The sequence below is a fragment of the Nocardioides kongjuensis genome, assembly GCF_013409625.1.
Classification (GTDB): Bacteria; Actinomycetota; Actinomycetes; order Propionibacteriales; family Nocardioidaceae; genus Nocardioides; species Nocardioides kongjuensis.
In genome coordinates, this window is sequence record NZ_JACCBF010000001.1 from 3,928,466 (window position 1) to 3,985,400 (window position 56,935).

Here is a 56,935-nt window from a genome sequence, read left to right on the forward strand (position 1 = left end):
ACCACTTCGACCGGCGCACGATGCTGCTCGTCACGACCTGCGGCCTGATCGGCACGGCAGCGCTGTTCTGGCTGCAGGCGGCGCTCGGGATGAGCAACGTGTGGGTGCTGCTGGGGCTGTTCTCGGTGCAGCAGGCGTTCTTCGCCGTCAACCAGCCGACCCGTTCGGCGGTGCTGCCGCGGCTGCTGGACGACGCGGTGCTGCCCGCCGCCAACTCGCTCAACATGACGGTGATGCAGGCCGGCGCGATCGGCGGACCGCTGATCGCGGGCATCCTGATCCCGTTCACCGGCTTCGCCTGGTTGTACGCCGGCGACGCGATCTCCCTGCTGGCCACCCTGTGGGCGGTGGTCCGGCTGCCGTCGCTGCCCATCGAGGGCACCACCACCGGGACGCCGGGGCTGCGCTCGGTGATCGAGGGCATCGCCTACCTGCGCGGGCAGCCGGTGCTGATGATGTCCTTCGTCGTCGACATCATCGCGATGGTCTTCGGCATGCCGCGGGCGCTGTTCCCCGAGATCGCGCACGAGAGCTTCCTCGGCCCCGACGAGGGCGGCCTCGCGTTCGCCCTGCTGTTCGCCGGCATCCCCGCGGGTGCGGTGCTGGGCGGTGTCTTCTCCGGCTGGGTCTCGCGGGTCACCGCGCAGGGCCGGGCGGTGGTGTGGTGCATCGTCGTGTGGGGCCTGGCGATGGTCGGCTTCGGCCTGGCGGTGCTCGGCGCGGACACGAGTCCCGGGGCCGCGCGCGGCTGGCTGGTGGTCGCCGTCCTCATGCTCGTCGTCGGCGGTGCCGCCGACATGGCCTCGGCCGCCTTCCGCACCTCGATGCTGCAGAGCGCGGCAGCCGACGAGGTCCGCGGCCGGCTGCAGGGCATCTTCATCGTGGTCGTCGCCGGCGGACCCCGGATCGCCGACGTCGCCCACGGCGCCACCGCCGCGATGGTCGGTACGGCGACCGCGGCGGCCGGCGGCGGCGTGCTGGTCGTCGTGCTGGTGGTCGTGGCGGCGCTCGCGGTGCCGACGTTCGTGCGCTACCGGATCACCTCGACGACCGCCTGAGGCCCACCCGCCTCCCAGCCCCGCCACGGGCTGCGCGGCGTGGCGCGGTGGTCCGGGTCGACGCCCACGATCCGGCCGCCCGGCAGGATGAGCGTGACGTGGCGGTCCTCCTCGTCGAGGTGGGCGTGGGCGGCGAGGTCGGGCGGGAGCCGCCAGGCGCCGGCGTCCCAGTCCCATGCCGACGAGTGGCCGTGCACCTGGCTGAACGGCAGCGTCTCACCGGCCCACGAGACCGCGAGCTCGCTCGCGGCGGCCGCCCACAGCGGCCCGGCCAGCGGGTCGGGATCGCGGCCCTGCATCATGCAGCCGGCCCGGAACAGCGCGGGGTCGTCGCCGAGCCCGCGGATCGCGGTGACCGCCTCCCGCACGGTGGCAGGAGCACCCAGCACCGAGACCCAGAAGCCCGACGTCACGCCGGCGTGGGTCACCAGCAGCTGCTCACCGTCGACGGACAGCCCGACCGCAGCCACCATCAGCCCCTCGCGCCACCACGCCTGCACGCGGTCGGCCGCACGCGGGTCCAGGGCCGGTGACCACTGGAAGGCGGCCCGGCGGACGTACTGCGCCTCGTGGTTGCCGATCAGCTGCACCCACTGCCCGGGCTGCTGGCGCAGGTAGCCGTCGACCTGGCGCACGACCTCCTCGGAGTCCGGGCCACGGTGGACCAGGTCGCCGACCTGCACGACGCTCAGTCCCGGGGGCAGGGGGCCGCGCCCGTCGTCCGGCACGCCGAGCCGGGCCAGCTCCGCGCGCAGCTCGCCGAGGTGCCCGCCGACGTCGCCGATCACGGCGACCCGTGGGTGGTCGATCCCCGGGCCGGTCATCGGCCCCAGCGCTCGGGGTCGTCGTACAGCGCGATGTTGTCCATCCGCCGCTGGGCGGCGGCGATCTCACGGACCGCACGGGTGATGATGCTGCGGTCGATCGCGGAGACCGCGTGCAGGTCGACCAGGTCGCTGGGGGCCAGGCCCTGCTCGAGCTGGCGCAGCTGGTGGCGCAGCCGGACCCGCTGCAGCGCCTCGAACACCTCGACCAGGGCGAGCGCCTGCGGTGCCGGGAGCGCCGTCGTACCGGACGCGGCGCGGAGCCGCTCGGTCGTCGGCAGGGCAGGCGAGCCGACGCTGAGCGCGGCCCACCGGGCGAGGTTGACGATGGGCAGCAGGGCGTGGGACTTGAGGTCGAACCGGTCGCGGCGGCGGCCCGACACCAGCTCGCGCAACGAGCGCATCCGGGCCCGCCGGGACAGTGACTCCTGGAGCAGCAGCCGCATCGTGCCGGGGTGTCCGCGCATCCCGGCCACGACCTGCGCGACCGCGGGCAGGCCGGGGTCGCCGTAGATCGGGCGGCCGTCGACGAGCAGCGAGGTCATCATCGCGCCGTTGTTGCGGTCCGGCGCGGCGAGCCACTGCTCCCCCGCCGCCCGCCAGGCCGCGTTGGTCCGGGAGAAGGCGTCACGGGCCGCGGTCGCGCCGTGCTGGTCGCCGGTGAGGCCGGCCGCGGCGAGCGCGTCGGCGATCTCGGCGAAGACGTGGCGGTAGCGCACGATGTCGTCGGCGGTGACGGCGTCGTCGAAGGCGGCGGCCGAGTCGATGTCGGAGCTGGGGACCGCCTCGCCGCGGCCGTTGCTGCCGAGCGAGAGCCAGGTGAACGCGTCCGGGTCGAGCGCCGGGTGGCGGGCGAAGGCGAGCTCGATCATCCGGCGCACGGTCGTGTCGAGCATCGCCGTGTGCACCCGGATCACCTTGCCGGACGCGAGACCGCCGTCGAGCAGGGTCGCCAGCACGCCGGGGATCCCGCGCGCCCGCTGCTGCAGCTCCTCGACGCTCGCGGCGCGACGCAGCTGCTCGTGCAGCGACACCCCGGCGGTCGTCGAGGACACCACGAAGTCGCGCGGCTCGACGGAGCCGCGCAGGGTGCCGTCGCGGTCGACGACGAGCACGTAGTCGGCCTTGCGGTCGAGCAGCAGGATCAGTGCCTCCGCGGCCGAGGAGCCGCTCACCACCTGGTGCGGGGTCTCGCCGGCGACCAGCTCACCCACCGCGGTCTCGGCCGTCACGTCGCCGGCCAGGACCCGCTCGCGCAGCACCCGGTCGGTCACCATCCCCCAGCCCGCGGGCAACCGGACCGCGGCGTACCCGTGCCGCGCAGCGGTCATCGCCCGCGCCACGTCGACCACCCGGTCCGCGGGGTCGACGACGACCGGCTCGCTGACGACGAGCTCGTCCACGACGACGTAGGCCGGGGAGTCCGCGGCAGGCGGCCCCGCCAGCCGGTCCGGTACGACGACCGGCCGGTCCCCCGCGAGCAGCTCCGAGACCCGCGCGGCGGGGAGCCGGATCACCGTGACGGGTCCGGCGGCGACGGCGAGCGGCCCGATCGCCCGCCCGGTCAGGGTCGCGTCGAGCCCGAACACGTCGTGCCGCCCGAGGACGAAGTCCGGCTGGTCCGGCTCGCCCTCGGGGTCGACCCACAGTGCGACCTCGCCCGCCACGACGACGAAGACGTGGCGCGGGGTGGCGGTGAACGCGTCGAGCAGCACCTCCTGGTCGGCGTGCTCCTCGACCTTGGCCGCGCTGGCGAGCGCGGCGACCTCCGCGTCGGCGAGCTGGTCGAACGGTGGGGTGGCCCGGAGGGCGGCGAGCACCTCGGGCGAGGGAACCGGCACCGGAGGACTCAGGCGGTGCCGGGCTTCGGCGGGTCGGGGATCTCGTAGCCCGAGTCGCCGACCGACTTCCTCAGCGCGGCCTCCCAGGAGCCGTCGTCGACGTACTGCTCCAGCGCCGCGTTGACCTGGTCGACGAGCTCCTGGTCGCCCTTCTCGACCCCGATGCCGTAGCGCTCGTCGGTGAAGCCGTCGCCGACCACCTTGAGCTTGCCCTTGTACTTCTCCTGGCTCGCGTAGCCGGCCAGGATCAGGTCGTCGGTGGTGACGGCGTCGACGGTGCCGTCGAGCAGCGCGGCGACGCACTCGGAGTAGCGCGGGTATTCCTTGAGCGTGATGTCGCCCTTGTAGTGCTCGCGCACGTAGTCCGACGACGTGGTGCCCCTGACCGAGCACAGGGTGCGTCCGTCGAGGGTCTTCGGGCCGGTGATCTCGGTGTCGTTGCGGCGGATCAGCAGGTCCTGGTGGGCGACGAAGTAGGGCCCGGCGAAGTCGACGGCCTGCTTGCGCTCGTCGGTGATCGAGTACGTCGCGACGACCAGGTCCGCCTTCCCGCTCTCGAGCAGCTGCTCGCGCTCGCCGGGGTCGGCGCGCACCCAGGTGATGTCCTTCGCGTCGACGCCGAGCGCCTTCGCGACGTACGTCGCGGTGTCGACGTCGAACCCGCTGTAGGCGTCGCCCTCCTTGAACCCGACGCCGGGCTCGTCGAAGGAGATGCCGATGGTCAGCCTGCCGCCCTCCTGGGCGCCCTTCACCAGGTCGGGGGACTTGATCTCGCCGTCACCGCCGCAGCCGGCGAGGGTGGTGGCGAGGACCGCCAGGACGACGGCGACGCGGCTGCGCACGGCGGTCGTGCTCATCACTGTGCCCCCTCGACGTCGCCGCCGACGGGGAACGGCTCCTCGTCGACGTACCGCGGCCCGTCGTTGGTCCACACCGACTGCATCCGCCCGCCGGTGTCGGCCGCGACCTTCGGGCGCACGGCGATCCAGCCGACCCAGAGCACGAGCGCGATCACGGGGATGCCGAGCACGACGACGAGGAAGGTCGTCTTGTGCCAGAAGTACGGCGAGCTCTGCCACCCGGACACGGCGAGCCCGACGATCACCAGGGCCAGGAAGACCAGCCCGATGATCGAGGTCCACGGCGACCACGGCGCCTGGAACGGACTGGGTGGGACCACGCCGCGGTCGGAGAGCTGTCGCAACCGGATCTGGCACAGGAAGATCGAGGCCCAGGTGAAGACCACGCCGATGGCCGCGGCCTCGAGCGCGATCTCGAAGGCGTCGGGGGCCAGCGCGTTGAGCAGCGCGCCGAACACGTAGACGACCGAGGTCATCGCGATCCCTGCCCACGGCACACCGGACTCGCTCATCTTGAGCGTGAACGCGGGCGCCTGCTTGGACATGCCGAGGCTGCGCAGCACCCGGCCGGTCGAGTAGAGGCCGGAGTTGAGGCTCGACATGGCGGCCACGATGAGGATCACCTGGATCGCGGCGCCCATCCAGCTCAGCCCGAGGCGGTCGAAGACGGTGACGAACGGGCTGATGCCGGGCTTGAACTCCGAGGTCGGCAGCATGCAGACGAGCAGCAGGATCGAGCCGCAGTAGAAGACCGCGATCCGCATGATGACGGCGTTGACGGCCTTCGGCACCTCGCGGTGTGCGTCCTCCATCTCGCCGGCCGCGACACCGACCATCTCGATCGCGGCGTACGCGAAGACGACGCCGGACATGACCAGGATCGGGCCGTACCAGTAGAAGCCGTCCGAGGCTGGCCAGAACCCGCCCGGGTTGCTCCACAGGTTGGAGACCCCGGCCTCGTGACCGCCGATGTCGAAGGTGCCGATCACGACGACCAGGCCCACGACGAGGAAGACGACGATCGCGGCCACCTTGAGGATCGCGGCCCAGAACTCGAACTCGCCGAACGCGCGGGCCGAGAGCAGGTTGATCGCGAGCACGACCGCGAGCGCCACCAGCACCGTCGCCCAGGCCGGCAGGTTCGGGAACCAGTACTGCATGTAGAGCCCGACCGCCGAGAGCTCGGCGATGCCGGTGAGCGCCCAGTTCAGCCAGTACATCCAGCCGGTGACGTACGCCGCCGCCTCGCCGTAGAACTCGCGCATGTACGACACGAACGCGCCCGACGTCGCGCGGTGCAGCACCAGCTCGCCGAGCGCCCGCATCAGGAAGTAGGCGATGACGCCGACGAACGCATAGCTGAACAGCAGGGCCGGGCCGGTGCTGTGCAGCCTGCTCGCCGAGCCCAGGAACAGGCCGGTGCCGATGGCGCCACCGATCGCGATCATCTGGACGTGCCGGCGGCCGAGTGTCTGCTTGTACCCGACCTGCTCCGCGTCGAGCGCCGACTGCGCGCCACTCACCTGGGTCATCCGCGCCCTCCTTGGTCCGCACCGACCCCCGAGTGGGCCGGCACACGATCCGCGTCTGCGCATCGTGCACCTGCCGAGGGTGTCGTGGCCAGACCTAACGCAGCTCGGGCGTGTTGCCGGCGACGGCGGCCAGGACGGCGCCGACCACGCCGAGTCCGGCCAGGACGACGAAGAGCCCGGCCACGCTGCCCGTGAGCGTGACGACGGCGGCGCCGAACGCGGGTGACAGCGCGGCGGCGACCCCGACGGGCGCGTTGTAGACGCCGTTGAGCGCGGCGTACCGCTCCGGTCCCCAGTGGTCGCTGACCACGGTCGCGCCGACCAGCGTGAACAGTCCGCGGGCGGCGCCGGCCAGCACGGCGATCACGACGAGCAGCGGCACCGGTCCCGGCACCAGGGCCAGGGCGAGGACCATCGCCGCCAGCAGCACCATCACCAGCGCTGCCCTCGGGTTGGTGGGGAGGCGGCGGGCGAGGGCGGCGTACAGCAGCCGGCCGACGACCTGACCGGCGCCACTGAGCCCGAGCGCCCACGCGGCGAGCTGCACGCTCATCCCACGGTCGAGGAGCAGCGGCACCAGGTGGACCAGGGAGGCGAACATGACCAGCGTGGTCAGCGCGCCGGACGCGGCCACCAGCACGAAGGTGCGGCTGGTCAGGACCTCGCGGTCGGTGCGGGAGCGCTCGTGGGTGCCGTGCTCGACGGTGGCGGGGTGCCAGGGCAGGCGCAGCACCAGCGCGTGGGCGGGCGCTGTGACGACGAGCATGATCGCGCCGAGCACGACGTACGTCGCCCGCCAGCCCCACTCGGCGTCGAGGAACGCGACCAGCGGCGCGAAGATGGTCGAGGAGAGGGCGGCGGCCAGGGTCAGCGTCGTGATGGCCCGGACGCGCTGGTCGCCGTACCACTGGGTGAGGGCGGCGAACGCCGGCGGGTAGAACGTGCCGGCCCCCGCAGCACCTGCGACCAGCCAGCCGAGGGTGAACACCGCCAGGTTCGGCGCCGCGGCGATCAGCACCGCGCCGAGCGCGCCGAGCAGGCTCCCGGCCGTCATCACGACCCGGGGGCCACGGCGCTGGATGACGCGGCCGACCAGCACGCCCGCGAACGCGCCGGTCAGGCTGCCCGCCGAGAAGACCGACGTGACGGCGGCCCGGGACCAGCCGGTGTCGGCGCTGATGCCGGGCGCGAGGACGGTGAACGAGTAGTAGAGGACGCCGTACGCGACGGTGACCGTGACGCACAGCGCGACCAGGACGCCGCGGGCGCGCGGGTCCACGGTGCTCTCACTCATGTCCCCGCCATTCTCGGGCACGGACGCAGTCAGGTTGTCGGCAGGTCCGGTCGGTCACGCTGGCTGCATGTTCGACCTGGTCAACGGCCTGCCCATCCACCCGCTCGTCGTCCACGCCGTGGTGGTGCTGCTGCCGCTCGCCGTCCTCGGCACCATCGCGATCGCCGTACGACCGGCGTGGCGCGAGCGGTACGGCGTCCTCGTCGTCGGCACCGCGCTCGTCGCGACCGTGCTGGTCCCGGTCGCGACGTCGAGCGGCGAGGCGCTCGAGAAGCACGTCGGCGACCCCGGCAACCACGCTGCGCTCGGCGACCAGCTGATCTGGTTCGCGATCCCGCTCCTGCTGCTCGCAGCCGCCCTGACCTGGCTGCACCGGCGCGACGCCGGCGCGACCGTGCTCAAGGGCGTCGCCGCGCTCGCCGTCGTGGCGGCCCTGGCGACGGCCGTGCAGGTGTACCGGGTCGGCGACTCGGGCGCCCGGGCGGCGTGGGGCGACCAGGTGTCGTCGGCCACTCCCGGTGGCTCAGGGGACTGAGCACCCGGGGTTTGCCACGATGGGGGTGTGGCCCTGCTCGACTCCGCCCTCCCCCTCGCCGCCGCCCCGATGGCCGGCGGCCCCTCCACGCCGGCCCTCGCTGCGGCCGTGACCGCGGCGGGCGGTTTCGCCTTCCTGCCCGCCGGCTACCTGTCGGCCGAGGCGTTCGCCGACCACCTCGCAGCCGCCCACGCGACGGGATCCCCCTTCGGGGTCAACCTCTTCGTGCCGCAGCCGGGCGCCATCGACCCCGGCGCCTACCGGGCCTACGCCGACGCGATCCGGGGTGAGGCGGAGGAGCTGGGCGTCGAGCTCCCCACCGAGCCACGGCACGACGACGACGCCTGGCGGGACAAGGTGGCGCTGCTGGTGTCCGACCCGGTGCCGGTGGTCTCCCTGACCTTCGGTCTCCCCGACCACGCCGACATCGCCGCACTGCGGGATGCGGGCTCCCGGGTGCTGGCGACGGTGACCACGCCCGAGGAGGCCCGGGCCGCCGAGGACGCCGGGGTCGACGGGCTGGTCGTCCAGGGCCCCGCGGCCGGCGGGCACAGCGGCACCTTCGACCCGCGCCGGACGATCACCGACGCCGCGACGGCGGACGTCGTGCGCGCGGTGGCCGGCGTGACCCGGCTGCCGCTGATCGCGACCGGCGGCGTGTCAGGACCGACCGACGTACGCGACCTGCTGGCGGCCGGCGCCGAGGCGGTCGCGGTCGGCACCCTGCTGCTGCGCGCCACCGAGGCCGGTACGACGCCCACCCATCGCGCCGCCCTCGCCGACCCGGCGTTCACCGGGACCGTCGTCACCCACGCCTTCACCGGCCGGCCCGCCCGGGCGCTGCGCAACGGGTTCGCGCAGCGGCACCACGCGGAAGCGCCGTACGGCTACCCGGAGCTGCACCACCTGACCCGCGACCTGCGCCGCGCCGCCGCCGGGGCGGGCGATCCGCACCGGCTGCACCTGTGGGCCGGCACCGGCTGGCGCAGCGCCGAGGAGCGACCGGCCGCGGAGATCGTGCGGGACCTTGCCGCCGGGCTCTGACGGCCGGACCCACGCTAGGCTCGGTGCCGTATGCAAGGAGGGCGAGCGGTGACCGACACCCCGGGCTCGACCGCTGCCCGACCTCGGGTCAGCGTCGTCGTGATCACCTACAACCACGAGAGATTCATCCGCCACACGCTCGAGTCGATCGTCTCGCAGCAAGCGGGGTTCCCGTTCGAGGTGATCGTCGCGGACGACGCGTCCACCGATGCCACGCCGGACATCGTGCGCGAGATCGCGGCCCGGCATCCAGGCGTGGTCGTCCCGGTGCTGCGGGAGGCCAACATCGGGATCCACCCCAACGTGGTCGACGCGATGAACCGGGCGACGGGCGAGTTCGTCGCCCTGTGCGAGGGCGACGACTACTGGATCGACGACCGCAAGCTGGCACGCCAGGTCGCGCTCCTCGACGCCGACCCGGCCGCGACGGTCTGCTTCCACCCGGTCCAGGTCATCTGGGACGACGACTCGGAGGAGCCGAGCGTGTTCCCGGCGCCGGAGCGACTCGCCGATCCCAGCCTGGTCGCACTGGTCGAGGACAACTTCATCCAGACGAACTCGGTCGTCTACCGCCGCCGCGACGGGTACGACGACGTGCCGGACGTGATGCCGCTGGACTGGTACCTCCACGTGCTGCACGCCGCCACGGGACGGATCCTGGTCGACCCGGAGGTCATGTCCGTCTATCGCCGTCACCCGGGCGGTGTGTGGTCGGACAGCGTCACCGCCCCGCTCCAGTTCTGGCAGAAGCAGGCGGCCGGCCACGCCGCCGCGATCGAGGCCGCCGCCGCGCTGCTCACCGGGATCCCCGACACCGCCGAGCCGCTGGCCCACCACGCGGGTCGCATCCTCGGCAGCGTGACCGCCGCTGACAACGAGGATCCCGCGGTCGGGCTCCTTCGAGAGACCGTTGCCGCCCACCCGCAGTGGGCGACCCTCGGCATCCGCGGCCAGTCCGCCGCTCGTGCCACGGACCGCGCCGCGCTCGTCGACGCGCAGGAGCTCGCCACGGCACTGAGCCGGGACGTCGGCATCCTGCGTGAGGTGCTCGAGCGGCGCACGACGAAGCTCCGAACACACCAGGCCCGCGCCAAGGAGCTCCAGCGTCGGGTGCGCCGGCTGGAGGCCGAGCTCGCCCAGGCCACCGGCGGGACGGCCCGCGAGCGTGTCAGCCGGCTACTGCGGCGCCTCGGCCGCCGGGACTAGGTCGTCGCGGGCTTCGTCACGACGTACAGCACCGAACGAGGCGCCAGCGCGTGCCGCAGCATCCGCTGCAGCCCGAACGCACGCCAGCCCAGCTGCTCGACCACGAAGCCACCGGCAGCGAGGTTGCGGACGAAGGTGGTCCGGTCGTAGAGCCGCACGTGGTCGTCCTGCCCGAACCGGCGCCACCGCTCGGACACGTCGGTCTCGGACACGTCCTCGTCGAAGGCACCGTCCGGAGCGATCGGCACCATGGCGATGCCGCGGCCACCGGGCGCGAGGATCCGGTGGAGCTCGCTGATGGCCGCCGCGTCGCTGTCGACGTGCTCGAGGACGTGCGAGCAGATGAACACCTCGAAGGCCCCGTCCGGGTAGCCCTTCATGTCGGTGATGTCGACGACGTCGTCGACATCGGGCATGAAGAGGTCGGCGCTGCGGTAGTCGACGTCCGGCCGTTCCCGGAGTCGCGCCTCCAGAGGGCGCGACGGCGCGAACTCGAGGACCCGGCGCCGCGGGCCGCGCGACAGGAACCGCTCGAACCAGAGCAGGTAGAGGCGGTCGCGGTCGGACGCACCGCACTCAAGGCACTGGTAGTACCTCGCGTTGAGCGTCTCGAAGTCGGCGACGCGGTACCTGCTCCCGTGCGCTGCCAGGGTGCTGTCGAGATCAGCGGTGATGTCCGAGAACCTGCCGCGCTTGCCGCACACGTTGCACTGCCTGCGCCGCGGGTCCAGCAGACCTCCGCGGTAGTGGACCACCTTCGACGCGGCGCGTCGCGCTGCGGTCTTCGCCTTCATCCCTGCACCTCCGGGATCAGACACTACCGAGCAGCAATCCCTTCACGTAGGCCGCCTGCCCCGCGTGCTGCGCGCAGTCGTCGACCACGCTGACCAGCCGGACGCCGAGGGTCACGGGCGGGTCCCAGCGGGTGTCGACGACCCGGTCGAGGTCGTCGCCGCTGAGGGCACCGACGTAGCCGAGGGTGCGGGCGTGGGTGGCGCGGTGGTAGTCGAGTAGCAGCCCGGCCGGGGCGAGGACCGAGCCGACCTGCTCACTGGAGTGGCCGTAGCCGATGTCGCGCGGGTCGAGCGGCAGGGCGAACCGGTCGGCGTACCCGTCCTCGGTCCACACCTGCTCGGTCCCGGCCACGTGGGCGACGTGGTCGTCCTGCACCCGGGTCAGGTGCCAGACCAGCCACGCGATGCTGTTGGCGTCCGGACCCGGGCGCTGGGCGAGGAGGGCGTCGTCGGCGCCGTCGAGGACGTTCTCGACGACGCCGAGGACGCGGGAGAACGCGTCGGTCAGCAGGTCGGCAGGAGTCATGCGTCCGACGCTACGCCCGGGTGCCGCACCGCTGTAACACGTCGTCCGACGCTCGGGTCGCCGCCGGATCGCTGTAACACGTGGTTCGACGCTCTGGGCGCCCCGTGTCGCCTGTACCCGCCCCGCACCGGCCCCTCCTGGCGTGGTCTCGCGGCGGGTGGAGCAGCGAACCACGTGTTACAGCCCGGCCGGGCCGGCGCCGAGCACTCAGCCGCGCGGGGCCGTACGGCGCACGGGACGGCCCCGGCCGCAGGTCAGCGGATGAGCTCGTCGAGCCGGTTGTAGACGTCGGCCGAGCCCTGCAGGACGCGGCTCTCGCGGCCGTCGATCGACACCGGGACCGGGCCCTGCACGGTGATCCGGCGGACCTCGCGCAGCTGGGTGTCGAAGTCGGCGGTGGCGTAGTGCTGGGTGGCGCGGTTGTCCCAGATCGCGACGTCGCCCTGCTCCCACGTCCAGCGCACGGTGTTCTCGAGCTTGGTGACCCGGTCCTGGAGGAGGTTGAACAGGGTCGAGGACTCCTTGGAGTTGAAGCCGACGAAGTTCTTCACGAAGTGGCCCAGCAGCAGGGAGCGCTCGCCGGTCTCCGGGTGGATCCGCACCACCGGGTGCTCGGTCTGGTAGACCGTCGAGGCGAACTCGGCCCGGCTGAACTGCGTGTTGGCCTCGCCCTCCTCGGTGTAGTGGTTGGCGTAGTCGTAGTCGTTGGTGTGCACCGCCCACAGGTCGTCGACGAGCGCCTTGAGCTGCGGCGGGAGGGTCTCGTACGCCGTCACCGTGTTGGCCCAGACCGTGCTGCCGCCGTACGCCGGGATGGTCACGCCGCGCAGGATCGAGAACGCCGGCACCCGGTCGACGAAGGTGACGTCGGTGTGCCAGGAGTTGGCGGCCATGCCCTGGGTGGCCTTGAGCGCGAGCACGCGGGCGCTGCCGGTGTTGACCGTCGGGTGGGCGGTGGTGAGCGGGCCGAGCAGCTCGCCGAAGGCGATCTGACCGTCGTCGTCGAGGTGGTCCTGGCCGCGGAAGAAGACGACCTTGTGCTCGTTGAGGGCCGCGCGGATCTCGGCGACCGTCTCCGGCGCGAGGTCGGCACCGAGGCGTACGCCGTCGATGCGGGCGCCGATCCGGCTGCCCAGCTTGCTCACCGTGATGGTCGTGGGAGCGGCGGTCTCGCGGTCGAGGCTGATGGTCATGAGGGCGTCCTTCGGGTCGCTGGGGAATTCCCTGGGGAGTCGCCAGGGATCGAACGAGGCCCAACGGTGGGGAGGAAACCCGCGCCGGACAAGGCTTTCGCTCACCGTGAGCCGAACCTGCCCGGATCCCGGGACACGGTTGCACGGCACCCTCCGTCGTGATCTACAGTTTGTCGAGTAGGTTGATAGACATTGCAGATCGGCGACCGGGACAGGAGGCACGGCATGACGCGCTCACCGATCATCACCGTGTCCCGCGGCCGGTTCAGCTCCACGGCGACCCAGGTCCTCGAGCAGGTCCGCACCGCGGGCCGCGCCTCGCGCGACGAGATCGCCGCCGCCACCGGCCTGAGCATCGCCACCGTCGGGCGCACCGCCGCCCTGCTCGTCGAGCGCGGCCTGCTCCGCGAGCGACCCGACCTGGCCCGGCCCGGCGCGACCGGCCGGCCCGGCGTCCCCGTCGAGATCGACGCCGACCACTACGTCACGATCGGCGTCCACGTCGGGCGCCGGATCGCCACCGTCGCGCTCGGCGACCTCACCGGACGCGTCCTCGCCTCGACGACCGTACGCCGCCCGCTCGGAGCCGAGCCCGACCTCGAGCAGCTCAGCCGCGAGGCCGCGACGCTGCTCGGCTCCCACCCCGGCCGGGTGCCGCTCGCGGCCGGTCTGGTCGCGCCCTGGCGGGAGATCGGCCTGGTCCCGAGCGAGCGCGAGACCGAGCTGCACGAGCTCACCGGTCTCCCGGTCCGCACCGGCGACCACATCTCCGCGGTCGCGGCCGCCGAGTTCCTGCACCGCCGCCAGGGACGCGGCAGCACCGGAGGTCTCACGCTCTACCTGTACGCCCGCGACACCTTCGGCTGGTCGGTCGCGGTCGACCGCGGCGTGCAGACCGACGTCACCCGGGCCGCCAGCCTGACCCACTTCCCCACCGGCGCGGACGTCCCGTGCACCTGCGGCCGCTCGGGCTGCCTGGCGGTGGCGGTCGACGTGCTGCCTGCCGTGGAGCGGGCCCGCACCCTCGGCGCGATGGCCGGCTCGGTGCGCGACATGCTCTCCCCCGACCAGGTGGTCCTGGTCGGCCAGGCCTTCACCGGCGACCCCGGCCTGCTCGACGTCATCGTCACGGCCTACGAGGAGCACACCGCCCTCGACCACCGGGTCCCCGTGTCGTTCACCCGCTTCGGCAGCGACATCCAGGCGATCAGCGCCTGCACCGTCGCCCTCGGTCCCGTCCTCGACGACCCGCTCGCCTGTGTCGAGCTCACCGGTGTCGAGGCGGACGGCGCGTGTCGACCCGGCGCCTGACCACCCTCACCGCTCTCGGACCTCCCGCACCCTGCGAAAGGAACACCTGTGTCCAGCTCTGCCCCCGCGCACCCGCGCCGACGACCCCGACGAGTCCGACGCCTCGCGGCCGCGCTGCTCGCCTCGACCACCCTGCTGGCGGCCACGGCCTGCTCGTCGGCTGTCGACGAGCTGAAGTCCAGCTCCAGCGAGCGCCAGGAGGGCGGCACCCTGCGGGTCGGCGCCCTCAACGACATCGTCCCGGCGCGGATCTTCACGAACTCCAGCGACTCCATCAACCTGCTGATCGGCAGCGTCTACGACTCGCTCATCGACTACCCGCTCGACAAGCTCGAGCCCAAGCCGTCGCTGGCGACGTCGTGGGAGCTGTCGCAGGACGGCACCCAGCTGACCCTGCAGCTGCGCGACGACGTGAAGTTCCACTCCGGCCGCCCGTTCACCAGCAAGGACGTCGAGTTCAGCATCAAGACCTGGGCCGACCCGGTCTGGACGGTGCAGCTGCAGCGCACGGCCGCCGCGATCACCGGCTTCGACACCAGCGACGAGCACGCGATCACGCTGACCTTCGCGCACCCGCTCAGCAACGTCTTCGACCTGCTCGACATGCTCCCGATCATCGACAAGGACACGATCGACCAGCTCCGTGAGGGCAAGGCGTTCGTGGGCACCGGCCCCTTCGAGTTCAAGAGCTGGAGCCCGGGTGCGAAGCTCAGCTTCACCCGCAACGACGACTACTGGCGCGGCAAGCCGTCGCTCGACGGCATCGACGTCAGCGTCATCCCGGACCCGCAGGCCCAGGTCGCGCAGCTGCGTGCCCACCAGCTCGACCTGATCCTCGGCGCGTCGTATCGCGACTTCGAGAGCCTCGGCAAGGACGACCAGTTCCACGTGAACCAGTGGGACGGCGCCGAGGGCCAGGTGTACGTCGGCACCAACGTCACCAACCCGGCGCTGTCCGACGTGCGGGTCCGCCAGGCGATCGCCTACGCCCTCGACCGCAAGCGCGTGGTCAGCGAGGTGCTGCGCGGCGCCGGCGTCCCGATCAGCCTGCCGTGGCCGAGCTACTCGCCGGCGTACGACGAGAAGGCCAACGCCACCTACGACTACGACCTCGACAAGGCCAAGGCGCTGGTCGACGAGGCGAAGGCCGACGGCGTCGCGATCCCCAAGCTGCCGCTGACCTACCCCTCGGAGAACCCGATCTACGGGGCCATCGCGCAGATCGTGCAGGCGGACCTGGCGAAGGTCGGCATCGAGGTCGAGCTCGACCCGCAGGAGCAGGCGCAGGTGATCCAGCAGCTGATCGGCGCGAAGTTCCCCGCACTGTGGATCCTCAGCCACGGCTACGCGCACTACACGCCCTCGACGCTCGCGGTCTCGGCCTACCCCTTCAACGCCGACCACAACGCCTCCCTGTACGTCGACGACGCCTACAAGGCGGCCGCCGAGAAGGTGTGGAAGCAGAAGGCCGGCGAGGTCGACCCCGCCGACTACGCCGCGCTCGACGAGCAGCTGCTGAAGGGCTCGTTCCTGCTGGAGATCGCGATCACCCTGCCGCAGGACGCGAGCAGCACCCAGGTCCACGACATCGGCGAGACCAAGCGCGGCGAGCCGCTGTTCTACGACACCTACCTGACGAAGTGAGTCGATCACGATGATCCGCTACCTCCTCAGCAGACTGGGCTCGGCCCTGCTGGTGACGGTGCTGGCCTCGATCGGGATCTTCGCCCTGATCCGGCTGGTGCCCGGCGACCCGGTCACGGTGCTCGCCGGGCCGGACGCCACGCCCGAGTCCCGCGCGGCCATCCGCGCGGAACTCGGGCTGGACCAGCCCTTCTGGAGCCAGTACGTCCACTGGCTCGGCGACCTCGTGCGCTTCGACCTCGGGCCGTCGTACAAGCTCGGCGGCGACGTGGGCGACCTGATCGCCGACGGCGCGCTCAACACGGTGGTGCTGACGCTGTTCGCGCTGGTGCTGGCCTCGGCCGGTGCGCTGCTGACCAGCACCGCCGCGGTCGTGTGGGACAAGCGGTGGCTGAACTCGCTGCTGTCCGCCCTCAACACGGCCGCGGTGGCGGTGCCGACCTTCGCGACGGCGCTGGTGCTCGTGCTGGTGTTCGCGGTGCGCTTCCCGGTCCTCCCGGCCGGGGGCACGCCGCCCAGCGGCTTCTTCTCGCACCCGGACATCGCCTTCCAGTACCTGCTGCTGCCGGGCCTGGCCCTGGCCCTGCCGGCATGGGCGGCGCTGACCCGGTTCCTGACCGAGGGGCTGCGCACCCAGCTGCAGCAGCCGTACATCACCACGGCACGGGCGCTCGGCATCCCGCGGCGCCGGATCGTGCTGACCCAGGCGCTGCGCAACGCGCTGCCGTCGTCGATCACGGTGCTGGGCATCCAGTTCGGCACCCTGCTCGGCGGCGCCATCCTGGTCGAGGCGGTCTTCGCCTGGCCGGGCCTGGGCCGGCTCATCGAGCAGGGGATCTCGTCGCGCGACTACCCCGTCGTGCAGGTCCTGCTGCTGCTCTCGGTCGTCGTGTTCGTGCTCACCCAGCTCGCCAGCGACCTCCTCCACGCGTGGCTCGACCCGCGCGTCCGGCTGAACGGAGTCTCCTGATGGCCGACATCGCGATCACCGAGCCGCTCGTCCCGGTGCCCGTCGGACCGGTCCCCGGCGACCCCGCACCGGCGCGGCGTCCGGGCCTGCTGCACGCGCTGCGCCACGGCCGCGGCCTGGCGGGCGTCGTGCTCGTCGGCGCGGTCGTGCTGCTCGGCGTGCTCGGGCCGCTGCTGGCGCCGTACGGGCCGACCGAGCAGGTCAAGGGCGCCAACCTGGTCGGCCCCTCCGCCGGCCACTGGCTCGGCACCGACGAGCTGAACCGGGACATCCTGTCCCGCACCCTGTACGGCATCCGGGTGGACCTGGTCGTCGTCTTCGCGGCGGTGCCGGTGGGGGCGGTGCTCGGTGTGCTCCTCGGCCTTCTCACCAGCTGGTGGACGCTCACCGACGTGATCGCGCAGCGCGTCTTCGACCTGCTGCTCGCGTTCCCGGCGCTCATCCTCGGCATCTTGCTGACCGCGTTCTTCGGCCCGGGCCTGCTCACCGTCGGCATCGTGATCGTCGCGCTGGAGATCCCGGTGTTCGGCCGCCTGGTGCGCACCGCGGTGCGCACCGTCCGCGAGATGCCGTTCGTCGAGGCGTCGCAGGTCGTCGGCGCGAGTCCGGTGTGGGTGCTGCGCAAGCACGTGCTGCCCAACTCGCTGGAGCCGCTCACCGTCCAGCTCGCCGTCTCCATGTCGGTGGCGGTGTTCGTCGAGGGCGCGATGAGCTTCCTCGGGCTCGGCGTGCGCCCGCCCCACCCGTCGCTCGGCTCCCTCATCAAGGACGGCGTCCGGCTGCTGCACGAGGCCCCGTTCTTCGCCGTGGGTCCGCTGGCCGTCGTGGTCGCGCTGGTCCTCGGGCTCCTGCTCATCTCCCAGTCCCTCTCGGAGGCCCGCCGTGCTTGATCTCCACTCCACCGAGCAGGTGCTTGCGATCGAGCACCTCGCCATCTCCTTCGCCCACCCCCGGCCCGCGGTCGAGGACGTGTCGGTGACCCTGCACCGCGGCGAGATCCTCGCCCTGGTGGGCGAGTCCGGCTCCGGCAAGTCGATGACGGCCCGCGCCGTCCTCGGCCTGCTCCCCCCGGGAGCGCGGGCCACCGGGTCGATCCGGTACGGCGGCGAGGAGATCCTCGGCCTCCCCGAGGCGGACCTCAACCGGATCCGGGGGAGGCGGATCGCGATGGTGTTCCAGGAGCCGCAGACCGCGCTCAACCCGGTACGCACGATCGGCTGGCAGCTGCGCGAGGCGCTGCGTGCGCACGGCACCAGGTCCCGCAAGGCCGCCCGGGAGCGGGCGATCGAGCTGCTGACTGCGGTCGAGATCCCGGAGCCGGAGCGCCGCCTGTCGTCGTACCCGCACCAGCTCTCCGGTGGCCAGAAGCAGCGCGTCGTGCTCGCCCTCGCCCTGGCGAACGAGCCGGACGTGCTGCTCGCCGACGAGCCCACCACCGCGCTCGACGTGACCGTGCAGGCCGAGATCCTGCGGCTGCTCGACCGCATCCGCGAGCGGACCGGGACCGCGATCGTGCTGATCACCCACAACATGGGTGTGGTCGCCGAGATCGCGGACCGGGTGGTCGTGCTGCAGGCCGGCAACGTCGTCGAGGAGGGCGAGACCCGCGCGCTCTTCGCCCAGCCGCGCGAGCCGTACACGAAGGCGCTGCTCGCCTCCGTGCTGCGGCTGCCCGAGCTCGACAGCGTCGTCGAGCCGGCGGTGCCGACGGCGGAGACGGCGTGTCAGGACGAGGCGCCGGCAGTGGAGTTCCGCGGCGTGCACGTGCGCTACGGCTCCAGCCGTCGCGGCCGCGCCTTCCCCGCGATCACGGACGTCTCCCTGCAGGTGGCACCCGGCGAGGTGGTCGGCCTGGTCGGCGAGTCGGGGTCGGGCAAGACCACGCTGGGCCGGCTGGCCGCGGGCCTGGTCCCGCTCGCCGAGGGTCAGGTGCTGCTGCGCGGCGAGGACGTCCTCGCGGCACCGCGCGCCGAGCGGCGGCACCTGCGCCGCGGCCTGGCGTTCGTGCACCAGGACCCCGAGGCCTCGCTCGACCCCCGCTACGCCGTGGGGGCGAGCATCCGCGAGCCGCTCGACATCCACGAGGTCGGTACGCCGGCCGAGCGGGAGGCCCGGGTGGCCGAGCTGCTCGAGGCTGTCCAGCTCCCGGCGTCGTACGCCGGGCGCCGGCCACGCGAGCTCTCCGGCGGCCAGCGGCAGCGGATCGCCCTGGCCCGGGCGCTGGCTCTCGAGCCCACGCTGCTGGTGGCCGACGAGCCGACCAGCGCGCTCGACGTGTCGGTGCAGGCGCGGGTGCTCGAGCTGTTCCGCGACCTGCAGGAGCGGCTCGGGTTCGCCTGCCTGTTCATCAGCCACGACCTCGCCGTCGTGCACCAGGTGGCCGACCGGGTGGCCGTGCTGCGCGCCGGCGAGCTGGTCGAGACCGGACCGGTGGGCCGCGTGTTCGCCCGGCCCGAGGCGGACTACACCCGCCGGTTGCTCGACGCCGTCCCCGTGCCCGACCCGGCCCGCCGCGGCGGGCGCCGGGTGCGCGAGCTGGCGTCGTGAGCGGTGCGTGCTGCGCCGGGTCGCTCGCCCAGGCAGACCTGCTGACGATCGGTCCGGCGGCGCCCTACCGGCCGAGCTCCGAGGACCGCGAGACCCGCGGCCAGAAGGAGGTGCCGGGCGGCACCTTCGCCATGGGGGATCCCTTCGGCGACGGTGCCCCCGGCGACGGCGAGGGACCGGTGCACGAGGTGCGGCTGGCGCCGTACCTGGTCGACGAGACGGCCGTGACCAACGTCGCGTTCGCGCGGTTCGTGAAGGCCACCGGCTACGTCACCGAGGCCGAGCAGCTGGGCGTCTCGGCCGTCTTCCACCTCGCGGTCCAGGCCCGGCGAGGCGACGTGCTGCACCGGCTCGACACCACCCCGTGGTGGGTCGCGGTGAAGGGCGCGGACTGGCGGCACCCCGCTGGCCCGCTGTCCTCGATCGGCGACCTGCCGCACCACCCGGTCGTGCACGTCACGTGGAACGACGCGCAGGCCTACTGCCGCTGGGCGGGCAAGCGCCTGCTGACCGAGGCCGAGTGGGAGCTCGCCGCCCGCGGTGGGCTCGACGGCCGCCGGTTCCCGTGGGGCGACGAGCTGCACGACGGCGGCGCCTGGCGGCTCAACGTGTGGCAGGGCGACTTCCCGGTCGCCAACGACCTCGACGACGGCTACCTCACCACGGCGCCCGTGAAGTCCTACCGGCCCAACGGCTACGGGCTGTTCCAGACCGTCGGCAACGTCTGGGAGTGGTGCGCCGACTGGTTCGACCCGACGTACTACGCGGCCTCCCCGGTCGACGACCCGCGCGGCCCGCGCCACGGGCGCGCCCGGGTCATGCGCGGCGGCTCGTACCTGTGCCACGACTCCTACTGCAACCGCTACCGCGTCGCCGCCCGCACCGGCAACACCCCCGACTCGGCCTCGGCCAACATCGGCTTCCGGTGCGGCAACTCCCTCCCCCTGGAGGTCGTCGAGTAGCCGCGAGCGCCAGCGAGCGGCGTATCGAGACGTCTCGATACGCCGCTCGGCTGGCGCCTCGGGCTACTCGACGACCTCACTCGACAGAACGGACCCTCCATGACTGACCGCACCCACCTGCCCTTCCACCGCGACCGCGCTCCCTTCGAGGCCGAGCTCGACGCCCGCGACCAGGTCGCGCCGCTGCCCCTGCGCGAGCGCCTCGACGCACCCGAGGGTGCGCCGAACGTGCTCGTCGTCCTCCTCGACGACATGGGCTTCGGCGCCCCGTCGGTGTTCGGCGGGCCGTGCCGCACGCCCGTCGCCGAGGAGCTCGCCGACGACGGCCTGCGCTACACGCGCTTCCACACCACCGCGCTGTGCTCCCCCACGCGCGCCGCGCTGATGACCGGGCGCAACCACCACGCCGTCGGCGTCGGCACCGTCATGGAGATCTCCACCGGCGCCCCCGGCTACGACGGCCAGCGGCCGCGCAGCGCCGGCACCCTCGCGCAGATCCTTCGTGGCAACGGCTACAGCACGGGCGCCTTCGGCAAGTGGCACCAGACCCCGCCGTGGGAGCAGACGGCGGCCGGGCCGTTCGACAGGTGGCCCACCGGCGAGGGATTCGACCGGTTCTACGGCTTCCTCGGCGGCGAGGCCAGCCAGTTCGAGCCGACCCTCGTCGACGGCACCACGTTCGTCGACCCGCCACGCACCGCGGCCGAGGGCTACCACCTGTCCGAGGACCTGGCCGACCGCGCGATCGCGTGGACCGGCGACGTGCGCCGCCACGCGCCGGACAAGCCGTGGTTCTGCTACCTGGCGTTCGGCGCCACGCACGCGCCCTTCCAGGTGCCGGAGTCGTGGCGGGACCGGTACCGCGGGGACTTCGCGCACGGCTGGGACCGCCAGCGCGAGCTCACCCTGGAGCGGCAGAAGCAGCTGGGCGTCGTACCTCCCGACGCGCAGCTGGCTCCCTGGACGCCCGGCGTCCCGCACTGGGACGAGGTCTCCGACCTCGAGCGGGAGACCGGCCAGCACCTGATGGAGCTCTACGCCGCGTTCGCGGAGCACACCGACGCCCAGGTGGGGCGGGTGATCGAGGCGCTCCGCGAGCGTGGCGAGCTCGACAACACGATCCTGCTCTACATCCTCGGCGACAACGGGGCCTCCGCCGAGGGCGGCGACGCGGGCACCCTCAACGAGGGGCTGCACTTCAACGGGATCGACGAGGACCCCGAGCGGATCGCGCGGTTCATCGCCGAGCGGCCCGGCGAGCTCGGCGGACCGGACACCTACGCGCACTACCCCGCGGGGTGGGCGGTGGCCATGGACACGCCGTACCAGTGGACCAAGCAGGTCGCCTCCCACTACGGCGGCACCCGCAACGGCCTGGTCGTGCACTGGCCGGCCGGCATCCGGGCCCGGGGCGAGGTGCGCCACCAGTGGCACCACGTCAACGACGTGCTGCCGACGCTGCTCGAGGTGGCCGGCGTACCCGTGCCGGAGACGATCGACGGCGTCGAGCAGGCGCCGCTCGACGGGGTCTCGTTCGCATACTCCTTCGACGCCCCGCAGGCGGCGGAGCGGCACACCACGCAGTACTTCGAGATGTTCGGCAACCGCGGGATCTACCACGAGGGCTGGACGGCGGTCGCCGCCCACAAGGCGCCGTGGCACCCGCGGTTCGAGGACACGCCGCGCTTCGAGGACGACCGCTGGGAGCTGTACGACACCACGACCGACTGGACCCAGGCCGTCGACCTGGCCGCCGCGGAGCCGGAGCGGCTGGCTGAGCTGCAGGAGCTGTTCCTGGCCGAGGCACGGCGCAACCACGTGCTGCCGATGGACGACAAGCTGGTCTTCGCCCGCTCCGCCGGCAGCCGGCCCGCGCCCCCGGAGTCGATCGTGCTCGGGCCGACCTCGGGACGCCTGCGCGACGACGCCGTACCCGTCGTGCGCAACGCCTCCCACCTGGTCCGTGCGGTGTTCTCGGGTGGCCCCTCCACCCGTGGGGTGCTCGTCGCGCAGGGCGGGTACTTCGGCGGCTGGTCGCTCTACGTGCGCGACGGCGTGCTCACCTGGGCCTACAGCTACGCCGCGATCGACTGGACCCACGTGCGCTCCACGGTGCCGCTGTCCGAGGGGGACCACGTCGCCGAGCTGCGGTTCGCCTACGACGGCGGCGGCTTCGGCAAGGGCGCCGACGTCACCCTCGTCCTGGACGGGTCGGTGGTCGGCCAGGGTCGGCTGGAGCGCTCGCTGCCCGGCATGTTCTCGATGGACCAGACCCTCGACGTCGGCATCGACCGCGGCACGCCGGTCACCGACGACTACGGCACCCGCGACGGGTACCGGTTCACCGGGCGGATCGAGCGGGTCGAGATCGTCACCGGCACGGACGCGCTCACCCCGCCGCTGGAGGACCAGGTGCAGGCGGTGCTGGTCGCGCAGTAGGGGTCGGGCCGGCGGTTGCAGCACCGGTTGCGCCGCCGGTCACGAGGCCGGCGACCGCACCACCGGCGCCACGAACCGCTCGAGCAGGCGCCGCTCCTCGGCCTCGTCGCCGCCGGGGACCGTGAGCAGCGAGACGATCACCCGCACCAGCCACCGGGCGGTCTCCGGGTCGGGCGCCATGGTGAGGCCGAGCGCCTCGACCACCTCGGAGCCCTGGGCCAGGTCCGCAGTGCGGCCGGCGTCGGGCTCGCGGAACCAGGCCGCGAGCGCCGGCGCGGCCCGCACGTGGCGCAGCGCCGCCAGGACGGCGTCGGTCACGGTGGCCGGCGCGTCGGCGGCGACCAGGGCTCCGACCCGCACCGCCTCGCGCTGCACGAACGCCAGCTGCAGGGCCGGCCGGTCCGGGAAGTAGCGGTAGAGCGTGGCCCGCGAGCAGCCCGCCGCTGCGGCGATCTCGCCCATCGCGACGGCGTCGACCCCGCGCGCGGCGAACAGCCCACCGGCCGCGTCCAGGATCCGCTCCACCGCGGGCGTACGACGGTCGACCCAGCTCACGAGACCACCAGCGGCACCGAGAGCGGGCGACGGACGTAGGGCCCGGGCGCCCAGGTCACCGCGTCCTCGTCGACGGTGAAGTCGGGGATCCGGGCGAGCAGCTCCTCCAGCGCCACGGTGATCTGCAGCCGCGCGGCGGCGGCCCCCAGGCAGTGGTGGTGGCCCTGGCTGAAGCTCAGCACCTGGCTCGGGCGACGGCGTACGTCGAGCAGCTCGGCGTCCGGCCCGTACCTGCGCGGGTCGCGGTTGCCGGCGCCGAACAGCAGCAGCACCTTGCGCCCCGCCGGGATCGTGGTGCCGTGCAGCTCGACGTCGCGCGTGGTCGTGCGGGCCAGGCCCTGCACGGGCGAGGTGAGCCGGAGGAACTCCTCGACGGCGTCGGGAACCAGACCGGGGTCCTCGGTCAGGAGGGCGCGCTGGTCGGGGTGTGCGGCGAGCAGCTGGACCGCGCCGCCGAGAGCGCCGGTGGATGTGTCGTTGCCGCCGGCGACCATGGTGAAGACGAAGGCGAGGATCTCCAGCAGGTCGGTCCCGGCCATGACCAGCTGGGAGACGGTGTCCTCGCCGGGCTCGCTGCGGCGCCGCTCGACGAGGTCGGCGAAGTAGGCCATCAGCTCCGTCGTGGCGCTCGCCGCGTCGGCCGCGGCGAGCACGCCGTCGCCGGAGACGTTGGCCGCGACGATCGCGCTGCTCCAGTCGTCGAACCGCGGCTGGTCCTCGACCGGCACGCCGAGGTAGTGGCCGACGACCAGGCTCGGCAGCGGCTTGAACAGCCCCGCCACGACGTCGCCGCCGCCGGCGGCCCGCAGCGTGTCGAGCCGCTCCACCACGAACGCCCGCACCACCGGCTCGAGGTCGCGCACCTGCCGCGGCGTGAAGCCGCGCGCGACCAGGCGGCGGAAGGTCGTGTGCACCGGCGGGTCGGTCATCACGAACGGCGGGTTGTCGACCAGCCCGATCCGCTCGAGCTCGTCGTACTCGACGGTGAGCCCGCCCGTGCTGGAGTAGGTCGCCACGTCGACCGCAGCGGCCAGGACGTCCGCGTGCCGGGACAGCACGTAGTGGTCGTGCTCCGGGTGCCGCGACGGCACGACGTGGTGGACCGGGTCGTGCTCGCGCAGCCACGCGTACGACGCCCACGGGTCGCGCCACGCCTCACCACCACCCGGGTGGTAGCCCTGGAACAGTTCAGCCGACATGCTCCAAGATTGAGACATGTCGGCAGATCTGTCTAGCGGCCTGACAGCGTCAGGCGATGACCGCCTCCGGGACGGACCCCTCGGGCGCGCGGCGCTCGGCGTCGGTCAGCCAGGCCAGCTGCTCGAGCCGGTCGAGGATCGTGTGCAGCAGGTCGGCCGTGGTCGGGTCGGCCGCGTCGACGGCGTCGTGGACCTCGCGGACGGTGCCGGCGACGGCGTAGATCGAGGCGACGATCGCGTCGATCGCCTCACCCGTCGCGACCTCGCCGCCCGGGAAGGCGGGGAGGCTGGACTGGGCGGCGGTGCGGGCGGAGGTGCCGTCGGGGACGACGTACAGCGCACGCATCCGCTCGGCGACGGCGTCGGTGAACTCACGAGCGGCGTCGACGATCTCGTCGAGCTGCAGGTGCAGGTCGCGGAAGTTCGGGCCGACCGCGTTCCAGTGCGCCTGCTTGCCCTGCAGGGCGAGGTCGTTGAGGTCGACGAGGACCCGCTGCAGGTGGCCGGCGAGGGCCGCGTCGGCCCGGAAGGCGGGGTGGGAGACGTGCTGGGACGAGCGGTGACGGGTCACGGTGGTGGCCACGGGGTGGTGCTCCCTTCGGTGGGGGTCGGTGCCCACCACCCTGCCACGCTTTTTGGAACCATTCCAGAAAAGAGAGCCTTGCCTCACTCGGCGCCGGCAGGCCTGCGCCGCGTCCGCCATCCCCACGATGGGCGAACGCGGCGCAGGGGTCCCAGGAGGCTCAGCGCACCCGCTTGGCTGCGCTCACCCGCACCACCACGGCGTACGCCGGGCGGGTGCCGGTCACCTGCACGCAGACCTTCTTCCCCCGATCGCGCGCCTTCAACCGGTAGCCGGCCTTCGTGGCACCCGTGATCGCCCTGCCGTTGCGGAACCACTGGTAGCTCAGCACGACCGGCGCCGGACCCCACACGCCCGGCACCGCCTTCAGCCTGTGCCCGACCCGCGCCCTGCCCGAGATGCGCGGCGTGCCGGCCTCGATGGCTCCCGGCCCGGCACCCGCAGGAGCGTTGGTGGCCGGCTCGTCGACCACCGGCGGGGCCGCCGCCACGGTGACCGTCACGGTGGCCTGCTCGGACTCCTGGAGGAGCTCATCGCGGATCGTGTACCAGAAGGTGACGACGCCGACGTAGCCCGCGTCCGGGGTCAGCGTGAAGCTGCCGTCGTTGGCATAGACCAGCTTCGCGTGCTCGGGGATCGACCAGCTGGAGCCCGTGATCGCCCCACCCTCGGCGTCCGTGTCGTTGACCAGGACCCCCTGGCCGGCCGGGACGACGAGGGGCACGCCCGAGACGGCCTGGTAGCTGTCGGCGACCGCGACCGGCGCGTCGTTGCGCACCACGATGGTGATCGTCGCGGTGTTGCTGGCGGCGCTCTTCGGGTCCTTGCTGGTGTAGGTCACCGTCTCGGTGCCGTGCCAACCGGCCTCGGGCTGGTAGGCGAAGGCGCCGGTCTCGAAGTCGAAGTCGGTGAAGCTGCCGTGCTGGGCGGCGCCCCGGAAGGCGACGTCGAGGTCCTCGTCCTCGAAGTCGGTGTCGTTGGCGAGCACGCCCTGCGCCGCGGCGACGGTGAGCGTGTGGCCCTGGTGGATCTCGTACGCGTCGTTCTTGGCGACCGGCGCCTGGTTGACCAGCGGCGGCACCACGGTGACCGTGACGAGCGCCCAGTTGCTGGTGTTCGCGTCGACGTCGGTCAGCCGGTAGCCGAACGTGTCCGAGCCGGTGTAGCCGGTGGCCGGCGTGTAGGTCAGTGTCCTCGCGGTCCAGTCGGCCAGCACCGTGCCGTGGGTGCCGGGAACCACGTTGCTGATGTCGAAGGCGGAGTCGGTGTCGGTGTCATTGGCCGTCAACGTCGCGAACGCGACGACCAGCGAACCGTCCTTCGCGACCTGGACGGCGTCGTCGGCGGCCACCGGCGCGATGGTCTTCACGGTGAGCGACACGGTGACGTACGCCGACGTGAGCCCCTCGGAGTCGCGGGCCTGGTACTGGAAGGAGTCCGGGCCGACGTACCCGGGCTGCGGGGTGTAGGTCCACGTGCCCGCGGCCGCCTTGAAGCTGCTGAGCGTGCCGTGGCTGGGCTGGCCGTGCCCGCCGACCTCGATGTAGGCCGAGTCGGCGTCGGTGTCGTTGACCAGGACGCCGGTGGCCTTGGTCATCACCAGGCTGCCGTTCCTCGCGACGACGTAGGAGTCGGGGTTCGCGACGGGCGCCTTCGGCGGCCCCTGGTCGGTGATCGTGATGGTCAGCACCTGCCGGGTGGCGTTGGCACCGTCGGAGACGGTGTAGACGAAGCGCCGCGTCCCGACGAAGCTGGTCGGGGGCGTGTAGACCCAGGTCGTCGGCGTCATCCAGCTGGCGTTGGTGAGGTCCTCGCCGGGCAGCAGACCGGACTCGGCGACGATCGACGTCACGGAGACGACGGAGCCCTCCGGGTCGGTGTCGTTGGCGGCCAGGTCGGCCTTGAGGTCGCTGACCACCTTCTTGAGGCCCTTCGCCGCCGCGAGGGTGTCGGGCTGCGCGACCACGGGCGCGTTGCCCGGCTGGCCGAAGGTGATCTTGACGCTCAGCCAGTCGCTGACGTTGGTGCCGTCGGTGAGCTGGTAGGTCAGCTCCCCGTTGCCCCCGTTGCCGACGGCGGTGATCGTCGTCAGGCACGTCTGCTTGTCGTAGGTGACGGCCCAGCCGTTGGGGCCGATCGCGGCCAGCGAGATCGGGTCGCCCTGCGGGTCGCTCGCGCCGCTGCACAGGTTGACCGTGACCGGTGTGGCGTTGGGCGTGCTCAGGTAGCGGATCGGGGCGGTCGGCGCGGCGGCCGGGTCGGCGTGCGCGGCAGCCGGGACGAGGGCGAGCAGCGCGACCGCGAGGGCGGTGGTGAGGGCCGCGCCGAGCGCGCGCAGGCAGGTGCGTGGGGACATGGCTCCAGCCTCGGGCCGCGGGCACCGCGGGCGGATGGGCAAGGCCTGCTCATCTGGATGCTCAGCACCGTGGAAGACAATTGCTCAGACCGGGATGGTGATTACTCACCATTCCGGGCGGAACGGGCCGATCGCGGCCCTAGACTCCCAGCCATGTCGACGACGGTCGTGCCGCACCCGGAGCGGCAGTGGCCGTTGCTGGGCCGCGAGCGCGACCTCGACGCCGCGCTCGGCGCGCTCGACACGGCGGCCCGCATCGTCACCGTCCACGGCCCGACGGGGGTGGGCAAGTCCCGGCTCCTGGCCGAGGTCGCGGCCCGTGCGGTCGCGGCCGACCGGCACGTCGTCGAGCTGAGCGGGAACGCGATCCTGGCCGTCGTACCGCTGGGGGCGCTGTCGGCGCAGCTCCCCGGCCTGAGCCCGTACGACGGCACCCCGCTCGACCCGGCCCGGCTGTTCGCCGAGGCCGGTGCGGCGCTGGCCGCCGCGGCCGGGGGGCGGCCTGTCGTGCTGGTCGTCGACGACGTGACCCTGCTCGACCAGGCGTCGGTGCTCCTCGTCGCCCAGCTGGCGGCGGCCGGCCTGGTCCGGCTGGTCGTCGCGCTGCGGCACGGCGACCCGCTGCCCGAGCCGCTGGTGATGACGTGGAGCGCGGCCCGCGACGTGCGCATCGACCTCGTGCCGCTGACCGCCAGCACCACCCAGCAGGTGCTCGAGGGCGCCCTCGACGGCGCCGTGGCGCACCGGACGGCAGCGACCCTGCACGCCGTCAGCGGCGGCAACCCGATGTACCTGCGCGAGCTGGTCGTCGGAGCCCTCGGCGACGGCAGCCTGTCGTGCGCGACGGGCGTGTGGCAGCTCGCCGGAGGGCCGGCAGGCACGCCCACCCTGCGCGACCTGGTGCTCGCCCGGGTCTCGCCACTGGGCGAGGCGGCCCGCGACGCCCTGGAGCGGCTCGCCGTGTGCGGCGACCTCCGTCCCGACCAGCTCCCCGGCGACGGCGTGCGCGCCACGCTGGCGAGCCTGGAGGACGCCGGCCTGGTCCGGGTCGGTGGCGACGGCACGGTCGGGTTGGCCCAGCCCGTCTACGGCACCGTGGTCGCCGGTTCGTTGTCGCGGCTGCGGATCGAGGACATCCTCACCGAGCAGGCCGCGCTCCTGGTCAGCCGCGCCGACGAGAGCGACCTCCTCCACGTCACGATGTGGCAGGTCGAGGCGGGCATCGGCGCGGACCCCGCCGTGATCACCGCGGCCGCGCAGTACGCCGCCGGCACGGGCGACCACGCCGCGGTGATCCGGCTGACCGAGGCCGGGCTGCGCACCGCCCCCGGGGACGCCGAGCTGGTGCTCCTCCAGGCCGACTCGCTGCTGCGCGTCGGCCGCGCGGCCGAGGCGCTGGCACTGCTCGACCGCCACCCCGACAAGAGCGCCCGGATCGCCCGGCTGGTCGCGGTCGGCCAGCTCACCGGCCGCGGCCCGCTGGCCGCACTCGACGTGCTCGACCGGGTCGCGCAGGCCGCCGACCGTCCGCACCCGGCCCTCGAGCTCACCCGGGCCGCCGCGCTCGTCGCGGCCGGCCGCTCCACCGAGGCCGAGGCCGTGGTGACCGGCATCGCCCCGGTGTTCGGCGACTCCGAGCAGGCGCGGATCCGGATCGGACTGGCGCGCGCCGTACCCCTGGCGTGCCTGGGCCGCGAGACCGAGGCGGTCGCCGCAGCGGAGCGCGCGGTCGCGTTCGCGGAGGAGACCGACGGCAAGGTGCTGGGCCTGTGCCGCGCGGAGACGCTGCTCGCCCTGGCCACCGTGCAGCACCTCGCCGGCCGCTACGGCGTGGCGCGGCTCAGCGCCGTCCGGGCCCTGACCGAGGCCGCCGACACCGGCGACGAGATCCTCAGCAGGTCGATCGAGTTCCTGCTCGGCCGGATCGCGGCGGACGCCGGTCACCTCGCCTCCGCCGAGCGCTGGCTGGCCGAGACGATCAGCGGTGCCACGTCGATCGGTCCGCCGGGGATGGCGGTGCTCGCCCGGCTCAGCCTGACCGCCGTCCAGGGTGCCAGCGGCGACCTCGACCTGGCCCGGGCCACGTTCGCGCAGGTCTCCGCCGAGCTGGTCCCGGCCTCGTGGCTGGCCCTGGCCCGGGGCTGGTCCGAGGGCATGGCGTCCGGCACGACGGCCACCCTGGGCCACGTCGAGGACGCGGCGACCCGCGCGCACGAGGCGGGCAACCGCACCCTCTCGGCGCAGGCCTGGCAGACGGCCCTCGAGATCGACCGGGCCGACGCGGCCGTCGATGCCCTCGCGCAGCTCGCCGCGGAGTGCGACAGCACCTTCATCGCCCTGCTCGCCGAGCACGCGGCCGCAGCCGCGGCGCGCGACCACGAGCGGCTGCTGGCGATCAGCGAGGAGTGGGAGCAGCGCGACGGCCTGCGCCTGGCCGCGGTCGCCGCCGCCGGGGCCGCCCGCGCCCTCGGCAGCGCCCGCACGGCCGCGGCCGCGCGGGCCCGCGCCGCCGACCTGGTCCGGCGCTGCGACGGCCTGGACCTGCCCGTCCTGCGCACCGAGGAGTCGGCCAGCCCCCTCACGCCGCGGGAGCAGGAGATCGCGGCCCTCGCCGCGGCCGGGGCGACGAGCAAGGAGATCGCCGCCCAGCTGTTCTTGTCGTCGCGGACGGTCGACAACCACCTGCAGTCGGTCTACACCAAGCTCGGGATCAGTGGTCGGCAGGAGCTGGTGCGGCGCTGACGTCGACCACGACCTCGCGCCGCGCCTCCAGCGCGGCGCGGACCTGGTCGATCTGCTCGGCCCCGGCCCCCAGGTCGTGCAGGGTCATCACGAGGTGCTCGGCCACCGCGTCGAACGCGTCGTCGGTGATCTCGAGCCCCGCGTGGGCCTGGGCCAGCGGCCGGCCCGCGAACAGCTCGGGCCCGCCGAGCGCGTGGCTGAGGAAGGCCCGCTGGTGCGCCTTGAGCCGACCCAGGTCGATCCCCTCGAACCAGTCCCGCAGGTCGGGGTCGTCCAGCACCCGCTGGTAGAACACCGCCACCACGGCCTTCACGGCACCGGCCCCGCCGATGGCGTCGTACGCGCTCATGGGGGCGACGCTAGCGACGCACCTCGCCCGCGGTCCTGAGTATCGGTTACTCAATCCGCACGGCTCGGCCGCGATCAGGCGGGCTCGGCCACCCGGTCGCCGCCGGTCAGCACCGGGAGCGCCTCGACGCCGTAGACCGCCGACAGCTTGCGGAAGTCGAGCTCGGAGATGTCCGCGGCCATGGCCAGGTCCGGGAACCGCTCGGCCAGCATCCGCAGCGCCGTGCGCAGCTCCATCCGCGCGAGCTCGGCACCGACGCAGCGGTGCATGCCCCAGCCGAAGGCCAGGTGCCGGGTCGGCTCGCGGGTCGGGTCGAACCGGTCGAGGCCGGCCGCGAGCCGCGGGTCGCGGTTGGCCGCGAGCAGGGAGACGCCCACCGCGTCCCCCTCCTTGATCTGCACGCCGCCGATCTCGACGTCCTGCTTGGCGAAGCGCAGGAACGCGAGCTGGACGACGCACAGGTGGCGCAGCAGCTCCTCGACGACCTGGTTGACCTGCTCGGCGTCCTCCGAGCGCAGCATCTCGCCGGCCTTCGGGGTGGTCGCGATCAGGTAGGCACCCAGCGCGAGCATCGACGCGGAGGTCTCGTAGCCGCCGAGGAAGACGCCGTCGGCGATGCCGCCGAGCGTGACGTCGTCGAGCTCGTCGCCGTGCTCCTCGAGCAGCGCGCCGATCAGGCCGTCGCCCGGGTTCGCCCGCTGCTCGCGCACGGCGTTGATGAGGAACTCGCGGGTGTGCGCGGCCGCGCCGAACGCGCCGGCGCCGCCCTCGGTGAGGTCGAAGCGCGCCACGCCGAGCTCCAGGAACCGGGCCCGGTCGTCGACGGGGAGGCCGAGCAGGTCGCAGATGACGTCGAACGGTACGGCGAACGCGAACTCCTCGACCATGTCGACCGCACGCCCGTCGCGACCGGCCTCGGCCATCGCGTCCAGCCGCTGCTGCACGATCGCCTCGATGCCGGGCTGCAGCCGCGCGAGCCGGCGCATCGTGAACTCCGGGGTCAGGTAGCGCCGCAGGGCGGTGTGCAGCGGCGGGTCGGTCATGCCGAGGCCGCCGATCTGCTCCTCGTCGGAACGCCCCTCCTGGGACACGAACTGGCCGAGGTCGTTGGACCAGACCTCCGCACCACCGGCGAGCACCTCGCGCGCCTCGTCGTACCCGCTCACCAGCCACACGCCCTTGCCGAACAGGTCGGCGAGCTTCTTGACCGGCTCGTCGGCCTGCACCTTCGCGAGCTCGGGCACCGGGTCCAGCCCGTCGCGGCGCAGCGGCAGCGTGAAGGCGTCGGGCAGGAAGCGCAGCTTGCGCAGGTCGATCCCGTTGCGCATGGTCCGGTTGAGCAGCCAGATGCCGATCCGCTGCTTGGCGGGACCGAGCACGGGGTCCAGGACAGGCCGGAGCAGCGAGTCGAAGAGGGGGATGCGCATGAGCCGTATTCCACCAGACGAGACGGCCTGACATATCAGGTGTGACCCGGATCGCGCCCTGGCTCTTCCCTGACCTCTCCCCCGTTAGCCTGTGCAGGTGCCTCGGACACTGGTGGACTGGGATGCCTGGGATGCGGTGCTCTTCGACCTCGACGGGGTGGTGACCCCGACCGCCGAGGTGCACATGCACGCGTGGTCGGCGATGTTCACGTCGTTCCTGACCGCGCGCTCGGCGGCGGACGGCGTCGCGTACCCGCCGTACTCGGAGCAGGACTACTTCACCTACGTCGACGGCAAGCCCCGCTACGACGGGGTCCGCTCGTTCCTCGCCTCGCGCGGGATCGTCCTGCCCGAGGGCTCGCCGGACGACCCGCCGACAGCCGAGACGGTGTGCGGGCTGGGCAACCGGAAGAACGAGGCGTTCAACCAGATCCTCGCTTCGGAGGGGGTCGTGGCCTACCCGGGCTCGGTGGCGTTGATCGTCGCGCTGCACGAGGCGGGTACGCCGATGGCGGTCGTGTCGTCCTCGCGCAACGCACCCGCGGTGGTCGCCGCGGCCGGGCTCACCGACTACTTCGCCACGATCATGCACGGTGGCCTGGCCGCGGAGCTGGGCCTGCCGGGCAAGCCGGCGCCGGACACCTTCGCCCACGCCGCGGCGACCCTCGGTGCGACCAACGCCCGTTCGGTCGTGCTCGAGGACGCGATCAACGGGGTCGCGGCGGGGCACGCGGGCGGCTTCGGGCTCGTGATCGGCGTGGACCGCGGCGCGGGCGAGGACGCCCTGCGTGCGGCCGGCGCGCAGCTCGTCGTACCCGACCTGGCGGACCTGGTCCCCGAGGAGGACGCATGAACGCACCCGAGGGCCCGTCCCACAAGGCGCCCCCGGCCGACGACCCGCTCGACCGCAGCCGGTTCCCCGTCGACGAGTGGCGCCTGGTCGAGACCCGCTTCGACGGCAGCGACCTCGGCACGACCGAGTCGCTGTTCACCGTCGGCAACGGCTACCTCGGCCTGCGCGGCAACTACTCCGAGAGCCGCGACGCGCACCTGGACGGCACCTTCATCAACGGCTTCCACGAGACCTGGCCGATCTCGCACGCCGAGGAGGCCTACGGCTTCGCGCGGATCGGGCAGACGATCGTCAACGTGCCGGACCCGAAGGTGATCCGGCTCTACGTCGACGACGAGCCGCTGCAGGTCTCGGTCGCCGACCTCCTCGAGTACGAGCGCTCGCTGGACTTCCGCACCGGCGTGCTCAGCCGCGACCTGCTCTGGCGCACGCCCGGCGGCAAGCGGGTCCGCATCCGCAGCACCCGGATGGTGCCCCTGGAGCAACGCCACCTGGCGGTGCTGACCTTCGAGGTCACCCTCCTCGACCAGCGCGCCTCGCTGGCGATCTCCTCCCAGCTGGTCAACCGGCAAGACGAGCAGCGCGAGGTCGCCCCGCTCGACCAGAGCGGCGGCGGCACGGCGGACCCGCGGCGGGCCGAGGAGTTCGACCGCCGCGTGCTGCTGCCCCGCATCCACGAGGCCGACGCCGAGACGGGTCGGCTGAAGCTCGGCTACCGGGCGGCGCAGAGCGGGATGACGCTCGGGGTCGTCGCGGACCACGTGCTGGAGACGGCGTCGCCGTACTCGATGGAGGTGCACGCCGAGGACGACCTCGCCAAGGCGATCTACCGCGTCGCGGCCGAGCCGGGTGTGCCGGTGAGGCTGACCAAGCTGGTGTCCTTCCACACCGCGGCCACGGTGCCGCCGCGCGAGCTGATCGACCGCTGCGAGCGCACCCTGGCCCGCACCCGCGAGGAGGGCGTCGCCCACCAGTACGAGGTGCAGGAGGCCTGGCTCGAGGGCTTCTGGGCGCGTGCGGACGTCGAGGTGCCCGGCCACCCGGAGCTGCAGCAGGCGATCCGGTGGAACCTCTTCTCCGTCCTGCAGGCCTCGGCGCGCGCGGAGGGCCAGGGCATCGCGGCCAAGGGCGTGAGCGGGTCCGGGTACGGCGGCCACTACTTCTGGGACACCGAGATCTACGTGATGCCGTTCCTCACGTACACGATGCCGTGGGCGGCGCGCAACGCCCTGCGGTTCCGCTACAACCTCCTCGACAGCGCCCGTTCCCGCGCCCGCGAGCTGTCGCAGAAGGGCGCGCTCTTCCCGTGGCGCACGATCAGCGGCCAGGAGGCCTCGGCGTACTACGCCGCCGGCACCGCGCAGTACCACATCGACGCGGACATCGCCTACGCCCTGAGCCAGTACGTCGGCGCCACCGGCGACGAGGAGTTCCTGGCCCGCGAGGCGGTCGACATCTTCGTCGAGACCGCGCGGATGTGGGCCGACCTCGGCTTCTGGCGCGACGAGACCCGGCGGACCTTCCACATCCACGGCGTGACCGGGCCGGACGAGTACACGACCGTGGTCAACGACAACCTCTACACGAACGTGCTCGCGCGCTTCAACCTGCGTCGCGCCGCCCGCGCGGTGTGGGAGCTGCAGCGTGACGACCCGGACGCGTACCAGGACCTGGTGCGTCGTACCGGGCTGAGCCCCGACGAGGCCGACGAGTGGGCTGAGTGCGCCGACGGGATGTCGATCCCGTTCGACTCCTTCCTCGGCATCCACCCGCAGGACGCGCACTTCCTCGAGCGCGAGATGTGGGACCTGGAGAACACCCCGCTCGACAAGCGGCCGCTGCTGCTGCACTACCACCCGCTGGTGATCTACCGGTTCCAGGTCCTCAAGCAGGCCGACGTCGTGCTCGCCCTCTACCTGCAGGGCGAGGACTTCACGGCCGAGCAGAAGCGGGCCGACTTCGAGTACTACGACCCGATCACGACCGGTGACTCCACCCTGTCCGCGGTGGTGCAGTCGATCGTCGCCGCCGAGGTGGGCTACTCCTCGCTCGCGCTGCGCTACTTCCACTCCGCGCTCTTCGTCGACCTCGCCGACCGGCACAACAACACCGCCGACGGCGTCCACGTCGCCTCGACCGGCGGTGTGTGGAGCGCGCTGGTCGGCGGCTTCGGCGGCTTCCGCGACCGCGGCTCCGGGGCCGGCGACCGGCAGTGGCAGCTGGACCCGCGGTTGCCGGCATCGTGGTCGTCGCTGGTCTACCGGGTGACACTGCACGGCACCCGGGTGCGGGTGACGGTCCGGCCGGCCGAGCTCGAGCTGTGCGTCGAGCACGGCACCGAACCGGTCACGTTCACGGTGCGCGACGCCTTGGTCAAGGTCGCTCCGGGCGATCCGGTCGTCGTCCCGCTCGAGCACCAGGGCCCGGTGCTCGACGGCGAGCCGCCCTACCCCGCCGGGATCCAGCGCGCCGACGGGACGGTGATCTCGGCGATCGTACCGAGCGGGGAGTGAGGCCCTGCATGAATCACCTCTTCAGAGGCGATTCATGCAGCCGGCGGATGCCACCCGATCCGGTTCGCCAGCCCGACGGCGGCGAGCTGGGAGGAGACCTCCAGCTTGCCCAGGATCCGCTTCACCTGGGTCCGCACGGTGCTCTCGGACACGACGAAGGTGGCCGCCACGTCGTGGACGGTCTCGCCGCGCATCAGGTGACCGAGCACGACGGCCTCGCGGGGGGTGAGCCGTTCGAACCGGGTCCTGATCGCCCGGTGCTCCTCGCCGTTGGCGCGGGCGAGGGCGATCAGCTCGGCGCGCTCGGTCTCGTCCATGAGCGGGCCGCCCTGGGCCAGGGCGGTGATCGCGGCGAGCACGCCGTCCAGGGTCCCGGCCTTCGACAGCACCCGCCGCGCGCCGACCGCCAGGCACTCCCCCCACCGCACCCGGTCCGTCGTCGCGGTCAGGACGATCACCTGGACGCCGGCCCGGGCGAGCGGGGCGATGAACAGGCGGCCGTCGCCGAGCGGCCCGAGCTCGAGGTCGAGCAGCACGACCCGTGGCCGCAGCTCGCGGACCCGGGCCAGGAGCGCGCCCGAGGTGGCGAAGTCGTCGGGCGTGAGGACCCGGACGTCGTGGCCCTCGCGGGTGAGCGCGAAGTCCAGCGACTGAGCGAAGAGCGCGTGGTCCTCGACGATCACGATCCGGAACGGGCTGCGCACCATCAGCCGACCTCCGGTACGACGCCCGCGCGGGGCAGCTCGACCGTGAACGTCGCGCCCGCACCGAGCGCCGAGTCCACCCGGACGACGCCACCGTGCAGGGTCACGACCCGGCGCACGATCGCCAGGCCGAGGCCTGCCCCGGGGCGGCGTCGTACGGCTCGATGGCGGGAGCGGAAGAACTCCTCGAACACCCGGTCCCGGTCGGCCGTGTCGATCCCGATCCCGACGTCGCTGACCGTCAGCACCACCCACGACGGCCCCGGCGCGACGCGGACCAGGACCCGACCGCCGGGCTCGGAGTACTTGACGGCGTTGGACACCAGGTTGGTGACCATCCGGTCGAGGTCCTCGGGGTCGCCCCGCAGCGTGCTGCCCGCCAGCACCTCCAGGTCGAGGGTCACGCCCCGGCGGCGCGCCTCCGCGCCGTGCAGCGCGACCGCCTCCCGCGCGAGGTGACCGAGGTCGGTGGTGAGCACCCGCAGCGGTACGTCGGTCCGGCCCAGCTTGGCGAGCGCCGCCATGTCGTCGACGACCGACCGCAGCCGCTCCGTGCCACCGTGCACCACCTCGAGACCGGCCGTCACCACGTCGCCGAGTCCCGGCTCGTGGCGCAGCGAGTCGACGGTGTGGGCGATGGCGGCAGCCGTCCCGCGCAGCTCGTGGGACAGCACGTCGATGATGCTGCGGCGGTACTCGGCGACCGCGTGCTCGTGCTCGACCCGCAGCTCGAGGTCGTCGCGCTCGAGCGCGGTGACGAGCGCGCGCTCGGCGAGCCGGACGTACATCTGCAGCGTCGACCGCTGGGCGGCGCCGGGCCGGCGGCCGTCGGCGGGCAGGTCGACCCACAGCACGCCCCGCAGCTGCCCCGCGGGGTCGTGGAGCAGCCCGCAGAGCAGGTCCCGGGATCTCCAGGCGTCCGGCTCCTGCAGCGGGACGACGTCGGGGACCCACACGTGCTCGTCGAGGTGACCCCCGGCGCGCTCGGCAGGGACGAAGCGCAGTGCACCCCAGGTGTCAGCAGCCGCGAGCTCCCGCTCGAGGAGCTCGACCGGGGTGCGCTGGTCGACCAGCTGGGCGGCAGCGGCGTCGTCGCCGACGACGGCAACCGTGTGCAGCAGGCCGGCATCGAGCACGCTGACGGCAGCCACGCGGAAGCCGGCGAACTCGATCACACCCTCGGCGAGGAGCTCGAGGGTGCGGGTCAGCGATGCGTCGACCTCCACACCGGGAACGGTTCCCGGAACGGGGCGCGTTCATTCCCCGCCCAGGGTCGATCGAGGGATCTCAGGCGCTGAACAGTGTCGGCGCGATCCAGTCGGCGACCCAGGCGACGGGGGCGCGGCCCGGGCCCACCTCGGCGAGCTCCCGGGCAGCCAGCTCGAGCAGGAGCAGCCGGGCGACGCACCGGGCCTCGACGACCACCCGGCCGTGCCAGCGGGCCAGGATGCGGGGCGCCTCCTCGACGAGCGCCGTGCCGGCGCCGTACCAGCGCAGCTCGCCGCGCAGCTCGTCGAGCCGGAAGTGCAGGGTGTCGAAGCCGATCGGGCGGTTCAGGCCGTAGCGGTCCCACTCCCGCACCAGCACGCTCCCGTGGGCTCCGGCCGCAACCGTACGGCGCGACCAGCTGCCGTGCCAGGCCCCGCGGGGCAGCGCGTCGAGGTCGTGACGCTTGCCGAGCTCGTCGAGCGCGGCGAGCAGCTGGTCACCGAAGGCCGAGGCGGGCAGCCCCTGCAGCCGGGCACGCAGGTCACCGGCGTAGGAGTGGTCGAGGTCCGCGATGGTGGCGAGCTCGACGACGACCCGCTCGGCGTCGTACCGGGCAGGGCGGGTGGGCACCCGGCCCGGGTACGGCGTGGCGCCCCACTCCTGCACCAGGAGCGGCCGCCCGGCCCACGTGGTCAGCGCCAGCAGCCGCGGTGCGACCAGCCGGCTGCCGTGGTGGTGCGCCTCGAGCGTCGCGAGCGCGGTCGCACCGTCGAGGATCCGCTGCGCCCCGGCCGGGTCGTCGGCCCAGCGGACCACCGCGACGCGGTGCGCCTGGTCGTCGTACACGTGGAACTGGGTCTCGCCGGGTACGCCGGGCTGCGCCATCAGCCGCACCGGGCACTCGAGCGCGGCGCCCACGAGGTCGCTGAGGTCGTCGAGGACGTGCGGGCTCAACTGGTTCATGCGTGGTCCCTCCCCTGTGGTCCGGCGCGCCCCCCAGACGCGCCGGATGACCAGCGTCGGGGACAGCGGGGACGCAGCGGGAGTGTTGTCGGACGATGTCCCCACAATTTGGTAGGACCCGGTTCCCGCTTGTTCCATGTAGTCTCGAATAGCGAGATTTACGTCTCACCTCGTGGACAATGATGGTTCACTGGAGCGGTGACCTCGACCGCCGTCCCGACCGCGACGGGGGTACGGACGGTCTCCGCCGCCCGACGCTGGGCGATGCTGGCGGCCGGCACCGGTGCCCAGGCCGCGACGGCGGCGATGGTCACCGCACCGAGCTTCCTGATCCCCGAGCTGCACCGGCCGGTCGCCGAGGGCGGCTACGGGATGAGCCTGGCCGAGGCAGGCCTGGTCGCGTCGGCGTCGATGACCGGCATGATGGTCACCCTCGTGCTCTGGGGCCTCGTGGTCGACCGGCGCGGGGAGCGGTTCGCGCTGCTGGCCGGGCTGGTCGTGACCGCCCTCGGCGGCGCCTCGGCGGCCGCGCTCGCCTCGCCGTGGCCGATGGCCGTGGCGCTGGGCTTCGCCGGCATCGGGGCGGCGGCGACCAACTCCGCCTCGGGCCGGGTCGTGGTCGGCTGGTTCCCGCCCGAGCGACGCGGGATCGCGATGGGGATCCGACAGACGGGGCAGCCCCTCGGCGTCGGCATCGCCGCCGGCACGGTCGCCGTGATCGCCCACCACCACGGCATCGGGCCCGCCCTGTGGGTGCCGACGGCGGCAGCCGTCCTGGTCGCAGCCCTCGTCGCCGTCGTCGTCCTCGACCCGCCGCGGCCTCCCGTCGCCGCGGCGGTCGCAGCCCTCAATCCCTACCGCGCGGACCACTACCTCACCCGGATCCACGCCGCCTCGGTGCTGCTCGTGGTCCCCCAGTTCCTGGTCTGGACCTTCGGCCTGACCTGGCTGGTCGACGACCTCGGCTGGTCACCGGGCATCGCCGGCCTGGTCGTCGCCGGCACCCAGGTCGCCGGCGCGGCCGCCCGGATCGGTGCGGGCTGGGCCTCCGACCTGGTCGGCAGCCGGATGCGCCCGATGCGCGCGGTCGCCCTCCTCGCCGCGGCCACCATGGCCCTGCTCGGCCTGGCCGCCACGGGCACGGACCGGTCGGGGGTCGTCACGGGGCTCGCGGTCGTGCTGCTGGTCGTCGCCTCCGCCGTCACCGTCGCCGACAACGGCCTCGCCTTCACCGCCGTCGCCGAGCGCGCCGGCCCGTTCTGGTCGGGCCGGGCCCTGGGCCTGCAGAACACCGCCCAGCACCTCGCCGCCGTCGCCGTACCGCCCGTCGCGGGACTGACCATCACGGCGTGGGGCTACGGCGCTGCCTACGCCCTGGCGGCCGCGCTGCCGTTGCTCGCCGTCGCGGTCGTGCCCGTGGGCGGGGAGCGGCGGATCGACGCCTGACGGATCCGCGCTCGGACCGCCCACGGCTCTCGAAAAGTAGAACGGGTACCAGTTCTCGCCTCGTCGCACTAGTCTGGCGCCGACCTCGGCCCCGCCGGCGGACCCGTCCGACGTCGACCGAGGCCAGCACTGCTCCCTGCTGTCCGGAACCGCCTCCTGCCGAGACCACCGCGGTCTCGTGCTCGATGCTCCTGCGTGGCGAGCCGTGGCCAACGGACCCGGTCGAGACGCCGGCGCACGCCGAACGAGGAGCAGCGACATGCAGAGCGTGGAAGCACCCCCGACCGGGCGGCACCGCCTTCGGTTCCGCCGGGGCCACACCGCCGTCGTCACCGTCGTCGCAGCACTCGCCGTGGGCCTGCTGGCGCTGCCGGCGACCCCTGTTGCCGGCGTGCCCGGCGCGGCATCGGCCGAGAGCAGCTCGGGCGCCGGCCCCGTGCTGAAGCGTCCCTCGCACGACGGCACCTCCGTGACCTTCCGCGGACGGGCGCGGCCCCGCACCGCCGTACGCCTCCAGGTCCGCGCCACCGGGCGGTGGACGACCGTCGCGGCCGGTCGGTCCTCGGCCTCCGGACGGTTCTCGATCACCCTGCCCGCACCTCGTCGCTCGCGCGTGTTCCGCGCCGTCGCGTCGGGCCGGGCGAGCCAGACCCGACGCGTCCGCCGCGCCTCCCTCCCGACGCCGTCGGCGCCCGCCGACGCCTGCGGGCCACGCCCGCAACGCGCCGACGGCTCGTACCTCTCCTGCAGCTTCCACGACGACTTCGACGGCACCACCCTGGACCGGACCCACTGGACGGCGCAGGACACCTCGCAGACCGGCGTGTTCACCGGGCAGGGCGGGTGCTACCGCGACAACCCGCGGACCATCCGCGTCGAGGACGGGGCGCTGCACCTGACCGCGACCATCCACCCACGGATGTTCCTGTGCCACAGCTCCCTCGCATCGTTCCCCACCCGCTCCGAGGTCGCGACCGTCACGACCGCGTCGCGGTTCACGCAGACCTACGGCCGGTTCTCCGCCCGGATGCGGTTCTCGGCCGCCACCGGCGGCCACGCGGCGTTCTGGCTCTCCCCCGAGGAGCACGCCTACGGCAAGTGGCCGCTCTCGGGGGAGATCGACGTGGCCGAGTGGTTCGGCAACGACCCGACCCACGTCTACCCGTCGGTCCACTACGTCGGCGAGGGCAGGCAGGAGAGCACCGGACGCGACTGCCCCGAGCCCGGTGCGACCACCGGCTTCCACACCTACACCGTCGAGTGGACGCCGAGCGTGATGAGCTTCTTCTACGACGACCGGTTCTGCTGGTCCCACAGCTGGACGCCGACCAACGTCCGCGCACCGGCGCCCTTCGACAGGCCGTTCAACCTGGTGCTCGCGCAGATCTGGGGATCCGGTTGGGCCGCGCGCAGGCTGTCGTCGCCGACGACCTCGACCCTCGACGTCGACTGGGTCCGCGTCTGGCAGTGACCTGACCCCGGCTCCCGCGGGTCCGGGCCCGCGGATTCCCCAATCCTTGGGAAATGAACGGTCGGCCCGGATCGGCCGATCCGCTCGCCCCTAGCCTGAGATCACTCTCGGTGCCCGACCCCCCTCACCTTCACAGCTCCCGAGGAGAGGGTCATGAGCAGCATGGGGAAGTACGTCGGCGCGCGCCGGATCGGCGCCGTGGTGGCACTGGCAGCACTCGCAGCGAGCCTGCAGCTGGCACCCGCAGCACCTGCCGCCCCGGCCCGGGCTCAGGGCACGGGCGAGGCGAGCGCCGTGAGCCGGCTGGTCGACCCGGTCGACGCCTGCGGCACCCGACCGCAGCGTCCCGACGGGTCGTACTTCTCCTGCAGCTTCCACGACGAGTTCGACGGCACCGCCCTGGACCGGACCCGCTGGATGGCGCAGGACACCGCGCTCACCGGGGTGTTCACCGGCCAGGGCGGCTGCTACCGCGACAACAGGCGGACCATCAGCGTCGGCGGCGGCACACTGCGGCTGACCGCGACCATCCTCGACCAGGTGTTCGTGTGCCAGAGCCCCTATGCGCCGTTCCCGACGAGCTCGGAGGTGTCGACGGTCGCGACCATCTCCCGGTTCACCCAGGCCTACGGACGCTTCTCGGCACGCGTGCGCTTCTCGGCCGCCACCGGAGGTCACGCGGCGTTCTGGCTCTACCCCCAGGTGCAGACCTACGGCCGGTGGCCGCTCTCCGGTGAGGTCGACATCGCCGAGTGGATGGGCAACGACCCGAGCCACGTGTACCCGTCGCTCCACTACTTCGGCGAGGACAGGTCGAGGAGCACCGGCCGCACCTGTCCCGGCCCGGCCGCCAGCACCGGCTTCCACACCTACACTCTCGACTGGACACCGACGGTCATGAGGTTCACCTACGACGACCAGCTCTGCTGGTCCCACTCCTGGACGCCGACGAACGTCCGTCCGCCGGCGCCGTTCGACAAGCCGTTCTACGTCGTCCTGACCCAGATCTGGGGCACCGGCTCGGCCGCCCGTACGTCCACGTCGCCGAAGACGGCGAGCATGGACGTCGACTGGGTCCGGGCCTGGAGCTGACCGGCGGCCCTCAGCCGAGCTCGTAGTCGACGACCACGGGCGCGTGGTCGCTGAGCCGAACGCCGGCGTGCTCGCGGTCCACGACCGCGGACACGGCGCAACGAGCCAGCGCCGGCGTCGCGAGGTGGTAGTCGATGCGCCAGCCGGCGTCCTTGGCATAGGCCTGGCCGAGCCAGCTCCACCAGGAGTACGGACCCTCGACGTCCGGGTGCAGCCGGCGCACGACGTCGACCAGGGTGCGGGGCGAGAGCTGCGCGTCGAGCCAGGCGCGCTCCTCGGGCAGGAATCCCTCGGTCTGGTTGCTGCGCCGCCAGTTCGCGACGTCGGCCCTGGCGCGCGCGATGTTGAGGTCGCCGGTGAGCAGGAACTCCCGCCCCTGGGCGGCTGCGGCCTTGCGGGAGGAGGCGAGGTGGCGGGCGAAGCCGGCCATGAACGCCATCTTGCGGTCGTACTTCGCCCCGCCGTCCGGCGCCTCCCGCATCCGCCGGGGGTCCTGCAGGTGCGCCGGGAGACCGCCCTTGGGCAGGTAGAGGCTGGCCACGGTCAGCGGTACGTCGGCCAGGTCGACCTCGACGTACCGGCCCTCGTTGGCGTGCGTGCGCAGCGCCCGCGGGAGGGGACGGTCGGGGTCGGGGACCGACCAGGTCCGCACCGCGGCGGCGGGCTCGCGGGTCAGCACCGCGACCCCGTTGCGCCCGGCGAGCTCGCCGGCGTCGTACGCCACCGCGTAGTCGCCGAACGCCTTCTCCGGCAGCGCGTCGACCGGGCAGCGCACCTCCTGCAGGGTGACGACGTCGCAGCCGCGCATCGCGAGCCAGTCGCCGAAGCCGCGACGGTGGGCGGCACGGATGCCGTTGATGTTGGCGGTGGCGACTCTCAGCACCGGCGCGACGTTAGCGAGCCCGCCACCGGGCCAGGAGGTCGGCCTCCTGCTCGGTCGTGATCCCCGTGATCCGCGCCGCAGGGTCGGCGTCCAGCCAGGCCCGGGTCTCGCGGGTCGTGGCGCCGACCGGACGCGGCTGCAGGCCGGCCGCCAGGGCGGGGGTGGCGTCGTGGGCCAGCATGCCGTCATACGCCGGCCGCGGGAGCCAGAGCGGGATGCTGTCGGGTCCCGACCACGGCTCGACGCCCTCTGCCTCGAGGAACGCCTGGTCGACCCAGACCAGGTCGGCGTCGGGCAGGGCCTCCCCGAGGAGGTCGGCGATCGGCTGCGCGGGGCCGACGGCGTCGTACGTCCCGCCGGCGCGGTCCTCGGCGAGGGTGACGACCCAGGCGGCGAGGTCGCGGACGTCGATCACCTGCACGAGGTCCCGCGGGTCGCCGGGGGCGAGCACCTCGCCGGTCGAGGCGGACCGGCGGGCCCAGTACGCGAACCGCCCGCTGGGGTCGCCCGGCCCCACGATCAGGCCGGGCCGGACGACGGCGGCCTTCGGGTCGGTCGCCAGGACGAGCTGCTCGCAGGCGACCTTCATCCCGCCGTAGTCCTCGACGCTGGCCATCGGGTCCCGGTCCTCGGCGATCGCGTCCCTGAGCCGCCCCTGCCCGGGCCCCGCGGGGTCCGCGTCGTCGGCGTAGACCGAGATGGTGGACACGAACACCCAGTGCGCGTCGGGCAGGGCGGCCAGGGCCCGTCGCACGTGGGACGGCGTGCGCGCCACGTCGACCACGGCGTCGTACGGATCACCGTCCGTGAGCTGGTCGGGCGCCGGGTCGTCCCGGTCCCACCGCACGGCGCTCACGCCCGATGGCACGGTGCCGGACTGCCCCCGGTTGGCGCACACGACGTCGTGCCCGCGGCGCACCGCCTCGGACGCGACCGCGCGGGACAGGAACTGGGTGCCGCCGAGAACCAGGAGCCTCATCCCGACAGCATGCCCTGCCGGTGGCTGGACCTGCCCCTCAGATGAACTGGGTCGGGTCGAACTCGTCGATCGGGATGATCCGCACGCGCGGCAGGCGCTCGTTGAACGCGTTGACGTCGTACTCCAGGTCGAAGAAGTCGAGGCCGCGCGAGGTGAGCTGCGCGAAGGCGCTGTTGCGGAACTCGGTGAACCCGACCAGCCCGACCCGGCGCCCGTCGAGCACGTTCTCGACCTGCTCGACGAAGTCGCCGTCGTTGCTGACCAGGACGACGTCGGCGTCACGGCTCTTGAGCTCCTCCAGCGTGCGCTGGATGGCGATGTCGACGACCTTCTGGTTCGCGCCGCCCGACAGCGGGATCGGCCGGTAGCCGATCGCCAGCAGCGCCTGCACGAACGACATCGGCAGCTCGCTGTTGGCGGCCAGGAAGAACAGCCCGTTCGTCGGCTGCCCCCACTGCCGCTCCACGAACTGCAGCAGCCGCTCCCACCGCGGCCGCTCCTCGGGCCGGGGCCGCCGGCCGAGGATCGACGTACCGAGGGTGGCGTCGATGTTCTCCCCGTCCACCAGGACGTGGGTGGTCCGCGCGGTCTCCATGGGAGGAGGCTAGCCGGGCAGCAGGCCAGGTGGGGCGGCGGAGAGGTCAGCCGCGCCTGACGCCGCGGAAGGCGGTCCAGTCGCCCTTCATCGTGTAGAAGCCGGCGACCGCCTTGAACCGGTAGCGCGGCGCGGAGCTCGCCAGGCACGCCTGGGGCACGACGATGCGCACCCGGTCGACGTTGAAGCGCCACTTCGCGCGGATCCCGGAGCACTCGACCGGCGTGCCACCGAACTCCTGGTCGGTCGGCTCCCACAGCTGCGTGAGCGGGGCGGCGCCGGGACGGTGGCTGGTGTAGGCGATGAAGCCGGCCTCGGTGGCCGGGTCGGTGCCGATGAAGACCTTCGTCTGCCCACGGCGGGTCTCGGTGAGGTCGCGGAAGGTCAGCCTCAGCACCACGCGATCGGTGCGGTTGTCGATCTTCACGCGCAGGATGTCCATCTGGGCGGGCAGCGACGGGTCGGGGCCGTCGTCGATCACCTTCACCGCGGCCCGCGCCGGGGCGGGCACCGCGAGGACGGCGGCGAGGACCGCGATGACGAAGGTCGGCAGCAGCTTCCTCATGGGTCGACGATACGTCGCCACGGCGCGTGGTTGGCTGGGACGCGTGAGGAGCCCGAGGTCCCGCGGCCGGGTCGCCGCGGTCGCGGCGGTGCTGGCGCTCGCCGGGTGCGGCGGTACGCCGGCCGCCGGGCCCGAGACCGCCCCCGCGACGTCGGCCCCGACGACCGCGACGCCCCCGCCGACACCCACCCCGACGCCCCCGTCGACAGCCACCGCCGCGCCGCCGCTCGCCGAGGGCATCGACGCCTCCCACCACCAGGGCCCGATCGACTGGGAGCGGGTGGCGCGGGCCGGGATCCGGTTCGCCTACCTCAAGGCGAGCGAGGGCACCGGGTTCACCGACCCCCGGTTCGCGGCCCACCGGGCCGCCGCCGTACGCGCCGGCGTGGCGGTGGCCGGCTACCACTACTTCCAGCTGTGCAGCGACGGCGAGGCCCAGGCCGAGCACTTCCTCGACGTGCTCGGCGCCGACCCGCCGCTGCAGCCACCGCCGGCCCTCGACCTCGAGCTGGTGGGCAGCTGCCCGGACCCACCGCCCCGCGGCACCCTCCTCGCCGAGGTCCGCGCCTTCCTGACGACGGTCGACGAGCGCCTCGGCACGACCACCCTGGTCTACCTCTACCCGGACCTCGAGGCGCGCTACGCGCTCGCCGAGGACCTCGACGACCACCCGCAGTGGGCACGCCGCCTCGGCGACCGGCCGCCGGCGCGGGACTGGGCCGTGTGGCAGTACGACGAGCACGGCGCCGTCCCCGGCGTCACCGGCCGCGTGGACCGCGACCGGGGAACATTTCAGACCGAGGAACGTTGAGGAGTGACATGTCCACCATCGACCTCACCGCCGGCAACTTCGAGCAGACGGTTCTCGACAACGAGATCGTCTTCGTCGACTTCTGGGCGTCGTGGTGCGGCCCGTGCCGCAACTTCGCACCGATCTACGAGGCGGCCGCCGAGGAGCACGGCGACCTGGTGTTCGGCTCGGTGAACACCGAGGAGGAGCAGCAGCTCGCCTCGGCCGCGCGGGTCACCTCGATCCCCACGCTGATGGCGTTCAAGAAGGGCACGTTGGTGTTCTCGCAGGCCGGTGCGCTGCCCGCGCCCGCGCTGGCGCAGGTCATCGCCGCGGTCCGCGACTTCGACGTCGACGCCGCGAAGGCCGAGCAGTGAGCGAGCTGTCGTTCGGGCTCGACACCTTCGGCGACGTCACGCTCGACCCCGCCACCGGCGAGCCCCTGGGACACCCGCAGGTGCTCCGCAACATCGTGGAGCAGGGGGTGCTGGCCGAGCAGGTGGGCGTCGACGTGTTCAACATCGGCGAGCACCACCGCGCTGACTTCGCGGTCACCAGTCCCGAGATGGTGCTGGCGGCGATCGCGGCACGCACCGAGCGGATCACGCTCGGCACGGCGGTCACGGTGCTCAGTTCCGACGACCCGGTGCGGCTCTACGAGCGGTTCGCAACCCTCGACGCGCTGTCGAACGGCCGCGCCGAGATCACCCTGGGCCGCGGCTCGTTCACCGAGTCGTTCCCGCTCTTCGGCTACGACCTGGCCGACTACGACCAGCTCTTCAGCGAGAAGGTCGACCTCTGGGCCGCCCTCCAGGGCGAGCAGGCGGTCACCTGGGACCGCGGCACCCACCGCCCGGCCCTGCGCGGCGCGCGGGTCTTCCCGAACACCGAGCGCGGCTCCATCCCCACCTGGATCGGCGTCGGCGGCTCGCCCGAGTCCGTCGTGCGCGCTGCCCGGTACGGCTTCCCGCTGACGATCGCGATCATCGGCGGCGAGCCCGCCCGGTTCGCGCCGTTCACCGACCTGTACCGTCGCGCCCTCACCGAGCTCGAGCGGCCCGCTCTGCCGATCGCCGTGCACTCCCCCGGCTTCGTCGCGGACACCGACGACGAGGCGCGCGAGGCGCTGTACCCGCACTTCACCGAGAGCCGCACCCGGATCGGCGCCGAGCGCGGCTGGGGACCTCCCACCCGCGCGCAGTACGACGCCGAGGTCGACCACGGCGCGCTCTTCGTGGGCTCGCCGGAGACGGTCGCCCGCAGGATCGCGGACGCCGTCCGCGCGCTCGGGATCCAGCGCTTCGACCTGAAGTACAGCAACGGTGCGATGCCGCACGCCCAGCTGATGCGCAGCATCGAGCTCTACGGCACCCGGGTCGTGCCGCGGGTCCGCGAGCTGCTCGCGGACGCCCCCGTCACGGCCTGAGGGCCGCGGCGCCGAGGAACAGCTCCACCAGCACGTCGACCAGCCGGCCCCGCTCGACCTCGATGTCGCCCTGCAGCGCGGCGCCGAGCGTGTGGGCGACGCCGCCGATGAGGAACTGAGCCCGCAACCGCACCTCCACCGGCAGCCCCTCCGAGGGCTCAGCGGGGTCGCCGGAGGAGGCGGTCGCGGCCAGCATCCCGACGAAGCGGCGTGACTCCTCGAGCACCCGGGGGCCGAGCACGGGCGAGGTGATCGACTCCAGCAGCGCGATCCGCCCCTTGCGCGGGTCCTCGAGGAACAGGTCGACCATCTCGGCCAGCACCGCCCTGGTCCGTGCGGCGGCGTCCTCGGGAGCAGCGGCGAGCGCGCCCAGGGAGCGCGCCGCGGCCTCGCCGGCGATCTGCTCGAACACGGCGAGCTGGAGTGACTCGATGCTGGCGAAGCTCTCGTAGAAGTACCGCGCCGCCAGCCCGGACTCCTCGGCCACCCCGCGCACCGTCGCGCCGGCGACCCCGCGCGTGCCCATCAGCTCCAGGCCCGCCTCCAGCAGGCGCGCGCGACGCTCGGCGACCCGCTCCCCGGCCGCGCGGCCGCCGTACCGTCGCGCCTGCGTCACCCGGACATCGTGACACGCGCGTTGACCGATGGGGCCGGCAGGCGACTGTGACGCGGGCACAAATCCGCCGCGGCTCTCTGTCGCCGGGCACGAGCGAGGGGTCCGGCGCCCGCCGCAGACTCGGTGAGGTCGAGAACCCCACCCGAGGAGCCCGCGATGCACGACGTGATGACCCTGGTCCCGATCTTCGCCTTCATGCTGATCCCGTTGTGGATCCCGCTCGCCGCGATGGCGTTCGGCGCGCTCCACGACGCGGTGGTCGCACCCGCGCGGGCGGCCCGGCGTACCGCCTCGGCCCACCGCGCTCCGGTCAGCCCCGTCGGTCCTCGGGTCCCCGCGGCAGGAACTGCTCGGTGAAGGCCGGCCAGGCCTCCTCGATCAGCTCCTCCATGTCGAGGTGCGTCGCCTTGCGCACGTAGGCCTTCGCCAGCTCGGTGTCCAGCACCTTGAGCAGGAAGCGCCGCAGCTCGGCGTCCAGGCCCGCGACCTTGCGCAGCATCGCCCCGCGCCGGGTGTCGGTCTTGAGCACGAGCCCGATCTGGTCCTCGGTCGGGGTCCTCAGCTCCAGCCTCAGCTTGAGCGGTGCCTCGGTGTGGACCACCAGCACCAGCGGTACGACGACCTCCGCGTTGAACGTCAGCCGGTCCATCGGCAGGCCGAGCTCGAAGACCACGCTGATCGGCAGGTCGATCGCGTAGGTCAGCAGCTCGCCGGGCACCAGCTCGCCCGTGGTGGGCTGGTAGGTCCCGACGAAGCTGACGCTCGCGAACGCCCGGCCCGGGCCCGCGCCGATCGGACCGAGCGCGATCTGGTCGCCCAGCACCTCGTCGATGGTGCGCAGGATGCGCTCCTTGTGGAGCACCCTGCGGATCCAGGCGACGCCGAACTCCTCGTACGTCGTCGACGTGTCCGCCGACGGCGTGGTGACCTCGTCGGTCACGGCTCCCTCCAGCACGGCTTCCCCCATGTCGCCCCTGTGTCGCCCCTGGTCGTCCCGGATCCCCCACCAGGACGGACGATTCTCGTACACCTCAACGACGCCGGCGGCCCCGGGTCCCGCAAATCGCCGAGACCGTGTCGGCGTCGTCGGACATGATGGGCGCATGCCGAAGACTGCCGGGTCCCACCCCGCCGACAGCCACGACTACATCCGGGTGCAGGGCGCCCACGTCAACAACCTCCAGGGCGTCGACGTCGACATCCCGAAGCGCCGCCTGAGCGTGTTCACCGGCGTGTCCGGATCGGGCAAGAGCTCGCTGGTGTTCGGCACGATCGCCGCCGAGTCGCAGCGGATGATCAACGAGACCTACTCCACCTTCGTGCAGGGCTTCATGCCCTCACTGGCCCGCCCCGAGGTCGACAACCTCGAGGGGATCACGACCGCGATCCTCGTCGACCAGGAGCGGATGGGCGCCAACGTGCGCTCGACGGTCGGCACCGCCACGGACGCCAACGCGATGCTGCGCGTGCTGTTCAGCCGGATCGGCGACCCGTTCATCGGTCCGCCGACGGCGTTCGCGTTCAACGTGCCGACCCGTCGGGCGGGCGGCGTGATGCAGACCGAGAAGGCCGGCGGCAAGGTCGAGAAGAAGGTGGTCAAGAACGCCATCTACCTCGGCGGCATGTGCCCCGAGTGCGAGGGCCGCGGCAGCGTCTCCGACCTCGACCTGAGCGCGATCGTCGACGAGTCGAAGTCGCTGGTCGACGGAGCGATCCTGGTGCCGGGCTACACGGCCGACGGCTGGATGGTGGCAGCGTTCAAGGCGGTGCTGCCGCCGGAGAAGGTGGTCTCGGCCTACACCGCGGCCGAGCGCGAGGACTTCCTGTACGCGGAGCCGCGCAAGGTGAAGGTCGACAAGATCAACGTCACCTACGAGGGCCTGATCCCCAAGATCCGCAAGTCGATGTTCAGCAAGGACGTCGACTCGCTGCAGCCCCACATCAAGGCGTTCGTGGAGCGGGCGGCCGTCTTCGCGCCCTGCCCCGCCTGCGACGGCACCCGCCTCAACGAGGCCGCCCGCGGGTCGAGGATCAACGGCAGGTCGATCGCCGACGTCTGCGCCATGCAGATCACCGACGCCGCCGAGTGGGTCCGCGGCATCGACGACCCGTCCGTCGGGCCGCTCATCGCCAACCTGCTCCACCTGTTCGACTCGTTCGTCGAGATCGGCCTGGGCTACCTCTCCCTCGACCGCCCCGCCGGCACCCTGTCGGGCGGCGAGGCGCAGCGCACCAAGATGATCCGTCACCTCGGCTCCGCGCTCACCGACGTCACCTACGTCTTCGACGAGCCCACCATCGGGCTGCACCCCCACGACATCGAGCGGATGAACAAGCTGCTCCTCGAGCTGCGCGACAAGGGCAACACCGTCCTCGTCGTCGAGCACAAGCCGGAGACGATCGCGATCGCCGACCACGTCGTCGACCTCGGCCCCGGCGCCGGCACGGGTGGCGGCACCATCTGCTTCGAGGGCGACATCGCCGGCCTGCGCGCCTCCGACACCCTCACCGGTCGGCACCTGTCCTACCGTGCGGAGCTGAAGGAGACGGTCCGCGAGCGCACCGGCGCGATCGAGGTCCGCGGCGCCTCCTCGCACAACCTGCGCAACGTGGACGTCGACGTACCCCTCGGCGTGCTGTGCGTGGTCACCGGCGTGGCCGGCTCCGGCAAGAGCTCGCTCATCCACGGCTCGATCGCCGGGCGCGACGAGGTCGTGGTCATCGACCAGGGCGCGATCAAGGGCTCGCGACGCAGCAACCCGGCGACGTACACCGGCCTGCTCGAGCCGATCCGCAAGGCGTTCGCGAAGGCCAACGGCGTGAAGCCGGCGCTGTTCAGCGCCAACTCCGAGGGTGCCTGCGAGAGCTGCAACGGCAACGGGATGATCTACACCGAGCTGGGGTTCATGGACACCGTCGCCACCGTCTGCGACGAGTGCGAGGGCAAGCGCTTCCAGGCCTCGGTGCTCGAGCTGCGGCTCGGCGAGCTCAACATCGCCGAGGTCCTCGACCTGCCGGTCGCGCAGGCCCACGCGTACTTCGCCTCCGGCGACGCCAAGACCCCCGCCGCGGCGGCGATCCTGCAGCGGATGGAGGACGTCGGCCTCGGCTACCTCAAGCTCGGCCAGCCGCTCAACACCCTCTCCGGCGGCGAGCGCCAGCGGCTCAAGCTCGCCATGCGGATGGGCGAGAAGGGCGGCGTCTACGTCCTCGACGAGCCGACCACCGGCCTCCACCTCGCCGACGTCGCCAACCTGCTCGGCCTCCTCGACCGCCTCGTCGACGCCGGCAAGTCCGTCATCGTGATCGAGCACCACCAGGCCGTGATGGCCCACGCCGACTGGATCATCGACCTCGGCCCCGGCGCCGGCCACGACGGCGGCACCGTCGTCTTCGAGGGCACCCCGGCCGAGCTGGTCGCGAAGCGGTCGACGCTGACCGGCGAGCACCTGGCGGCGTACGTCGGGGAGTGAGTTTCACCGGCCGGCCGGTGAAACTGGCGCTTGGACGAGGAAGCATCGTCGTCCAAGCGCCAGTTTCGTCGTCCAAGCTCGCGTGCGCCGGCTCGATCACTCCCAGGCGCGCACCGCCTCCGGGTCTCCACCGACACCGAGGTCGCGGGCGGCCGCGGAGATCCGCTGGGCCAGGTCCAGGTCGGCGGTGGTGAGCGACCCCGTGTCGTGCGTGGTCAGGTGCACCGCGAGCGAGGGGTAGCCCAGCTTGAGGTCCGGGTGGTGGTTGGCCGCCTCGGCCAGCTCACCGATCGCGTTCACCAGCTCGAGACCCTTGACGAAGCTCCCGGTGCGGAACACGGCGTACGCGTGCTCCCCGAGGACCCGCCAGTCCCCCACGCCCTCGGCCTGGCTGAACTGCTCCGCGCTGATCTGTTCGTAGCCCATGCTCCGACCGTACGCCGGCCGACGGATCAGCCCGCCGTCCAGAGCCCGTCATCTGCGATCCGTCGCGCACCGATGCCGGCGTCGAGCAGCGCTCCGAGACGCTCGGCCAGCGCCTCGGGGCGGCCGCGCGGCACCTCCAGCCGTGCAGGATCGGCGGCGGAGAGATGGAGGGCCACTTCGATGGCATCGCCCTCGCGAGCCGCCCAGAACGCCATCCGCTGACCGAGGTCGGGATACTGCCTCAGCAGGTGCCGCACCACCGCCCGGGGCCACGTCTCCCAGCTGGAGTCCGTCATGGCCGCCCGGACCGTCGTGTCGTACAGGTCGGCGTCGAACCGGAACGTCGGGAGATCGAGCGCGGTCGACCACACGTCCTCCTCGACGGCCGGGTCGGGAACCGGGTCGATCGGCAGCGCGCCGTGGTACTCCCCCGTCACTGTCCGGAAGTCGGTCCACTCGACCACGTCACCACGACGGACGACCAGTCCGGCCACGTTGGAGCAGCCGAACTCGCCGCAGCCGCAGCCGTAGAAGGCGATCCGCCGCGGCGGGTCCTGCGGCACCAGTGCGCCGCTGGAGAGCAGGTCCTCGGCGTCGTTGGGCTGGTCGGCCCCGTCGCCGGCCAGGACGTCCTGGCCGTCGATCAGGAGGCGGACGGTCGGGCGGTTCGGGACGGTGCGGTCGACGTGGATCGTCAGTCGGTTCACGGTTGCCTCCGGGGCAGGACCCACCACGAAGGCAGGGAGCGACCTTACGCCTCGATCAGCCCGCGTGCACGTACGGCCGCCGCCGGGGGTCCGGCTCGGCACGGCGCAGGACCTCACGGGTCAGCGGCGCGACCTCGCCGGTGCCGAACAGCAGGAAGCGCGCCATCTGCGGCACCGGGCTGCCCTCGGTCCACTCGAAGTACATGTGTGGCCGGACGCCGGTGCGATCGCGCAGGTCGAGGAGCAACGCAGCGAGCGCGTTGGGGATGGTGGCGGCGTGCACGGTGAGCACCCGGTACTCCTTGTGCGCCACCGACCCGGTCACCACGACCCGGCTCTCGAAGTCGGAGTAGTCCTCGACGACGACCTCGACGAAGACCAGGTCGCCGCCGTTGGGCAGCTCGTGGGCCTCGACGATCTTGCGCACCTTCGCGCGGTAGGCGCCGGCGTCGTGGTGCTCGGGGTCGTGCGCGACCAGCCGGAGGGTACGGCGCGCGCAGTCGCGGATGAAGGCGTCGGCCTTGGCGTCGTACTCGATGTCGATCGTGCGCAGCTCGAGCGAGCGGGTCATCCTCGACAGCAGCGAGACGGCGACGATCGCCGCGATGAAGCAGGCGCCGATCTTCACGCCGTCCGGGCGCTCGAGGACGTTGTCGATCGTCGTGTAGACGAAGACGACCGAGATGAGGGTGAACGCGATCGTCCACCCGCGCTCGCGGGCCTTGCGGGCCGCCAGGGCGACGGCGACGCTCGCGGAGGTCATCAGGACCAGCACGCCGGTGGCGTACGCGCCACCCTGCGCGTCGACGTCGGCGTCGAAGATCCAGGTGATGACGAAGGCGGTCACGGTGAGCACGCACACCAGCGGGCGTACGGCGCCCGCCCACTCCGGCGCCATGCCGTAGCGCGGCAGGTAGCGGGGGATCAGGTTGAGCATGCCGGCCATCGCGGAGGCGCCGGCGAACCACAGGATGAGGATCGTCGAGACGTCGTAGACCGTGCCGAAGCCGTCGCCGAGGAACCGGTGCGCGAGGTAGGCCAGCGCGCGGCCGTTGGCGCTGCCGCCGTCCTCGAACTCCTTGGCCGGGATGAGCAGCGTGGTGACCAGGCTCGAGCAGATCAGGTAGACGCTCATCATGATCGCGGCGGTGGTGAGCAGCCGCTTGGTGTTGCGGATGCGTACGGCGGGCCGCCGGGCGTCGTCGTCCGGCGCCCCCTGGACGTGGGTCATCACCGCGACCCCGGTCTCGAAGCCGGACATGCCGAGTGCGAGCTTCGGGAACAGGGTGAGCGCGACGGCGATCATCAGCGCGACGTTGCCGTGCTCGACGCTCAGCGCGCTGGTCCAGTCGGTGACGACGTGCCCGTTCTCGAGCACGTGCGCGGCGCTGACGACGATCACGACGGCGTTGAGCACCAGGTAGACGCTGACCAGGCCGACGGCGAGTCCGATCGCCTCGGTGAAGCCCTTGAGGAAGACACCGCCCAGCAGGGCGATCAGCCCGAGCGTGATCCACAGCTCCTGGCCGTGCAGGAAGTCCGGCACGTGCGGGTTCTCGACCACGTGGGCGCTCGCGTCGGCGGCCGACAGGGTGATCGTGATGATGAAGTCCGTCAGCGCGAAGCCGAGGAGCGCGAGCACGAACAGCTTGCCGCGCCAGCCGACCAGGAGCCGCTCCAGCATCGCGATCGAGCCCTGCCCGTGCGGGCTCTCCGCCGCGACGCGGCGGTAGACCGGGAGTGCACCGAAGAGGGTCAGCAGGACCAGGACCACCGTCGCCAGCGGACTGAGCAGACCGGCGGCGAGGAACGCGATGCCCGGCTGGTAGCCGAGGGTGGAGAAGTAGTCGACACCGGTCAGGCACATGACCTGCCACCACGGGCGGGTGTGGTCGCGATCGTGCTGCTCGGCTCGGGGGGCGTTCGACGCCGGGACGGCGTCGGCGGTCACAGGGGTGCTCACGGCTCCATGCAACCCCCGCGACGCGCTCGGCGGGCACTGCCTAACGGACCCCTAACAGGCATCAGGCAGGCGTGAGGAGCGTGTCAGGATCGTGTCAGGACCGTCGGTTCCCGGGTCGGGCGCGACTTCACTGGAGGTCGTGAGCACGACACCGGTCACCCACCCCCCGATGCTGGACCAGTACGGCGTCCGCTGGGGGGTCGCCGGCGGCACCCTCTTCGTCGGCGCCGCGGCGTGCACCGCCGTACCGCTGGCCGGGTGGTCCGGCGTGCTGACGCTGCTGGCACTGACGGCCGCGTGGAGCCGCGTGCTGCCGCGGTCCTGGGCCGTGTCGCTGGCGGTGTCGGGGTGGGCCTTCGCGACCGGCTTCGCCGTGCACCATGCCGGCCGGCTGACCTTCGCCGGGGAGGACCTGCTCCGACTGGCCCTGTTCGTCGCCGTCGCCGCGCTGACCGCTGGACCGCCTGGAGCACAATGGCGCGCATGAGCAGGAGCCTGAGCCCGCGGCGCCGGGTGGGCGGGCTCGTCGTCGCGGTCGTGGCGCCCGTGCTGCTCGTACCGGCCCTGGCGCCGCTGCGCGACCACCTCAACCTGGCCAGCGACGTCGCCCTGTTCCTGGTGGTGGTCGTCGCCTCCGCACTCGTCGGCGGCGTGGTGCCCGCGCTCGTCGCGGCCGTGGTCGGTGCCGGGCTGCTCAACTTCTGGTTCACCCGGCCCTTCCACACCTTCGCGATCCACGACGCCAACAACGTCGTGGCGCTGGTCGCGTTCGTGGTGGTCGCCGTGATGGTCGGCTGGGTGGTCGACCTGGCGGCACGGCGGGCGGCCGCCGCAGCGGCTGCTGCCGAGATCGAGGCGGCCGACCGGATCCGCACCGCCCTGCTCGCCGCGGTCGGCCACGACCTCCGCACCCCGCTCGCCGCCGCGAAGGCCTCGGTCTCCGGTCTGCTGAGTGCCGATGTCGCCGTGTCGCGCGACGACCACGACGAGCTCCTCGCCACCGCCGACGATGCCCTCGACCGGCTGGCAGCCCTCGTGGGCAACCTGCTCGACATGAGCCGCCTCCAGGCGGGGGCGATCCCGGTGCGGCTGCGGCCGGTCGCCTTCGGCGACGTGCTGGCCTCGGCGCTGGACGACCTCGGAGTCGCGCCGCGCGGTGCGGTGCTCGACGTACCCGACGACCTGCCGGCCGTCGTCACCGATCCCGGCCTGCTCGAGCGGGTGCTCGTGAACCTCCTCGCCAACGCCCAGCGGTTCAGCCCGCCGGACCGGCCACCCCTGGTGCGGGCCGCGGCGACGCTCCAGCCACCGCGGCTGGTGGTCGAGGTGGTCGACCACGGCCCGGGCATCCGCGCCGGGGACGAGCAACGGATGTTCCGGCCGTTCCAGCGCCTCGGCGACTCCGACAACGCGACGGGGGTCGGTCTCGGCCTCGCCGTCGCGCGCGGCCTGGCCGACGCCGTCGGCGGTGAGCTGGCACCGGGACCGACCCCGGGTGGTGGCCTCACCATGCGGCTCACCCTGCCCGTGGAGGAGATCTCGTGAGCAAGGTGCTGGTGGTCGACGACGAGCCGCGCATCGTGCGGGCCCTCGCCATCCACCTGCGCGCACGCGGGTGGGACGTCGTCACGGCCGGGGACGGGACCGAGGCGCTCGACGCCGCGGCCCGCGCCCAACCCGACGTCGTGGTCCTGGATCTCGGGCTGCCCGACCTCGACGGGGTCGACGTGATCACCCGGCTCCGGGCACGCTCGCCGGTCCCCGTGCTCGTCCTGTCCGGGCGCTCGGACAGCGTCGACAAGGTCGATGCGCTGGACGCGGGCGCGGACGACTACGTCACCAAGCCCTTCGGCATGGACGAGCTGGTGGCGCGGCTGCGCGCCCTGGTCCGGCGCGGGCAGCCCGACGAGCCGACGACCACGGAGGCGGTCGTGACGTTCGGCGACGTCACCGTCGACCTCGGCGCCACCCGGGTCACCGTCCGCGGCGAGGAGGTCCGGCTCACGCCCACCGAGTGGCACCTGCTCGAGGTGCTGCTGCGCAACCCCGGCCAGCTGCTCAGCCAGCGCCGGCTGCTGACCGAGGTGTGGGGTCCCGGATACGAGAACGCCCACGGCAACCTGCGCCTGTACGTCGCCCAGCTGCGCCGCAAGCTCGAGGCCGACCCCGCGCGGCCGGTGCACATCCGCAACGAGCCGGGGATGGGCTACCGCTTCGAGCTGTGAGCCGGTGCTGCGAGGATGCGGCTCGTGGGCAAGGTGTTCGAGTGCGAGATCCAGGCGCGGCTGCGCGACATCAACCTCGGCGGACACGTCGACAACGTCGAGGCGATCCGGGTGCTCGACGAGGCCCGGCTGATGTTCTTCCGCCACGCCCGCCTCGCCGAGGGTGACGAGCCCCGCGGCCTGCTCCGCGACCTGCCGAAGGGCGTGACCGAGCTGGTCGGCTCCCAGCACGTCGAGTACCACGC

52 protein-coding genes (2 of these 52 cut by a window edge) are annotated in these 56,935 nt (G+C 73.0%); 26 read left to right on the plus strand and 26 right to left on the minus strand.

The window, feature by feature from the left end; all coding sequences use genetic code 11:
* Nucleotides 1-1,058, plus strand: partial view of an MFS transporter gene (locus tag BJ958_RS18835; protein WP_343052732.1) — the 3' portion only. 226 nt of this gene lie to the left of the window's left edge; 1,058 of the gene's 1,284 nt are visible here — the last part of the coding sequence; its start codon lies beyond the left edge, outside the window; it ends in the stop codon at nt 1,056-1,058.
* On the opposite strand, the gene BJ958_RS18840 is transcribed toward BJ958_RS18835, so the two are convergent.
* The 5 genes from BJ958_RS18840 to BJ958_RS18860 all read right to left on the minus strand — a co-directional run bounded on the left by BJ958_RS18840 (nt 1,031) and on the right by BJ958_RS18860 (nt 7,409).
* Entirely contained in the window at nt 1,031-1,882 is an 852-nt protein-coding gene (locus tag BJ958_RS18840; RefSeq protein WP_179728419.1) for a metallophosphoesterase, read from the minus strand. The genes BJ958_RS18835 and BJ958_RS18840 overlap by 28 nt on opposite strands.
* A complete protein-coding gene (locus tag BJ958_RS18845; protein WP_179728420.1) occupies nt 1,879-3,723 on the minus strand; it encodes a putative nucleotidyltransferase substrate binding domain-containing protein in 1,845 nt (614 codons plus the stop codon). The genes BJ958_RS18840 and BJ958_RS18845 overlap by 4 nt, the downstream gene beginning before the upstream one ends.
* An 8-nt stretch (nt 3,724-3,731) precedes the next feature.
* Nucleotides 3,732-4,580 carry a glutamate ABC transporter substrate-binding protein gene (locus tag BJ958_RS18850; RefSeq protein ID WP_179728421.1) on the minus strand — a complete coding sequence of 283 codons (849 nt, stop codon included), beginning with the start codon at nt 4,578-4,580 and terminating at the stop codon, nt 3,732-3,734.
* The gene (locus BJ958_RS18855) at nt 4,580-6,115 is read right to left on the minus strand and encodes an amino acid permease (RefSeq protein WP_218865865.1); all 1,536 of its coding nucleotides are present in this window, start codon (nt 6,113-6,115) and stop codon (nt 4,580-4,582) included. The genes BJ958_RS18850 and BJ958_RS18855 overlap by 1 nt, the downstream gene beginning before the upstream one ends.
* A gap of 94 nt (nt 6,116-6,209) precedes the next feature.
* A complete protein-coding gene (locus tag BJ958_RS18860; protein ID WP_179728422.1) occupies nt 6,210-7,409 on the minus strand; it encodes an MFS transporter in 1,200 nt (399 codons plus the stop codon).
* 67 nt (nt 7,410-7,476) lie between these two features.
* On the opposite strand from BJ958_RS18860, the gene BJ958_RS18865 reads away from it, so the two are divergent.
* Genes BJ958_RS18865 through BJ958_RS18875 form a run of 3 tightly spaced genes read left to right on the plus strand, consistent with a single transcriptional unit; the run spans nt 7,477 to nt 10,194 of the window.
* Nucleotides 7,477-7,944, plus strand: a complete 468-nt coding sequence (locus tag BJ958_RS18865) for a DUF2231 domain-containing protein (protein WP_179728423.1) — start codon at nt 7,477-7,479, stop codon at nt 7,942-7,944.
* Between the two features lie 27 nt (nt 7,945-7,971).
* Complete coding sequence (locus BJ958_RS18870) at nt 7,972-8,988, plus strand: nitronate monooxygenase (RefSeq protein ID WP_343052733.1); 1,017 nt, start codon at nt 7,972-7,974, stop codon at nt 8,986-8,988.
* Nucleotides 8,989-9,036: 48 nt separating this feature from the next.
* Complete coding sequence (locus tag BJ958_RS18875; RefSeq protein WP_179728424.1) at nt 9,037-10,194, plus strand: glycosyltransferase; 1,158 nt, start codon at nt 9,037-9,039, stop codon at nt 10,192-10,194.
* Here the strand turns inward: BJ958_RS18875 and BJ958_RS18880 are convergent.
* The 3 genes from BJ958_RS18880 to BJ958_RS18890 all read right to left on the minus strand — a co-directional run bounded on the left by BJ958_RS18880 (nt 10,191) and on the right by BJ958_RS18890 (nt 12,707).
* Nucleotides 10,191-10,988, minus strand: a complete 798-nt coding sequence (locus BJ958_RS18880; RefSeq protein WP_179728425.1) for a class I SAM-dependent methyltransferase — start codon at nt 10,986-10,988, stop codon at nt 10,191-10,193. The two genes, BJ958_RS18875 and BJ958_RS18880, sit on opposite strands and share 4 nt — an antisense overlap.
* 16 nt (nt 10,989-11,004) lie before the next feature.
* On the minus strand, nt 11,005-11,514 hold the full coding sequence (locus tag BJ958_RS18885) for a mycothiol transferase (RefSeq protein WP_179728426.1): 510 nt from the start codon (nt 11,512-11,514) through the stop codon (nt 11,005-11,007).
* A gap of 254 nt (nt 11,515-11,768) precedes the next feature.
* On the minus strand, nt 11,769-12,707 hold the full coding sequence (locus BJ958_RS18890) for a TauD/TfdA dioxygenase family protein (protein WP_179728427.1): 939 nt from the start codon (nt 12,705-12,707) through the stop codon (nt 11,769-11,771).
* A gap of 225 nt (nt 12,708-12,932) precedes the next feature.
* Between BJ958_RS18890 and BJ958_RS18895 the strand changes: the two genes are divergently transcribed.
* The 7 genes from BJ958_RS18895 to BJ958_RS18920 all read left to right on the plus strand — a co-directional run bounded on the left by BJ958_RS18895 (nt 12,933) and on the right by BJ958_RS18920 (nt 22,580).
* A complete protein-coding gene (locus BJ958_RS18895) occupies nt 12,933-14,018 on the plus strand; it encodes an ROK family transcriptional regulator (protein WP_179728428.1) in 1,086 nt (361 codons plus the stop codon).
* Between the two features lie 48 nt (nt 14,019-14,066).
* A complete protein-coding gene (locus tag BJ958_RS18900; RefSeq protein WP_179728429.1) occupies nt 14,067-15,662 on the plus strand; it encodes an ABC transporter substrate-binding protein in 1,596 nt (531 codons plus the stop codon).
* A 10-nt stretch (nt 15,663-15,672) separates the two neighbouring features.
* Complete coding sequence (locus tag BJ958_RS27375) at nt 15,673-16,632, plus strand: ABC transporter permease (protein WP_218865867.1); 960 nt, start codon at nt 15,673-15,675, stop codon at nt 16,630-16,632.
* Complete coding sequence (locus tag BJ958_RS18905; protein ID WP_218865868.1) at nt 16,632-17,522, plus strand: ABC transporter permease; 891 nt, start codon at nt 16,632-16,634, stop codon at nt 17,520-17,522. Before BJ958_RS27375 ends, BJ958_RS18905 begins: the two co-directional genes overlap by 1 nt.
* Complete coding sequence (locus BJ958_RS29145) at nt 17,515-19,179, plus strand: dipeptide ABC transporter ATP-binding protein (RefSeq protein WP_179728431.1); 1,665 nt, start codon at nt 17,515-17,517, stop codon at nt 19,177-19,179. Before BJ958_RS18905 ends, BJ958_RS29145 begins: the two co-directional genes overlap by 8 nt.
* Nucleotides 19,176-20,141 carry an SUMF1/EgtB/PvdO family nonheme iron enzyme gene (locus BJ958_RS18915; RefSeq protein WP_179728432.1) on the plus strand — a complete coding sequence of 322 codons (966 nt, stop codon included), beginning with the start codon at nt 19,176-19,178 and terminating at the stop codon, nt 20,139-20,141. The genes BJ958_RS29145 and BJ958_RS18915 overlap by 4 nt, the downstream gene beginning before the upstream one ends.
* Before the next feature lie 99 nt (nt 20,142-20,240).
* On the plus strand, nt 20,241-22,580 hold the full coding sequence (locus tag BJ958_RS18920) for an arylsulfatase (protein ID WP_179728433.1): 2,340 nt from the start codon (nt 20,241-20,243) through the stop codon (nt 22,578-22,580).
* 39 nt (nt 22,581-22,619) lie between these two features.
* On the opposite strand, the gene BJ958_RS18925 is transcribed toward BJ958_RS18920, so the two are convergent.
* The 4 genes from BJ958_RS18925 to BJ958_RS18940 form a co-directional block, all read right to left on the minus strand.
* The gene (locus BJ958_RS18925; RefSeq protein WP_179728434.1) at nt 22,620-23,135 is read right to left on the minus strand and encodes a TetR family transcriptional regulator; all 516 of its coding nucleotides are present in this window, start codon (nt 23,133-23,135) and stop codon (nt 22,620-22,622) included.
* Complete coding sequence (locus BJ958_RS18930; protein ID WP_179728435.1) at nt 23,132-24,334, minus strand: cytochrome P450; 1,203 nt, start codon at nt 24,332-24,334, stop codon at nt 23,132-23,134. Before BJ958_RS18930 ends, BJ958_RS18925 begins: the two co-directional genes overlap by 4 nt.
* Nucleotides 24,335-24,383: 49 nt before the next feature.
* Nucleotides 24,384-24,917 (minus strand): Dps family protein, encoded by a 534-nt coding sequence (locus BJ958_RS18935; protein WP_343052734.1) that lies wholly within the window; start codon nt 24,915-24,917, stop codon nt 24,384-24,386.
* 160 nt (nt 24,918-25,077) lie between these two features.
* On the minus strand, nt 25,078-27,273 hold the full coding sequence (locus BJ958_RS18940) for an Ig-like domain-containing protein (RefSeq protein WP_179728437.1): 2,196 nt from the start codon (nt 27,271-27,273) through the stop codon (nt 25,078-25,080).
* Between the two features lie 153 nt (nt 27,274-27,426).
* Between BJ958_RS18940 and BJ958_RS18945 the strand changes: the two genes are divergently transcribed.
* The gene (locus BJ958_RS18945; protein WP_179728438.1) at nt 27,427-30,015 is read left to right on the plus strand and encodes a helix-turn-helix transcriptional regulator; all 2,589 of its coding nucleotides are present in this window, start codon (nt 27,427-27,429) and stop codon (nt 30,013-30,015) included.
* On the opposite strand, the gene BJ958_RS18950 is transcribed toward BJ958_RS18945, so the two are convergent.
* Together BJ958_RS18950 and BJ958_RS18955 are read right to left on the minus strand one after the other, a co-directional pair.
* On the minus strand, nt 29,984-30,364 hold the full coding sequence (locus tag BJ958_RS18950; RefSeq protein WP_179728439.1) for a group I truncated hemoglobin: 381 nt from the start codon (nt 30,362-30,364) through the stop codon (nt 29,984-29,986). The genes BJ958_RS18945 and BJ958_RS18950 overlap by 32 nt on opposite strands.
* A 74-nt stretch (nt 30,365-30,438) precedes the next feature.
* Complete coding sequence (locus tag BJ958_RS18955; protein ID WP_218865870.1) at nt 30,439-31,791, minus strand: cytochrome P450; 1,353 nt, start codon at nt 31,789-31,791, stop codon at nt 30,439-30,441.
* 97 nt (nt 31,792-31,888) lie between these two features.
* Here BJ958_RS18955 and BJ958_RS18960 point away from each other — a divergent pair, with 97 nt between their 5' ends.
* Together BJ958_RS18960 and BJ958_RS18965 are read left to right on the plus strand one after the other, a co-directional pair.
* The gene (locus BJ958_RS18960; protein ID WP_273519153.1) at nt 31,889-32,644 is read left to right on the plus strand and encodes an HAD-IA family hydrolase; all 756 of its coding nucleotides are present in this window, start codon (nt 31,889-31,891) and stop codon (nt 32,642-32,644) included.
* Nucleotides 32,641-35,157: a glycoside hydrolase family 65 protein gene (locus BJ958_RS18965; protein ID WP_179728440.1), complete on the plus strand. Its 2,517-nt coding sequence runs from the start codon at nt 32,641-32,643 to the stop codon at nt 35,155-35,157. Before BJ958_RS18960 ends, BJ958_RS18965 begins: the two co-directional genes overlap by 4 nt.
* A gap of 32 nt (nt 35,158-35,189) precedes the next feature.
* On the opposite strand, the gene BJ958_RS18970 is transcribed toward BJ958_RS18965, so the two are convergent.
* From BJ958_RS18970 to BJ958_RS18980, 3 genes are all read right to left on the minus strand, one after another.
* Nucleotides 35,190-35,864, minus strand: coding sequence for a response regulator (locus BJ958_RS18970; RefSeq protein ID WP_179728441.1), 675 nt, complete (start codon nt 35,862-35,864; stop codon nt 35,190-35,192).
* The gene (locus tag BJ958_RS29150; RefSeq protein ID WP_179728442.1) at nt 35,864-37,087 is read right to left on the minus strand and encodes an ATP-binding protein; all 1,224 of its coding nucleotides are present in this window, start codon (nt 37,085-37,087) and stop codon (nt 35,864-35,866) included. The genes BJ958_RS18970 and BJ958_RS29150 overlap by 1 nt, the downstream gene beginning before the upstream one ends.
* Nucleotides 37,088-37,148: 61 nt before the next feature.
* The gene (locus BJ958_RS18980) at nt 37,149-38,033 is read right to left on the minus strand and encodes a hypothetical protein (RefSeq protein ID WP_179728443.1); all 885 of its coding nucleotides are present in this window, start codon (nt 38,031-38,033) and stop codon (nt 37,149-37,151) included.
* A gap of 198 nt (nt 38,034-38,231) precedes the next feature.
* On the opposite strand from BJ958_RS18980, the gene BJ958_RS18985 reads away from it, so the two are divergent.
* From BJ958_RS18985 to BJ958_RS18995, 3 genes are all read left to right on the plus strand, one after another.
* Nucleotides 38,232-39,479 carry an MFS transporter gene (locus BJ958_RS18985; protein ID WP_343052735.1) on the plus strand — a complete coding sequence of 416 codons (1,248 nt, stop codon included), beginning with the start codon at nt 38,232-38,234 and terminating at the stop codon, nt 39,477-39,479.
* A 259-nt stretch (nt 39,480-39,738) separates the two neighbouring features.
* Nucleotides 39,739-40,950 carry a glycoside hydrolase family 16 protein gene (locus BJ958_RS18990; RefSeq protein WP_179728444.1) on the plus strand — a complete coding sequence of 404 codons (1,212 nt, stop codon included), beginning with the start codon at nt 39,739-39,741 and terminating at the stop codon, nt 40,948-40,950.
* A 153-nt stretch (nt 40,951-41,103) separates the two neighbouring features.
* Entirely contained in the window at nt 41,104-42,042 is a 939-nt protein-coding gene (locus tag BJ958_RS18995; protein ID WP_179728445.1) for a glycoside hydrolase family 16 protein, read from the plus strand.
* A gap of 10 nt (nt 42,043-42,052) precedes the next feature.
* Here the strand turns inward: BJ958_RS18995 and BJ958_RS19000 are convergent, their stop codons facing one another.
* From BJ958_RS19000 to BJ958_RS19015, 4 genes are read right to left on the minus strand one after another with little or no spacing between them, the layout of a single operon-like run.
* Nucleotides 42,053-42,922, minus strand: a complete 870-nt coding sequence (locus tag BJ958_RS19000; RefSeq protein WP_218866452.1) for an exodeoxyribonuclease III — start codon at nt 42,920-42,922, stop codon at nt 42,053-42,055.
* A 13-nt stretch (nt 42,923-42,935) separates the two neighbouring features.
* On the minus strand, nt 42,936-43,904 hold the full coding sequence (locus BJ958_RS19005) for an NAD-dependent epimerase/dehydratase family protein (protein WP_179728447.1): 969 nt from the start codon (nt 43,902-43,904) through the stop codon (nt 42,936-42,938).
* Between the two features lie 37 nt (nt 43,905-43,941).
* Nucleotides 43,942-44,499, minus strand: a complete 558-nt coding sequence (locus BJ958_RS19010; protein ID WP_179728448.1) for an NYN domain-containing protein — start codon at nt 44,497-44,499, stop codon at nt 43,942-43,944.
* Nucleotides 44,500-44,545: 46 nt separating this feature from the next.
* Nucleotides 44,546-45,064 carry a hypothetical protein gene (locus BJ958_RS19015; protein ID WP_179728449.1) on the minus strand — a complete coding sequence of 173 codons (519 nt, stop codon included), beginning with the start codon at nt 45,062-45,064 and terminating at the stop codon, nt 44,546-44,548.
* A gap of 43 nt (nt 45,065-45,107) precedes the next feature.
* Here BJ958_RS19015 and BJ958_RS19020 point away from each other — a divergent pair, with 43 nt between their 5' ends.
* The 3 genes from BJ958_RS19020 to BJ958_RS19030 are packed head-to-tail and all read left to right on the plus strand — an operon-like array spanning nt 45,108 to nt 47,280.
* Nucleotides 45,108-45,875: a GH25 family lysozyme gene (locus tag BJ958_RS19020; RefSeq protein ID WP_179728450.1), complete on the plus strand. Its 768-nt coding sequence runs from the start codon at nt 45,108-45,110 to the stop codon at nt 45,873-45,875.
* Between the two features lie 8 nt (nt 45,876-45,883).
* Nucleotides 45,884-46,231 (plus strand): thioredoxin, encoded by a 348-nt coding sequence (trxA, locus tag BJ958_RS19025; protein ID WP_179728451.1) that lies wholly within the window; start codon nt 45,884-45,886, stop codon nt 46,229-46,231.
* Entirely contained in the window at nt 46,228-47,280 is a 1,053-nt protein-coding gene (locus BJ958_RS19030; protein ID WP_179728452.1) for an Atu2307/SP_0267 family LLM class monooxygenase, read from the plus strand. The genes trxA and BJ958_RS19030 overlap by 4 nt, the downstream gene beginning before the upstream one ends.
* On the opposite strand, the gene BJ958_RS19035 is transcribed toward BJ958_RS19030, so the two are convergent.
* A complete protein-coding gene (locus tag BJ958_RS19035; protein WP_179728453.1) occupies nt 47,270-47,896 on the minus strand; it encodes a TetR family transcriptional regulator in 627 nt (208 codons plus the stop codon). The genes BJ958_RS19030 and BJ958_RS19035 overlap by 11 nt on opposite strands.
* A gap of 156 nt (nt 47,897-48,052) precedes the next feature.
* On the opposite strand from BJ958_RS19035, the gene BJ958_RS19040 reads away from it, so the two are divergent.
* Entirely contained in the window at nt 48,053-48,253 is a 201-nt protein-coding gene (locus BJ958_RS19040; RefSeq protein WP_179728454.1) for a hypothetical protein, read from the plus strand.
* Here BJ958_RS19040 and BJ958_RS19045 read toward each other — a convergent pair.
* Complete coding sequence (locus BJ958_RS19045; RefSeq protein WP_179728455.1) at nt 48,207-48,863, minus strand: hypothetical protein; 657 nt, start codon at nt 48,861-48,863, stop codon at nt 48,207-48,209. The two genes, BJ958_RS19040 and BJ958_RS19045, sit on opposite strands and share 47 nt — an antisense overlap.
* 136 nt (nt 48,864-48,999) lie before the next feature.
* On the opposite strand from BJ958_RS19045, the gene BJ958_RS19050 reads away from it, so the two are divergent.
* On the plus strand, nt 49,000-51,369 hold the full coding sequence (locus tag BJ958_RS19050) for an ATP-binding cassette domain-containing protein (protein WP_179728456.1): 2,370 nt from the start codon (nt 49,000-49,002) through the stop codon (nt 51,367-51,369).
* Between the two features lie 96 nt (nt 51,370-51,465).
* On the opposite strand, the gene BJ958_RS19055 is transcribed toward BJ958_RS19050, so the two are convergent.
* From BJ958_RS19055 to BJ958_RS19065, 3 genes are read right to left on the minus strand one after another with little or no spacing between them, the layout of a single operon-like run.
* Nucleotides 51,466-51,795: a 4a-hydroxytetrahydrobiopterin dehydratase gene (locus BJ958_RS19055; RefSeq protein ID WP_179728457.1), complete on the minus strand. Its 330-nt coding sequence runs from the start codon at nt 51,793-51,795 to the stop codon at nt 51,466-51,468.
* 26 nt (nt 51,796-51,821) lie between these two features.
* Nucleotides 51,822-52,502 (minus strand): hypothetical protein, encoded by a 681-nt coding sequence (locus BJ958_RS19060; RefSeq protein WP_179728458.1) that lies wholly within the window; start codon nt 52,500-52,502, stop codon nt 51,822-51,824.
* Between the two features lie 55 nt (nt 52,503-52,557).
* Entirely contained in the window at nt 52,558-54,465 is a 1,908-nt protein-coding gene (locus BJ958_RS19065; RefSeq protein WP_343052736.1) for an APC family permease, read from the minus strand.
* A 139-nt stretch (nt 54,466-54,604) separates the two neighbouring features.
* Between BJ958_RS19065 and BJ958_RS19070 the strand changes: the two genes are divergently transcribed.
* The 4 genes in view from BJ958_RS19070 to BJ958_RS19085 are tightly spaced (at most 24 nt apart) and all read left to right on the plus strand, a layout consistent with a single transcriptional unit that may run on beyond the window.
* The gene (locus BJ958_RS19070) at nt 54,605-54,952 is read left to right on the plus strand and encodes a hypothetical protein (protein WP_179728459.1); all 348 of its coding nucleotides are present in this window, start codon (nt 54,605-54,607) and stop codon (nt 54,950-54,952) included.
* On the plus strand, nt 54,949-56,010 hold the full coding sequence (locus BJ958_RS19075; RefSeq protein WP_218865871.1) for a sensor histidine kinase: 1,062 nt from the start codon (nt 54,949-54,951) through the stop codon (nt 56,008-56,010). Before BJ958_RS19070 ends, BJ958_RS19075 begins: the two co-directional genes overlap by 4 nt.
* A complete protein-coding gene (locus tag BJ958_RS19080) occupies nt 56,007-56,690 on the plus strand; it encodes a response regulator (RefSeq protein ID WP_179728461.1) in 684 nt (227 codons plus the stop codon). The genes BJ958_RS19075 and BJ958_RS19080 overlap by 4 nt, the downstream gene beginning before the upstream one ends.
* Nucleotides 56,691-56,714: 24 nt before the next feature.
* On the plus strand, nt 56,715-56,935 hold the start of the coding sequence (locus BJ958_RS19085; RefSeq protein ID WP_179728462.1) for a thioesterase family protein. 253 nt of this gene lie beyond the right edge of the window; the window shows 221 of its 474 coding nt (coding positions 1-221); its start codon is at nt 56,715-56,717; its stop codon lies beyond the right edge, outside the window.

Coding starts and splice junctions, on each gene's coding strand:
- BJ958_RS18840 (WP_179728419.1), bottom strand. CDS start 1,882: ATGACCGGCCCGGGGATCGACCACCCACGGGTCGCCGTGATCGGCGAC.
- BJ958_RS18850 (WP_179728421.1), bottom strand. CDS start 4,580: ATGAGCACGACCGCCGTGCGCAGCCGCGTCGCCGTCGTCCTGGCGGTC.
- BJ958_RS18855 (WP_218865865.1), bottom strand. CDS start 6,115: ATGACCCAGGTGAGTGGCGCGCAGTCGGCGCTCGACGCGGAGCAGGTC.
- BJ958_RS18860 (WP_179728422.1), bottom strand. CDS start 7,409: ATGAGTGAGAGCACCGTGGACCCGCGCGCCCGCGGCGTCCTGGTCGCG.
- BJ958_RS18865 (WP_179728423.1), top strand. CDS start 7,477: ATGTTCGACCTGGTCAACGGCCTGCCCATCCACCCGCTCGTCGTCCAC.
- BJ958_RS18880 (WP_179728425.1), bottom strand. CDS start 10,988: ATGAAGGCGAAGACCGCAGCGCGACGCGCCGCGTCGAAGGTGGTCCAC.
- BJ958_RS18885 (WP_179728426.1), bottom strand. CDS start 11,514: ATGACTCCTGCCGACCTGCTGACCGACGCGTTCTCCCGCGTCCTCGGC.
- BJ958_RS18890 (WP_179728427.1), bottom strand. CDS start 12,707: ATGACCATCAGCCTCGACCGCGAGACCGCCGCTCCCACGACCATCACG.
- BJ958_RS18895 (WP_179728428.1), top strand. CDS start 12,933: ATGACGCGCTCACCGATCATCACCGTGTCCCGCGGCCGGTTCAGCTCC.
- BJ958_RS27375 (WP_218865867.1), top strand. CDS start 15,673: ATGATCCGCTACCTCCTCAGCAGACTGGGCTCGGCCCTGCTGGTGACG.
- BJ958_RS18905 (WP_218865868.1), top strand. CDS start 16,632: ATGGCCGACATCGCGATCACCGAGCCGCTCGTCCCGGTGCCCGTCGGA.
- BJ958_RS18920 (WP_179728433.1), top strand. CDS start 20,241: ATGACTGACCGCACCCACCTGCCCTTCCACCGCGACCGCGCTCCCTTC.
- BJ958_RS18930 (WP_179728435.1), bottom strand. CDS start 24,334: ATGTCGGCTGAACTGTTCCAGGGCTACCACCCGGGTGGTGGTGAGGCG.
- BJ958_RS18940 (WP_179728437.1), bottom strand. CDS start 27,273: ATGTCCCCACGCACCTGCCTGCGCGCGCTCGGCGCGGCCCTCACCACC.
- BJ958_RS18945 (WP_179728438.1), top strand. CDS start 27,427: ATGTCGACGACGGTCGTGCCGCACCCGGAGCGGCAGTGGCCGTTGCTG.
- BJ958_RS18950 (WP_179728439.1), bottom strand. CDS start 30,364: ATGAGCGCGTACGACGCCATCGGCGGGGCCGGTGCCGTGAAGGCCGTG.
- BJ958_RS18955 (WP_218865870.1), bottom strand. CDS start 31,791: ATGCGCATCCCCCTCTTCGACTCGCTGCTCCGGCCTGTCCTGGACCCC.
- BJ958_RS18965 (WP_179728440.1), top strand. CDS start 32,641: ATGAACGCACCCGAGGGCCCGTCCCACAAGGCGCCCCCGGCCGACGAC.
- BJ958_RS18970 (WP_179728441.1), bottom strand. CDS start 35,864: ATGGTGCGCAGCCCGTTCCGGATCGTGATCGTCGAGGACCACGCGCTC.
- BJ958_RS18980 (WP_179728443.1), bottom strand. CDS start 38,033: ATGAACCAGTTGAGCCCGCACGTCCTCGACGACCTCAGCGACCTCGTG.
- BJ958_RS18990 (WP_179728444.1), top strand. CDS start 39,739: ATGCAGAGCGTGGAAGCACCCCCGACCGGGCGGCACCGCCTTCGGTTC.
- BJ958_RS18995 (WP_179728445.1), top strand. CDS start 41,104: ATGAGCAGCATGGGGAAGTACGTCGGCGCGCGCCGGATCGGCGCCGTG.
- BJ958_RS19005 (WP_179728447.1), bottom strand. CDS start 43,904: ATGAGGCTCCTGGTTCTCGGCGGCACCCAGTTCCTGTCCCGCGCGGTC.
- BJ958_RS19010 (WP_179728448.1), bottom strand. CDS start 44,499: ATGGAGACCGCGCGGACCACCCACGTCCTGGTGGACGGGGAGAACATC.
- BJ958_RS19015 (WP_179728449.1), bottom strand. CDS start 45,064: ATGAGGAAGCTGCTGCCGACCTTCGTCATCGCGGTCCTCGCCGCCGTC.
- trxA (WP_179728451.1), top strand. CDS start 45,884: ATGTCCACCATCGACCTCACCGCCGGCAACTTCGAGCAGACGGTTCTC.
- BJ958_RS19040 (WP_179728454.1), top strand. CDS start 48,053: ATGCACGACGTGATGACCCTGGTCCCGATCTTCGCCTTCATGCTGATC.
- BJ958_RS19045 (WP_179728455.1), bottom strand. CDS start 48,863: ATGGGGGAAGCCGTGCTGGAGGGAGCCGTGACCGACGAGGTCACCACG.
- BJ958_RS19050 (WP_179728456.1), top strand. CDS start 49,000: ATGCCGAAGACTGCCGGGTCCCACCCCGCCGACAGCCACGACTACATC.
- BJ958_RS19055 (WP_179728457.1), bottom strand. CDS start 51,795: ATGGGCTACGAACAGATCAGCGCGGAGCAGTTCAGCCAGGCCGAGGGC.
- BJ958_RS19075 (WP_218865871.1), top strand. CDS start 54,949: ATGAGCAGGAGCCTGAGCCCGCGGCGCCGGGTGGGCGGGCTCGTCGTC.